This window comes from Vibrio sp. CUB2 (assembly GCF_001557945.1).
GTDB lineage: Bacteria > Pseudomonadota > Gammaproteobacteria > Enterobacterales > Vibrionaceae > Vibrio > Vibrio owensii.
The window spans coordinates 403700-461370 of record NZ_LNRB01000004.1 but is presented as its reverse complement, the minus strand read 5'-3'; the positions used below and the strand labels follow the sequence as shown (position 1 = coordinate 461370).

53 protein-coding genes and 1 tRNA gene (2 of these 54 running past the window's edge) are annotated in these 57671 nt (G+C 46.2%); 23 read left to right on the top strand and 31 right to left on the bottom strand.

Annotation, left to right across the window (positions count from 1 at the left end; all coding sequences use genetic code 11):
- From cyoE to ATB78_RS08955, 12 genes are all read right to left on the bottom strand, one after another.
- A protein-coding gene (cyoE, locus tag ATB78_RS09015) for a heme o synthase (RefSeq protein ID WP_061008441.1) crosses the window boundary here: on the bottom strand, positions 1 to 391 show its 5' portion. Its footprint begins 482 nt before the window's first position; only the first 391 of its 873 coding nucleotides appear in the window; its start codon is at positions 389 to 391; its stop codon lies beyond the left edge, outside the window.
- Positions 392 to 399: 8 nt separating this feature from the next.
- Complete coding sequence (gene cyoD / locus ATB78_RS09010; protein WP_005443825.1) at positions 400 to 711, bottom strand: cytochrome o ubiquinol oxidase subunit IV; 312 nt, start codon at positions 709 to 711, stop codon at positions 400 to 402.
- The gene (cyoC, locus tag ATB78_RS09005) at positions 711 to 1310 is read right to left on the bottom strand and encodes a cytochrome o ubiquinol oxidase subunit III (protein WP_005451611.1); all 600 of its coding nucleotides are present in this window, start codon (positions 1308 to 1310) and stop codon (positions 711 to 713) included. The genes cyoD and cyoC overlap by 1 nt, the downstream gene beginning before the upstream one ends.
- Positions 1300 to 3336, bottom strand: a complete 2037-nt coding sequence (gene cyoB / locus ATB78_RS09000) for a cytochrome o ubiquinol oxidase subunit I (protein ID WP_053052311.1) — start codon at positions 3334 to 3336, stop codon at positions 1300 to 1302. Before cyoB ends, cyoC begins: the two co-directional genes overlap by 11 nt.
- Before the next feature lie 5 nt (positions 3337 to 3341).
- Entirely contained in the window at positions 3342 to 4223 is an 882-nt protein-coding gene (cyoA, locus tag ATB78_RS08995) for a ubiquinol oxidase subunit II (RefSeq protein WP_081096578.1), read from the bottom strand.
- A gap of 913 nt (positions 4224 to 5136) precedes the next feature.
- Positions 5137 to 5895: an SDR family oxidoreductase gene (locus ATB78_RS08985; RefSeq protein ID WP_061008438.1), complete on the bottom strand. Its 759-nt coding sequence runs from the start codon at positions 5893 to 5895 to the stop codon at positions 5137 to 5139.
- Positions 5896 to 5953: 58 nt separating this feature from the next.
- Positions 5954 to 6859, bottom strand: coding sequence for a 3-hydroxyisobutyrate dehydrogenase (gene mmsB, locus ATB78_RS08980; RefSeq protein ID WP_061008437.1), 906 nt, complete (start codon positions 6857 to 6859; stop codon positions 5954 to 5956).
- An 11-nt stretch (positions 6860 to 6870) separates the two neighbouring features.
- Positions 6871 to 7995, bottom strand: coding sequence for an enoyl-CoA hydratase/isomerase family protein (locus ATB78_RS08975; protein ID WP_061008436.1), 1125 nt, complete (start codon positions 7993 to 7995; stop codon positions 6871 to 6873).
- Positions 7996 to 8003: 8 nt separating this feature from the next.
- Positions 8004 to 8792, bottom strand: coding sequence for an enoyl-CoA hydratase (locus tag ATB78_RS08970; protein WP_061008435.1), 789 nt, complete (start codon positions 8790 to 8792; stop codon positions 8004 to 8006).
- Positions 8793 to 8861: 69 nt separating this feature from the next.
- Positions 8862 to 10016: an acyl-CoA dehydrogenase family protein gene (locus ATB78_RS08965; RefSeq protein ID WP_061008434.1), complete on the bottom strand. Its 1155-nt coding sequence runs from the start codon at positions 10014 to 10016 to the stop codon at positions 8862 to 8864.
- A 17-nt stretch (positions 10017 to 10033) separates the two neighbouring features.
- Positions 10034 to 11527, bottom strand: a complete 1494-nt coding sequence (locus ATB78_RS08960) for a CoA-acylating methylmalonate-semialdehyde dehydrogenase (protein WP_061008433.1) — start codon at positions 11525 to 11527, stop codon at positions 10034 to 10036.
- A 36-nt stretch (positions 11528 to 11563) separates the two neighbouring features.
- A complete protein-coding gene (locus tag ATB78_RS08955; protein WP_061008432.1) occupies positions 11564 to 12775 on the bottom strand; it encodes a thiolase family protein in 1212 nt (403 codons plus the stop codon).
- 290 nt (positions 12776 to 13065) lie between these two features.
- Between ATB78_RS08955 and ATB78_RS08950 the strand changes: the two genes are divergently transcribed.
- The 5 genes from ATB78_RS08950 to ATB78_RS08930 all read left to right on the top strand — a co-directional run bounded on the left by ATB78_RS08950 (position 13066) and on the right by ATB78_RS08930 (position 18120).
- Complete coding sequence (locus tag ATB78_RS08950) at positions 13066 to 13449, top strand: MerR family DNA-binding transcriptional regulator (protein WP_005440681.1); 384 nt, start codon at positions 13066 to 13068, stop codon at positions 13447 to 13449.
- Positions 13450 to 13560: 111 nt separating this feature from the next.
- Positions 13561 to 14730 (top strand): isovaleryl-CoA dehydrogenase, encoded by a 1170-nt coding sequence (locus ATB78_RS08945; RefSeq protein ID WP_047515661.1) that lies wholly within the window; start codon positions 13561 to 13563, stop codon positions 14728 to 14730.
- A gap of 21 nt (positions 14731 to 14751) precedes the next feature.
- Positions 14752 to 16356, top strand: coding sequence for a carboxyl transferase domain-containing protein (locus ATB78_RS08940; RefSeq protein ID WP_061008431.1), 1605 nt, complete (start codon positions 14752 to 14754; stop codon positions 16354 to 16356).
- Positions 16357 to 16381: 25 nt separating this feature from the next.
- Positions 16382 to 17227: an enoyl-CoA hydratase-related protein gene (locus ATB78_RS08935; RefSeq protein WP_061008430.1), complete on the top strand. Its 846-nt coding sequence runs from the start codon at positions 16382 to 16384 to the stop codon at positions 17225 to 17227.
- On the top strand, positions 17224 to 18120 hold the full coding sequence (locus tag ATB78_RS08930) for a hydroxymethylglutaryl-CoA lyase (protein WP_061008429.1): 897 nt from the start codon (positions 17224 to 17226) through the stop codon (positions 18118 to 18120). Before ATB78_RS08935 ends, ATB78_RS08930 begins: the two co-directional genes overlap by 4 nt.
- Here ATB78_RS08930 and ATB78_RS08925 read toward each other — a convergent pair.
- Both ATB78_RS08925 and ATB78_RS08920 read right to left on the bottom strand, forming a co-directional pair.
- Entirely contained in the window at positions 18117 to 18668 is a 552-nt protein-coding gene (locus tag ATB78_RS08925; protein WP_033006264.1) for a DUF2301 domain-containing membrane protein, read from the bottom strand. The genes ATB78_RS08930 and ATB78_RS08925 overlap by 4 nt on opposite strands.
- A 74-nt stretch (positions 18669 to 18742) precedes the next feature.
- Positions 18743 to 19621 (bottom strand): DMT family transporter, encoded by an 879-nt coding sequence (locus ATB78_RS08920; RefSeq protein ID WP_061008428.1) that lies wholly within the window; start codon positions 19619 to 19621, stop codon positions 18743 to 18745.
- 344 nt (positions 19622 to 19965) lie between these two features.
- Between ATB78_RS08920 and ATB78_RS29840 the strand changes: the two genes are divergently transcribed.
- From ATB78_RS29840 to ATB78_RS08900, 5 genes are all read left to right on the top strand, one after another.
- Complete coding sequence (locus ATB78_RS29840; protein ID WP_167371692.1) at positions 19966 to 20136, top strand: hypothetical protein; 171 nt, start codon at positions 19966 to 19968, stop codon at positions 20134 to 20136.
- 386 nt (positions 20137 to 20522) lie between these two features.
- Positions 20523 to 20885 (top strand): cytochrome c, encoded by a 363-nt coding sequence (locus ATB78_RS08915; RefSeq protein ID WP_020197235.1) that lies wholly within the window; start codon positions 20523 to 20525, stop codon positions 20883 to 20885.
- Positions 20886 to 20900: 15 nt separating this feature from the next.
- Positions 20901 to 22310: a cytochrome-c oxidase, cbb3-type subunit I gene (gene ccoN, locus ATB78_RS08910; RefSeq protein ID WP_005440667.1), complete on the top strand. Its 1410-nt coding sequence runs from the start codon at positions 20901 to 20903 to the stop codon at positions 22308 to 22310.
- A gap of 1 nt (position 22311) precedes the next feature.
- On the top strand, positions 22312 to 22923 hold the full coding sequence (locus ATB78_RS08905) for a cbb3-type cytochrome c oxidase subunit II (RefSeq protein WP_061008427.1): 612 nt from the start codon (positions 22312 to 22314) through the stop codon (positions 22921 to 22923).
- Complete coding sequence (locus ATB78_RS08900) at positions 22920 to 25076, top strand: c-type cytochrome (RefSeq protein WP_061008426.1); 2157 nt, start codon at positions 22920 to 22922, stop codon at positions 25074 to 25076. The genes ATB78_RS08905 and ATB78_RS08900 overlap by 4 nt, the downstream gene beginning before the upstream one ends.
- A 95-nt stretch (positions 25077 to 25171) precedes the next feature.
- On the opposite strand, the gene ATB78_RS08895 is transcribed toward ATB78_RS08900, so the two are convergent.
- Positions 25172 to 26365, bottom strand: coding sequence for an acetate/propionate family kinase (locus ATB78_RS08895; RefSeq protein ID WP_005440661.1), 1194 nt, complete (start codon positions 26363 to 26365; stop codon positions 25172 to 25174).
- A gap of 362 nt (positions 26366 to 26727) precedes the next feature.
- Positions 26728 to 28635 carry a DEAD/DEAH box helicase gene (locus ATB78_RS08890; protein ID WP_061008425.1) on the bottom strand — a complete coding sequence of 636 codons (1908 nt, stop codon included), beginning with the start codon at positions 28633 to 28635 and terminating at the stop codon, positions 26728 to 26730.
- A gap of 380 nt (positions 28636 to 29015) precedes the next feature.
- On the opposite strand from ATB78_RS08890, the gene rnb reads away from it, so the two are divergent.
- Both rnb and ATB78_RS08880 read left to right on the top strand, forming a co-directional pair.
- On the top strand, positions 29016 to 31019 hold the full coding sequence (gene rnb / locus ATB78_RS08885) for an exoribonuclease II (RefSeq protein WP_061008424.1): 2004 nt from the start codon (positions 29016 to 29018) through the stop codon (positions 31017 to 31019).
- 72 nt (positions 31020 to 31091) lie between these two features.
- The gene (locus ATB78_RS08880; RefSeq protein WP_009704671.1) at positions 31092 to 31886 is read left to right on the top strand and encodes an AraC family transcriptional regulator; all 795 of its coding nucleotides are present in this window, start codon (positions 31092 to 31094) and stop codon (positions 31884 to 31886) included.
- Between the two features lie 38 nt (positions 31887 to 31924).
- On the opposite strand, the gene ATB78_RS08875 is transcribed toward ATB78_RS08880, so the two are convergent.
- Entirely contained in the window at positions 31925 to 32281 is a 357-nt protein-coding gene (locus ATB78_RS08875) for a DUF3024 domain-containing protein (protein ID WP_061008423.1), read from the bottom strand.
- A 299-nt stretch (positions 32282 to 32580) separates the two neighbouring features.
- Here ATB78_RS08875 and ATB78_RS08870 point away from each other — a divergent pair, with 299 nt between their 5' ends.
- Positions 32581 to 33408, top strand: coding sequence for a phosphate ABC transporter substrate-binding protein (locus ATB78_RS08870; RefSeq protein ID WP_009704673.1), 828 nt, complete (start codon positions 32581 to 32583; stop codon positions 33406 to 33408).
- Positions 33409 to 33472: 64 nt separating this feature from the next.
- Here the strand turns inward: ATB78_RS08870 and ATB78_RS08865 are convergent, their stop codons facing one another.
- Entirely contained in the window at positions 33473 to 34153 is a 681-nt protein-coding gene (locus ATB78_RS08865; protein WP_005440645.1) for a MaoC family dehydratase, read from the bottom strand.
- Positions 34154 to 34483: 330 nt separating this feature from the next.
- On the opposite strand from ATB78_RS08865, the gene ATB78_RS08860 reads away from it, so the two are divergent.
- Together ATB78_RS08860 and modF are read left to right on the top strand one after the other, a co-directional pair.
- A tRNA-Ser gene (locus ATB78_RS08860) sits at positions 34484 to 34574 on the top strand.
- A gap of 251 nt (positions 34575 to 34825) precedes the next feature.
- Complete coding sequence (gene modF / locus ATB78_RS08855) at positions 34826 to 36274, top strand: molybdate ABC transporter ATP-binding protein ModF (protein WP_061008422.1); 1449 nt, start codon at positions 34826 to 34828, stop codon at positions 36272 to 36274.
- A 4-nt stretch (positions 36275 to 36278) separates the two neighbouring features.
- Here modF and ATB78_RS08850 read toward each other — a convergent pair whose 3' ends face one another.
- The gene (locus tag ATB78_RS08850; RefSeq protein ID WP_061008421.1) at positions 36279 to 37745 is read right to left on the bottom strand and encodes an EAL domain-containing protein; all 1467 of its coding nucleotides are present in this window, start codon (positions 37743 to 37745) and stop codon (positions 36279 to 36281) included.
- A 448-nt stretch (positions 37746 to 38193) separates the two neighbouring features.
- Between ATB78_RS08850 and ATB78_RS08845 the strand changes: the two genes are divergently transcribed.
- The 3 genes from ATB78_RS08845 (at position 38194) to ATB78_RS08835 (ending at position 43092) form a co-directional block, all read left to right on the top strand.
- A complete protein-coding gene (locus ATB78_RS08845; RefSeq protein WP_061008420.1) occupies positions 38194 to 38928 on the top strand; it encodes an IclR family transcriptional regulator in 735 nt (244 codons plus the stop codon).
- Positions 38929 to 38934: 6 nt separating this feature from the next.
- Positions 38935 to 39774, top strand: coding sequence for an arginase (locus tag ATB78_RS08840; protein WP_009704684.1), 840 nt, complete (start codon positions 38935 to 38937; stop codon positions 39772 to 39774).
- Between the two features lie 327 nt (positions 39775 to 40101).
- Entirely contained in the window at positions 40102 to 43092 is a 2991-nt protein-coding gene (locus tag ATB78_RS08835; RefSeq protein WP_240537377.1) for a polymer-forming cytoskeletal protein, read from the top strand.
- Positions 43093 to 43152: 60 nt separating this feature from the next.
- Here the strand turns inward: ATB78_RS08835 and ATB78_RS08830 are convergent, their stop codons facing one another.
- The 5 genes from ATB78_RS08830 to pcp all read right to left on the bottom strand — a co-directional run bounded on the left by ATB78_RS08830 (position 43153) and on the right by pcp (position 48524).
- Positions 43153 to 44445, bottom strand: coding sequence for a DEAD/DEAH box helicase (locus ATB78_RS08830; RefSeq protein WP_009704686.1), 1293 nt, complete (start codon positions 44443 to 44445; stop codon positions 43153 to 43155).
- Between the two features lie 164 nt (positions 44446 to 44609).
- Positions 44610 to 46229: a sensor domain-containing diguanylate cyclase gene (locus ATB78_RS08825; protein WP_061008419.1), complete on the bottom strand. Its 1620-nt coding sequence runs from the start codon at positions 46227 to 46229 to the stop codon at positions 44610 to 44612.
- Between the two features lie 165 nt (positions 46230 to 46394).
- A complete protein-coding gene (locus ATB78_RS08820) occupies positions 46395 to 47381 on the bottom strand; it encodes a GTP-binding protein (protein ID WP_038897120.1) in 987 nt (328 codons plus the stop codon).
- Positions 47382 to 47445: 64 nt separating this feature from the next.
- Positions 47446 to 47709 carry a hypothetical protein gene (locus ATB78_RS08815; RefSeq protein ID WP_061008418.1) on the bottom strand — a complete coding sequence of 88 codons (264 nt, stop codon included), beginning with the start codon at positions 47707 to 47709 and terminating at the stop codon, positions 47446 to 47448.
- Between the two features lie 176 nt (positions 47710 to 47885).
- Positions 47886 to 48524, bottom strand: coding sequence for a pyroglutamyl-peptidase I (gene pcp, locus ATB78_RS08810; RefSeq protein ID WP_033006762.1), 639 nt, complete (start codon positions 48522 to 48524; stop codon positions 47886 to 47888).
- A gap of 172 nt (positions 48525 to 48696) precedes the next feature.
- Between pcp and ATB78_RS08805 the strand changes: the two genes are divergently transcribed.
- Complete coding sequence (locus tag ATB78_RS08805) at positions 48697 to 48945, top strand: hypothetical protein (protein ID WP_005442576.1); 249 nt, start codon at positions 48697 to 48699, stop codon at positions 48943 to 48945.
- A gap of 508 nt (positions 48946 to 49453) precedes the next feature.
- Positions 49454 to 49792, top strand: coding sequence for a hypothetical protein (locus ATB78_RS08800; RefSeq protein WP_061008417.1), 339 nt, complete (start codon positions 49454 to 49456; stop codon positions 49790 to 49792).
- Between the two features lie 163 nt (positions 49793 to 49955).
- Here ATB78_RS08800 and ATB78_RS08795 read toward each other — a convergent pair whose 3' ends face one another.
- The 3 genes from ATB78_RS08795 to ATB78_RS08785 are packed head-to-tail and all read right to left on the bottom strand — an operon-like array spanning position 49956 to position 51154.
- A complete protein-coding gene (locus ATB78_RS08795) occupies positions 49956 to 50198 on the bottom strand; it encodes a hypothetical protein (protein ID WP_061008416.1) in 243 nt (80 codons plus the stop codon).
- A gap of 41 nt (positions 50199 to 50239) precedes the next feature.
- Positions 50240 to 50455 carry a DUF3820 family protein gene (locus ATB78_RS08790; RefSeq protein WP_005433583.1) on the bottom strand — a complete coding sequence of 72 codons (216 nt, stop codon included), beginning with the start codon at positions 50453 to 50455 and terminating at the stop codon, positions 50240 to 50242.
- An 18-nt stretch (positions 50456 to 50473) separates the two neighbouring features.
- Positions 50474 to 51154, bottom strand: a complete 681-nt coding sequence (locus ATB78_RS08785) for a DUF3313 domain-containing protein (RefSeq protein WP_005442584.1) — start codon at positions 51152 to 51154, stop codon at positions 50474 to 50476.
- Positions 51155 to 51313: 159 nt separating this feature from the next.
- On the opposite strand from ATB78_RS08785, the gene ATB78_RS08780 reads away from it, so the two are divergent.
- Positions 51314 to 51622, top strand: coding sequence for a cysteine-rich CWC family protein (locus tag ATB78_RS08780; RefSeq protein ID WP_061008415.1), 309 nt, complete (start codon positions 51314 to 51316; stop codon positions 51620 to 51622).
- Between the two features lie 60 nt (positions 51623 to 51682).
- Here the strand turns inward: ATB78_RS08780 and ATB78_RS08775 are convergent, their stop codons facing one another.
- On the bottom strand, positions 51683 to 52027 hold the full coding sequence (locus tag ATB78_RS08775) for a HopJ type III effector protein (protein WP_005442588.1): 345 nt from the start codon (positions 52025 to 52027) through the stop codon (positions 51683 to 51685).
- 232 nt (positions 52028 to 52259) lie between these two features.
- Here ATB78_RS08775 and ATB78_RS08770 point away from each other — a divergent pair, with 232 nt between their 5' ends.
- Positions 52260 to 54029: a choice-of-anchor I family protein gene (locus ATB78_RS08770; RefSeq protein ID WP_061008414.1), complete on the top strand. Its 1770-nt coding sequence runs from the start codon at positions 52260 to 52262 to the stop codon at positions 54027 to 54029.
- Between the two features lie 97 nt (positions 54030 to 54126).
- Here the strand turns inward: ATB78_RS08770 and ATB78_RS08765 are convergent, their stop codons facing one another.
- Together ATB78_RS08765 and phhA are read right to left on the bottom strand one after the other, a co-directional pair.
- Entirely contained in the window at positions 54127 to 54462 is a 336-nt protein-coding gene (locus tag ATB78_RS08765) for a 4a-hydroxytetrahydrobiopterin dehydratase (RefSeq protein WP_061008413.1), read from the bottom strand.
- Positions 54452 to 55246 (bottom strand): phenylalanine 4-monooxygenase, encoded by a 795-nt coding sequence (gene phhA / locus ATB78_RS08760; protein ID WP_061008412.1) that lies wholly within the window; start codon positions 55244 to 55246, stop codon positions 54452 to 54454. Before phhA ends, ATB78_RS08765 begins: the two co-directional genes overlap by 11 nt.
- Before the next feature lie 221 nt (positions 55247 to 55467).
- Here phhA and ATB78_RS08750 point away from each other — a divergent pair, with 221 nt between their 5' ends.
- Positions 55468 to 57438, top strand: coding sequence for an acetoacetate--CoA ligase (locus tag ATB78_RS08750; RefSeq protein WP_061008410.1), 1971 nt, complete (start codon positions 55468 to 55470; stop codon positions 57436 to 57438).
- Between the two features lie 63 nt (positions 57439 to 57501).
- On the opposite strand, the gene ATB78_RS08745 is transcribed toward ATB78_RS08750, so the two are convergent.
- Positions 57502 to 57671, bottom strand: partial view of a class I SAM-dependent methyltransferase gene (locus ATB78_RS08745; protein ID WP_061008409.1) — the end only. 529 nt of this gene lie beyond the right edge of the window; only the last 170 of its 699 coding nucleotides appear in the window; the start codon falls outside the window, past its right edge — the gene reads right to left on this strand; the stop codon is at positions 57502 to 57504.

Here is a 57671-nt window from a genome sequence, read left to right as displayed (position 1 = left end):
TTCGCTTGTACCACATGGTGTAGAAGAAGACGTAAAACACGTAACCCAAGAGTACAACCACAGCCGAAAGCGGATTCACCAGCTGGAACAATAACGCAGTGCCGTTAAGCAGCAATACCAAAGCGTAAACAAACGCCGCGTCGATGTTGATGTTTCCCATCACCAATTCACGGTTTTGCGTGCGCTTCATTTTTTGGTCGATATCGCGGTCGAAGATGTTGTTCACCACGCATCCTGATGCAATCACAAGCCCCACACCAACTAACGTTGTCAGCAACAACAGAAAGTTAGCGGGTTCTGATTTTGCGGCGAGGAAGAACCCCGCCGCAACAGAAATCAGGTTGCCGAAAATGATGCCCGGTTTAGTAATAGACAAATAACTTTTCAGCATACCCTAGCCTACAACTTCATGTTGACGTTCATGTTGTAGATGATCCAGATCGATCCAGCGATCAGAATCAACACAACAATGGCGGTAAACATCAGTGACACCACGTTCCACTGACCTTCAGACGTTTTCACTTCCATGTGCAGGAAGTACTTAAAGTGCACGAAGATCTGCACAATCGCACAACCAAATAACACGGCATAAGTCGCAGTATCTGGCAGCACTTGCGCCCACACACAGTAGAAAGGAATCACGGTCAGGATCAGAGACGCAATAAAGCCTTTTACGTAATCAGAGGCACCTGTATCTAGATGTTGTTCCATTACATAACCCCCAACAAGTAAACAATGGTGAATACACAAATCCAAACGATGTCTAGGAAGTGCCAGAACAAGCTCAAGCACTGGAATCGCATCGACATGTTATCGTTCAAGCCTTTGGTGGACAGTTGGTGGTAGCACACGGCTAGCCAGATCAAACCAAAGGTTACGTGCAAACCGTGTGTTCCGACCAAAGTGAAGAACGCAGATAGAAACGCACTTTCTTGTGGACCATAGCCTTCAACAATCAGGTGATGGAACTCATACACTTCCATCCCGATAAAGCCGGCACCAAGTAAGAAGGTCACTTTTAACCAACGCTTTAACCCTGCAACGTCTTTGCGCTTCATCGCAATCATGCCGAAGCCAAACGTGATACTGCTGAATAGCAGCAACATGGTTTCTACAAACACGAAAGGCAGTTCGAAAATGTCTTTACCGGTTGGACCCGCAATAGAGCCGCTTTCTAGTACTGCGTAAGTCGCGAACAAAGTCGCAAACAATACACAGTCACTCATTAGGTAAATCCAGAAACCAAACAGCTTAATGCCAGCAGAATCATGGTGATGATCGTGGTCGTGAACCGCAACATTAGCTTGCATAAGTCACCTCCAGATCGTCTTTCTTATCGTTGTCTTTCACTTCGTTTTTCTTCGCTTCTTCAAGTTGAGCTCGACGCTCCGCTTCAATCGCTTTGATTTCTTCTACTTCAACGTAGTAATCCACGTCGTCGTTGTAGCTGTGTTGGATACACGTCACGATGATGCCAACAAAGCTTGCTGCTGCTAGCCACCAGATGTACCAGATCATCGCGAAGCCAAACACCAACGCCCATGCAGAAACATAAATACCTGTTGGTGTGTTCTTCGGCATGTGAATACGTTCGTATTCCACTTCTTTGGTTGGATCGAATTCGCCACTCTGCTTTTGGTACCAGAACGCGTCTAGCTCATCGCCTTTTGGTAGGTGTGCAAAGTTGTAGAACGGCGGTGGTGAAGACGTAGCCCACTCAAAGGTACGCCCGCCCCATGGGTCACCCGTTAGGTCACGGTTTTGCTCGCGGTCACGAACACTCACGTAGATTTGAATGAACTGACAAGCCACGCCAAGCGCAATCACTGCTGTACCCGCTGCAGCAACTGCCAACAGTGGGAAGTACTCTGGGTTAAGGTCTTGGCTTAGACGACGCGTCATGCCCATAAAGCCCAGTGCATAAAGCGGTAGGAACGCCATTAGGAAACCAACAATCCAGCAAATGAATGCACGTTTGCCCCATGTTTCGTTCATGGTGAAACCTGTCGCTTTCGGGAACCAGTAAGTGATCGCCGCGAAACAACCGAATACCACACCACCAATGATTACGTTATGGAAGTGCGCAATCAGGAACACGGAGTTGTGCAGAACAAAGTCCGCGCCCGGAACCGCCATTAGTACGCCCGTCATACCACCTACAGAGAAGGTAATCAGGAAGCCAACTGTCCACATCATCGGCGTGGTAAAGCGGATACGCCCTTTGTACATGGTGAATAGCCAGTTGAAGATCTTCACCCCGGTCGGGATAGAGATAATCATGGTGGCGATGCCGAAAAACGCATTCACATTCGCACCTGAGCCCATGGTGAAGAAGTGATGCAGCCAAACGACGAACGCCAAAATCGTAATTACGATGGTCGCCCATACTAGCGAGGTGTAACCAAACAGCTTCTTGCGTGAGAAGGTTGCCGTTACCTCAGAGAACACACCAAAAATAGGCAAGATCAGGATGTACACTTCTGGGTGACCCCATGCCCAAATCAAGTTCACGTACATCATTACGTTGCCACCAAGATCATTGGTGAAGAAGTGCGTACCGATGTAGCGATCCAACGTCAGTAGCGCGATGGTTACGGTTAGGATTGGGAATGAAATAATGATTAGGATGTTGGCACACAGGGAAGCCCACGTGAACACTGGCATCTTCATCATTGGCATAGACGGCGTACGCATGCGCAAAATAGTTGCAAAGAAGTTCACGCCCGTCAGCGTGGTACCGACACCAGATATTTGCAGCGCCCATATCCAATAATCCACCCCAACTCCGGGGCTTGCCTCAATACCAGACAGCGGCGGATACGCCAACCAACCAGTACGACCAAACTCACCTAAGCCAAGTGACATGTTGGTGAGGATCACGCCCACAACAAAAAGCCAGAAACTCAGGTTGTTTAAGTAAGGAAATGCCACATCGCGCGCACCAATTTGCAGAGGTACGATGATGTTCATCAAACCAATCACCAACGGCATCGCCACGAAGAAAATCATGATTACGCCATGGGCAGTAAAGATTTGATCGTAGTGATGTGGTGGTAAATAACCGCTCTCGCCTGCCGCAGAAAGCAGTTGTTGGCTACGCATCATGACCGCATCTGCAAAGCCACGAATCAACATCACCATTGCCACGGCGATGTACATAAAGCCTAGTTTTTTGTGGTCTACCGAAGTAAACCATTCATTCCATAAGTATTGCCACTTACCCGCTTTGGTTATCGCCGCAACGACAGCCAAACCAACGATCGCGATCACCGCTAGAGTGACGACGATAATCGGCTCGTGATAAGGGATTGATTCAAGTGTTAATCTTCCAAACATTGCGATTATCCTAGATTTTCCGGCAAACAGTTCATTGAACCCGGATGCTGGGTCACGACGTCGGTGAACAAAAATGGTGGAATACTAGAGAACATCTTCACAGGCTCCGCCACCGTAGGTGATGCAAGCGCACGGAATTGCTCCCAGTCTTCGATTCGATCAGGGCTGGCTTTCACTTGCTGTACCCAATCCAGGAATGCAGTGCGATCTTCCATTGCTGCTGCGGTAAATTTCATTTGCGAGAAACCCTTACCGCTGTAGTTAGAAGCAAAGCCTTTGTAATCCCCAGTGTGGTTAGCAATCAGATTCAACTTGGTCACCATGCCTGGCATCGCGTAAATCTGAGTACCGAGACGCGGGATAAAAAACGCGTTCATGATGTTGTCTGAGGTTAGTTTGAACTGAACCGGAACATCTTTCGGAAACGCCACGTAGTTCACTGTCGCAATGTTCTCTTCTGGGTAGATGAACAGCCATTTCCAGTCGAGTGACACCACCTCAATGGTGATGGGTTTGACGTCACTTGCGATGGGCTTGGATGGCTCTAACTCGTGAGTAGAACGCCAAGTGATGGTTGCCAGAATCGCGATGATGATGATTGGAATCGTCCACACCACCACTTCGATCTTGGTCGAGTGCGCCCACTCTGGAGCGTATTCCTCGCCAGTGTTCGACTCTCGGTAGCGGTAAGCAAAATAGATTGTCATTAAAATCACGGGGATCACGACAATCAGCATCAGTAAAAGCGCTGTAATGATCAGTTCTTTTTCCTGAACGCCAATACTACCTTTCGGGTCAAGTAGAGCAGAGTTACACCCTGAAAGCATAAGAATGGTTCCTGCCAAACTTATCCTCGCTAAGATGCGTTTGTATCTTGAAGCTTCCATTAACTTTCTCGATGGTTAGCCAACAACAGAGCAAGCCCTGCGATTGGTTGTCTTGGTCATTAGAATATTTTTGTGTTGAGCTTGTGCAGCAATGGACTTCTTGGTGGGAGGTATCAAGTTGCTTGATGGTTAAAACCACACTCACAACGTGAGTTTATTGTTACACTTTGAAATACATTGTTACATTCGAGCGCATTATGCGGAGGGAAAAAGGAAAGCTCATTAGCCACAGATGGAAACTAACGTTCCATTTATGAAAGCTTATATTGATATAGGAATAGCAAAACAGGTGCACAACATTAACGTACTACAGCGCATATTCTTTTCTTTACAGTAACTTAAGCAATGTAAACGAGAAGAGTAATCAGTTGCGTATTCGGCACGAGAGTGTGAGCTACATTAGAAAGTGCGAATTAAGGAAAGCGTGATCAGTATCATAGTTATGAATTCACATACTATTTACATGGCATTTCAAATTTCAATCACTGACAACGACATGACATTTACGAGATCTATGTTTTAGCAAGTAACGGGGAAACCGCCCACTGAACTGTTAAGTCAATTTAACACTAAGTAGCGACGTCTTTATCTTGAGAACATTTCATTCTGTACATTTAAATTTGTGAGTTCATTCGAGGCTAGGAAGCTAACAGTCTTTGTTGGGCTTACGATGAGTTTATTGTTTGATTACGGTGAAAAATCAGGCATTACGGTCATGTCCAAACTTCTTATTATAACGTTTAATTACGTCATCATTTTTTCTTTTACAGTGTGGTTCTGGTCTGATGCAGACGACTCGACTAAAACTGGTTTGTTTTATTTCGTGTTCGGAATGTCATTCTTCCAAAATGCTTATTACACACACAAAATTGAGATACTCAAAAACAAGAAAGAGCCGTAATCGGCTCTTTCTTCACATTCTCATCCCGCCATCCACTTCGAGCACTCGCCCTGTGAAGTAGTCGTTTTCAAGAATGTATTTCACAGCATGAGCAATCTCACTCGTCTCCCCCATCCTACCGACGGGTATCATCTTTTGCAGCCGGTCTATGGCTTCTGGTTTCATTTGATCTGCCATTGCCGTTTTGACGACCCCGGGCGCAATAGCCGCAGAGCGAATACCATATCTGGCGAGTTCTCTTGCCCATGTTGTTGCCATGGTTGCGCCGGCAGCTTTCGATGCAGAGTAATTCGTTTGCCCAATATTGCCTGCTCCCGCCACGCTGGAGATATTAATGATGGCCCCCTTCGAGCCACTCTCGATCATTTTGACTGCCGCTTCTCGACCACACAAGAAGGTGCCTGTGACATTCACGTTCATCACTAGGTTAAACTGCTCAAGCGACATCTTGGTGATCTTTCCGTCTTTGGCTTTGACTAATAACCCATCTCGCAGAACGCCTGCGTTATTAACTAAGCCGTTTAGCTGCCCAAAGTCTTGAAGAATCTCATTAAAGGTATCTTCCACTTCAGATTCATTGGTGACATCAAGTCGATAGATCAATGCTTTGGCACTGAGCATCCGGCATTGTTCTTGGGTATTCAGCAGTCCCGTTTCGTTAACATCAAGCAATGCTAAATCTGCGCCCGCTTGAGCAAGGCTGACTGCCATCATCTGCCCTAACCCTTGCCCCGCACCTGTGATTGCAATGACACTGTTTTTTAAATCCATATCTGTACTCCATTACTGGATGACTTCTATGCTTAAACGCCTATAAGGAATCTTGCTTTTAGCCCTTCTGGTTCTTATAGAATTCAAATAAGCTAGAGAAATCGAGTTCGGCATGACCTGCTGCGTTATGGAATGCATAAAGGTTACGAGCCAAAGAGCCCATCGGAACAGAAGAGTTGGTTTGCAGCGCCGCATCCAAGCCTAGGCCAAGATCTTTGAGCATCAACTTGCTCATAAAGCCGGGATTGTATTGATTACTCGCTGGCGCAGAGTCAATCACGCCTGGGCATGGGTTATAGAGCTCCAGCGCCCAGTTTCGACCAGAGCTTTGCAGCATGATGTTGGATAAGACTTTCGGGTCGAGACCATGGTCAATGCCGAGATTGAGCGCCTCACAGGTTCCCGACATCAAGATACCCAACATCAGGTTATTACAGATTTTTGCCATCTGACCATCGCCCGCTTTACCAGCGTGGAACACGTTCTTACCCATGTATTGCAAGATCGCATTGGCTTTAGAGAACGCCTCATCCGAGCCACCTACAATAAAGGTCAGCGTTGCTGCTTTTGCGCCTGCTACACCACCAGAGACGGGAGAATCGACAAACAACAATCGTTTGTTCTGAGCTTCGTTCGCCACCAAGCGTGCGGAATCTGGATCAATGGTCGAGCAGTCAATCAGCAATGCGTTGTCCTGCACAATGTTGAGCAAACCAACACCACCGTGTAAATCCCCCAAATACACCGCGCGCACGTGTGCACCCGCTGGTAGCATGGTAATGACCGTTCCTGCGCCATCTACGGCTTCTTCTAACGTGCTAGCAACCACCGCGCCAAACGGTTCAAGTTGCTTCGCCGCGTTCACATCCACATCGAACACTTGCACGTGAAACCCTGACGCCAATAGGTTTTGTGCCATTGGACTGCCCATGTTGCCCAAGCCAATAAATGCAATGGTACTCATGTTGTTTCTCCTTATTTTCCTAGCTGTGCAAGTGGATGTTCCTCTTCTAACCAAAGAGAAGTGAACAAGGTATCGATGACGCTCTCATCGACTTCACTGACGCTATTAAACATCCATTTGGGATTGCCATCTTTATCAACTAATCGAGAGCGCACGCCCTCTTCAAACTCACCAAGTAATGCGCTGCGAACTGACAAGGTTAGCTCTAGACGGAAACAATCCGCCAATGACAAACGATGGTACTCTTTGACTTGTCTAAAACAGATATGTGCGGTGATCGGACTGCCCGCAACAAACGATTTTTGTGCGTTCTCAAGCCATTGGGTGTCGCCTTCCATTGCTTGAATACGTTGGGCAATCTGATTTAAGTCATAGCCTTTGCAGGCTTCTTTAATTTGGTCGAGATAAGGGCAAATCTGAGTTGTCGGCTTGCTGTCGATGACTTGATCTTCCATCAATTGAAGTAACGCACTGACAAGCGATTTGGCATCGGCAGAGCTCCAATCGACTTGTTTCAGCTCTTCAAGCAGCGCCGGATATTGCTCTTCCAGCAGCAACCATTCCGCCAACCCTATAGTGACAGCGTCACTTGAATTTACCATTGCGCCAGTTAGACCAAGGAACAAACCTACCTCTGGGTCGATTTGACTTAAGAACCAAGTACCACCTACGTCTGGGTAAAGCCCGATATTGATCTCTGGCATCGCGAGACGAGATTTAGGCGTGACGACTCTGTGGCTGGTACCCATAAATAAGCCCATGCCACCGCCCATCACAATGCCCTCTCCCCAGCCAATGATTGGCTTTTTGTAGGTATGAATTAGGTAATCACATTCGTATTCGAGCGAGAAGTAGTTAGAACAGAACTCGGCAGTCTCCTCTTTGCTTTTTTCGTGCATGACGTGGTACATGGTTCGTACATCGCCCCCTGCACAAAACGCTTTTTCACCCGCTCCATTGAGGATGACACACACCAAATCAGGGTCATCTTGCCATTCGATAAGTTGGTCGTTGAGCTCTGCCAACATGTCGTAAGTCAACGCATTCAAAGAAGCCGTGTTGTCTAACGTCGCGATACCAATTCGGTGCACGCCGTCTAAGCAATCTATTTCGCTAATGGTTACTTTCCCTGTCATGCGACCTCCTATTGATTCTTCCAGTTGGGTTTACGTTTTTCTAAGAAGGCACGAACCCCCTCGGTTTGATCTTCGGTATCGAATAAGTTTAGAAACAGTTCTCGCTCTTTAATCAGACCATGTTTGAGTGGCGCTGAACGCATGTTTTGGATAAGCGCTTTGCACGCGGTTACCGAAGAAGGCGATTGATTGGCAACCGATTCTGCAAGCTCAATGGCTTTATTAAGCGCTCCACCTTTTTCCACCACTTCTTCCGCTAAGCCAAGTTCTCGCGCTTGTGCTGCACCGACTTGTTCGCCGCACAATATGATGCGTTTCGCCCAACCTTCACCGACCAATGCGGTTAGGTTTTGCGTACCACCAGCACAAGGCAATAAGCCCACTTTCGCTTCTGGCAGTGCCAGTACGGCTTGTTCTTCCACTACACGAATATCACAAGCCAATGCGACTTCTAATCCGCCTCCCATGGCGTAGCCGTTAATGGCTGCGATGGAAACCCCTCGAAATGCAGAGAGCGTTTCAAAGGCTTCACCAAAGATACGCGCCATTTCTAACGCAACCGCTTTATCGCCATCAGCAAACAACTTGAGGTCTGCACCTGCAGAGAAAAACTTCTCACCACTCCCTGTGAGCACTAGAGCGTAAACGTCTTTATTGTCGTTTAGCGCCAGCACTAGCTCTTTCAGCGCGGTTAGGCTATGTGACGTCCAAGTATTCGCGGGCGGGTTGTTCATGGTCACCACCGCAACGTGATTGCTAATGGTATGTTGAATCGCTTGTTGTTCTGTTAGTGACATATCTCTGAATCCTTTCTTGGTGAAAATGACCTGAGCTTTATGAATAAAAGCAGAGCTTGTCGGCTGCACTTATAGCAATGCGGACTCTTCTGCGAGCAATCGACGCGCGATGATCAACCGCATGATCTCGTTGGTGCCTTCCAAAATCTGGTGCACTCGAACATCACGGAAATAGCGCTCCATTGGGTATTCTTTGATGTAGCCATAGCCACCGTAAAGCTGTAGCGCTTGGTCACAGACTTGAAAGCCGACATCGGTTGCAAAGCGTTTTGCCATGGCACAATAAGTCGTGGCGTCTGGGTCACCTCGGTCTAACTTGCTGGCGGCGTACCGCACCAGTTGGCGGGCAGCGACAAGCTCGGTTGCCATATCTGCCAGTTTGAATTGCAATGCTTGGAATTGAGCTAATGATTTGCCGAACTGTTTACGTTCTTGCATGTACTGCGCCGCTTGATTCAGCGCTTGCTGAGCCGTACCGACCGAACAGGTAGCAATGTTGATGCGTCCGCCATCCAAACCTTTCATAGCGAACACAAACCCTTGCCCTTCTTCACCCAACAAATGTGACGCAGGAATAGAAACACTATCGAAAGTTACCGCGCGTGTCGGTTGACTGTTCCAGCCCATTTTCGGCTCTTTACGTCCGTAGCTAATGCCGTCTGCATCGGCGGGGACAACAAACGCGGATACACCTTTCGCGCCCGCATCGCCGGTTCTCGCCATCACGACTAAAACGTCGGTATCGCCTGCGCCAGAAATAAAGGTTTTGCCGCCGTTGAGTATGTAGTTATCACCTTGCTTGGTCGCAGAAGTCGTTAGAGACGCCGCATCCGAGCCTGCGTTTGGCTCGGTTAAACAATAAGATCCGAGAAATTCACCCGTAATAAGTTTCGGGCAGAACGTGTCTTTCACTTCATCGGTCGCAAAGCTCGCAACCATCCAAGTCACCATGTTGTGAATGGTCATAAATGCGGTGGTCGATGTGCACCCCATAGAAAGTTGCTCGAAAATGATAGACGCATCTAACCGGCCTAAGCCCAAACCGCCTTGTTCTTCTGGGGTGTAGAGGCTTAAGAAACCGAGTTCTCCTGCCTCTCGTAGAATGTCTTTGGGGAAGATTTGTTTCTCATCCCACTCTGCTGCCATTGGCGCTAAACGCTCTGCCGCAAACTGCTGAGCCGTGTCGGCAAACATACGTTGATCTTCGTTGAGTTCAAAATCCATATGAGCTCCTTACTTCGTTAGCGCAAGTTAATGGTGAGGTTTGGACCGGTTGGGATATCGTCATCAAACCAACGAGCCGTCACGGTTTTGGTCTCGGTGTAGAAGCGCACCGCTTGTTTGCCGTAGGCGTGCAAATCACCGTAAAAGCTGCCGCGCCACCCAGTAAACGAGAAGAATGGCAAAGGCACTGGAATCGGCACGTTCACACCTACCTGTCCGACTTGGATCTCATGTTGATACTTTCTCGCCGCCGCACCATTCGCAGTGAAGATGGAAGTGCCGTTGCCGTATGGGTTGCGATTCACGAGCTCTATCGCTTCTTGTAACGTGTCGACCTCAATACACACCAAAACAGGTCCGAAGATTTCTTGGGCATAAATCGACATCTCGGTGGTGACGCCACTGAATAACGTTGGACCGACCCAGTTACCCTCTGGGAAGCCTTCCACTTCGCATTGGCTACCATCAAGTTCACACACTGCCCCTTGTTGTTTACCTTCTTCAATCAAACCGAGCACACGCTGTTTTGCTTGTGCGCTGATCAAAGGACCATACGCGGCATTCTCATCATCCCAAGCGCCAGGATGCACTTTCGCCATTTCTTGTTTTAAGTCGGCAATCCATTCTTTCGAACTGCCTACAAACACAGCGACAGATATCGCCATACAACGTTGCCCTGCCGCACCAACCGAAGAGCCAACTAAGTTGTTCACCACTTGGTTTTTGTTCGCATCTGGCATTACTACCATGTGGTTTTTCGCGCCAGCAAAGGCTTGAACACGTTTGAAGTTCTGTGTGCCTGTGGTGTAAATGTATTGCGCTACAGGAACAGAACCAACGAAAGAAACAGCTTGGATATCGGGATGCTTCAGCAACAAGTCGACCTGCTCCTTACGACCGTGCACGATTTGCAGCACACCTTTTGGTGCACCCGCTTCTTCGAACAGCTCAGCCAAGCGAATGGATGTGAGAGGCACTTGCTCAGAAGGTTTAAGGACAAAGGTATTCCCGCTCGCAATCGCAATTGGGAACATCCAGAGAGGGATCATGGCTGGGAAGTTAAACGGCGTAATACCGCAACACACCCCAAGCGGTTGAATCAGCGAATAGCTGTCGATATCGGTCGCAACGTTCTCGACGGTTTCTCCCATCATGTTGCTGGCGATATTGGCAGCTTGCTCGACAACTTCAATACCACGCCACACATCCCCTTTTGCATCCGCAAAGATCTTGCCCGTCTCGTGAGAAAGTAACGTCGCCAATTCATCATGATGTTCTTTTAGTAGATGTTGGTAGCGCAGCATTAAACGCGCACGCTCAGACACGGCGACATCTTTCCAACAGGTAAAGGTGGCTTTTGCACTTTCAATTGCCGCGTGCATCTCTTCATCCGTTGCGCATGGCAAGCGCGCAATCACGTCATTGGTGGCAGGGTTTGTCACTTCTACCCAATCCGTTGCTTGAGATTCACGAAACTCACCATCGATGAATAAGGGAACCGTGCGAGTCATAATCTAGTCCTTTGTTAACGTTTGTCGTAATTGGAATTAAAGCGGTATCTCGATACCAATAGCAGTGGCTTCACCACCACCGATACAAAGTGATGCAACACCTCGCATCACTTTTTTATTGTTGTTGTCACCATCTACACCAAGCGATTGCAGTTGGCGCAGGCTATGAATGAGGGTTACTAAAATACGAGCTCCACTTGCGCCAATTGGATGCCCAAGCGCACACGCACCGCCTTTGATGTTTACTTTGTCTTTATCGATGCCTAATTGGCGTACCGCGATTTGCGTAACAACGGCGAACGCTTCGTTGATCTCCCAAAGATCAACTTCCTCTACTGACCAATCGAGTTGAGATAACAACTGCTCAATCGCAAAGACGGGCGCGAGGGTAAATTCGGCGGGCTTTCTGGCGTGGGTCGAGTGCCCTTTGATGATTGCTAATGGCGTTAAACCTTGATGCTGTGCCACCTGCGAGTCCATTAACACCAAGGCTGCAGCACCATCGGATATCGCACTTGAGTTTGCAGCCGTCACCGAGCCGCTCTTATCGAATGCGGGTTTGAGTTGGGGAATCTTGTCGAGCTTGATGGAGCGTGGATGCTCATCATAATCCAATGTTGAAGTGCTATGACGAGTCGTGATTTCTATCGGCGAGATTTCGTCGTCAAACAGACGCTGCTCTTGCGCTTCCAAGGCTCTTGTCGCGGATAGGATCGCCCATTCATCCATTTGTTCACGAGTAAACTCAGAACGGTCCGCCGTTTGCTGTGCGTAGACGCCCATCAAGTGCCCTTCATACGCATCTTGAAGACCGTCGAGGAACATGTGGTCATAGGTAGATTGGTGACCCATTCGCATGCCATTACGTGCATCTTTAAGCAGATACGGCGCATTGGTCATGCTTTCCATACCACCAGCGATGGCGCTGCGAATGCTGCCCGCTTTGATTAGGTCGTGAGCCAGCATGACACTTTTCATGCCAGAGCCACACACTTTATTGATGGTGGTACACCCTGTTGTCAGCGGAAGATCTGCACCTAACGCTGCTTGTCTGGCTGGAGCTTGCCCGCACCCCGCAGGTAATACGCAGCCCATATAGACTTCGTCGACTTCGCTAACCCCGCTCGCATCCACTGCCGCTTTGATAGCAAATGCCCCTAATTGAGGCGCTGAATACCCTTGTAACTGACCTTGAAAGCGCCCGATTGGCGTTCGCTTTGCACTGACAATCCAGATGTCGTTTCCCATGTTCTCGTCCCTTCTGACGATATTTCACAGTTCACGAACTCATCCCTCACACCTGCTACCACGGAGCTTTCACACAGAATGTGGTGTCACTCCAGCCTCTCATAAAACGATGAATTTTCGCACTGTGATTTCTTGACGTTTACGTAAGCATAGCACTAACATTTACGTTAACGTAAAGAAACACATTAATAACAACACAAATTTACTCTCATGCTTTTAGCTAGCCCGTTTAGTTCAAGGCTTGAAGGGATTTTAAGAAGCCAAAACTATTCATTAGAGGGAAAAACCGAGTGGATAAATTCAAGATAAGTGACCTCGCCAAAGAGTTCGACATCACGACCCGAAGCATTCGTTTTTATGAGGATGTCGGGCTGATAGAGCCGGAACGAAAAGGCAATATTCGCGTATATCAACGCAGAGATAAGATCCGTCTCAAGCTGATTTTACGTGGAAAGCGATTGGGTTTTTCGCTTGCGGAAATTCGAGAGTTGTTCGAGCTGTACGATACCCAACAAAGCGATGGTCAGCTGCTTAAAATGCTAACCATCATTGATGAAAAACAAGCGCACTTACAGCAGCAACTGGATGATATTAGCGTTGTAATGAACGAGCTAGAAACCGCCAAAGAGCGCTGTAAACAAGCGCTAAGCGACAATAAAGCTAACAGCCAATAACTACAAACTTATAACCACTAAAACAAGAATAACCATAATTTCCAAGCCCAAGCAGTGTAACTCGAACCTTATCCGTACTAATAAACGCAGTACTTTCAACAGGGAAATGTTATGAAAAGCAGCTACACCCCACTCAACTTTGGGCTTGGTGAAACCATCGATATGCTCCGAGACCACGTCAACGCGTTCGCCACCGAGCATATCGCCCCCATCGCCGCAGATATCGACCGAGATAACCAATTCCCCAATCATCTGTGGTCCAAGTTCGGTGAAATGGGCTTGCTTGGCGTAACCGTCGACGAAGAGTTTGGCGGTGCAGGCATGGGCTATCTTGCTCACGTTGTTGCTATGGAAGAGATCAGCCGAGCTTCGGCGTCTGTCGCGCTCAGTTACGGCGCGCATTCCAACCTTTGTGTTAACCAAATCTTTCGCAATGGCTCCCCTGCTCAACGAGAAAAGTACCTACCTAAACTCATCGATGGTTCTCACGTCGGCGCACTAGCCATGAGTGAGCCAAACTCAGGTTCTGATGTGGTTAGTATGCAGCTACGAGCCGAAGATAAAGGCGACCACTATCTGATGAACGGCAATAAAATGTGGATCACCAACGGTCCCGATGCCGACACTTTAGTAGTTTACGCAAAGACCGAACCCAATGGCGGCTCTCGCGGTATCACCGCTTTCATTATTGAGCGAGAATTCGAAGGCTTTAGCCATGCTCAAAAGCTCGACAAACTTGGTATGCGCGGCTCCAACACCTGTGAATTGGTGTTCCAAGATTGTGTCGTGCCAAAAGAGAATGTGTTAGGCGAGTTAAACCGTGGTGTCGAAGTGTTGATGAGCGGTTTAGATTACGAACGCGTGGTATTAGCAGCCGGTCCACTTGGCATCATGCAAGCCTGTATGGACGAAGTGGTTCCGTATGTTCATGACCGCAAACAGTTCGGCAAATCCATTGGTGAATTCCAACTCGTGCAAGGAAAGCTTGCTGACATGTATTCACGCATGAACGCCGCCAAAGCTTATGTTTATGCTGTCGCAGCCGCCTGTGACCGAGGTGAATGCACGCGTAAAGATGCCGCTGGCGTGATCCTTTACAGCGCAGAGCTTGCCACACAAATGTCGCTCGATGCTATTCAGCTGTTAGGCGGCAATGGCTACATCAACGAATACGCGACCGGGCGTTTACTCCGTGACGCCAAACTGTATGAGATTGGTGCTGGCACTTCTGAAATTCGCCGCATGCTGATTGGACGAGAGTTGTTCGAAGAGTCTCGCTAACCCACCGACAAGGAAGTCACTATGGCAATCATTAAAAGCAAAACCAAGCCAACCGACGAACTGTTTTTGTCGAATAAAGCGGTCATGACCGAGTTGGTGAGCAACCTTAAAGCCAATATCAAAGCCATCAAACAAGGTGGCGGACAGAAAGCCATTGACCGCCAACGCCTAAAAGGAAAGCTGCCCGTTCGTGAGCGTGTCATGCTCCTTTTAGATGAAGACAGCGAGTTTCTTGAAGTCGGACAGTTCGCCGCATGGAACGTCTACGAAGAATCAATTCCATGCGCAGGTGTCGTCGCAGGCATCGGCACCATTGAAGGTATTCAATGCATGGTGATCGCCAACGATCCTTCCGTCAAAGGCGGCACCTACTACCCACTCACAGTAAAAAAACATCTACGCGCGCAAGAGATCGCCCAACGTTGCCAATTACCCTGCGTCTATTTGGTGGACTCTGGTGGCGCGAACCTCCCTCACCAAGCGGAAGTCTTTCCTGATAAAGAGCATTTTGGACGTATCTTTTTCAATCAAGCTAGAATGTCGGCGCAAGGCATTCCTCAAGTCGCGGTTGTAATGGGGCTGTGTACCGCAGGCGGCGCTTATGTGCCTGCGATGGCGGACGTTTCCATCATGGTCAAAGAACAAGGCACCATCTTCTTGGCAGGTCCACCGTTAGTGAAAGCCGCTACGGGAGAAATCGTCACCGATGAAGAATTGGGCGGTGCCGACGTGCATTGTCGCAAGTCCGGCGTTGCTGATTACTATGCAGAAAATGACCAGCACGCATTGCAACTGGCACGCGAAGCTGTCTCCAATACCAATCAATCACTCCCTATTCAAAGCGACAAACCTGTTTTACCACCGCGTTACGACGCCGAAGAGATGTATGGCATCGTCAATGCGAATCTGCGCTTGTCTTTTGATGTTAGAGAGATCATCGCTCGTGTGGTTGATGACTCAGATTTTGATGAGTTCAAAGCACTTTATGGCAAGACCTTAGTATGTGGCTTCGCACGAATTCACGGCCATCTGATTGGCATTGTGGCTAACAACGGCATCTTGTTTTCTGAGTCCTCACAGAAAGGCGCGCACTTTATTGAGTTGTGTGCCAAACGCAAAATTCCCCTACTGTTTTTGCAAAATATCACTGGGTTTATGGTGGGCAAAAAGCTTGAAGCAGAAGGCATTGCCAAGCATGGCGCGAAACTGGTGATGGCGGTCGCGTGTGCGGATGTGCCTAAGTTCACCGTGATTATTGGCGGCTCTTACGGTGCGGGCAACTACGGCATGTGCGGACGTGCTTATGACCCAACCATGATGTGGATGTGGCCAAACGCACGAATCTCCGTCATGGGCGGAGAACAAGCTGCAGGCGTGCTCACTCAAGTGCGTCGAGAAGTGAAAAAACGCCAAGGTGAAGAATGGCCAGAACCCGAAGAAAGTGCATTCCGAGAATCTATCGTAGACTTGTATGAGTCTCAGGGTCATCCCTACTACGCTAGCGCACGTTTATGGGATGACGGCATCATCGACCCGAAAGAGACACGTCAAGTATTGGCTCAAGCCTTAAAAGCCGCGCTCAATGCGCCAATTCCTGACAGCAACTTTGGCATATTCAGAATGTAGAAATGTAGAGAGAAAAGGACGTCACATGCAGGATCATCAACCGAGTATCATCCCCAATACCCAACGACAAGATGAAGTACTTTGGAACGTCGATGAATTCGGCGTCGCAACGCTTACGCTCAATCGCACAGAGAAGCACAATGCGTTTGATGCTTGCATGATTGACTTGCTGATCCACAGGCTGGATTACCTCGCTCTGCGCACCGATGTTAGATGCTTGGTGCTTCGAGGAAACGGCAAACATTTCTCCTCTGGGGCTGATTTGAATTGGATGAAATCCATGGCAAGTAGCACCAGAAAACAAAACCTAGAAGACGCCCAAAACCTTGCACGCCTCATGCATACACTGGACGCTTTCCCTCAGCCTACTATTGCGGTTGTGCAAGGTTCCGCTTTTGGTGGCGCATTGGGCTTGATCTGTTGCTGTGATATCGCCATCGCAGCGGAGAATGCGAACTTCTGCTTGAGTGAAGTCAAACTGGGGCTGGTTCCCGCAACCATCTCTCCTTATGTCATGCGTTCTATGGGCAACCGTCAAGCTCGTCGTTACATACTCAGTGCCGAAGTGATTAACGCCGCCAAAGCTGAAAAGTTTGGCATTGTGCATGAGGTTCATAAGCTGGATAAAATCGAAGCCGTGGTAGAAAGCTTGATTGATTCTTTGCTGCTCAACAGCCCAGATGCGATGAGAAAAGCCAAAGCGTTATGCCATCAATGCCACCAAAATCCGATTGATGGTCAGCTTATTCAATACACGAGCCAGCTTATCGCAGACATTCGCGTATCGCCGCAGGGACAAGATGGCTTGCAAGCCTTTCTGGAGAAACGAGAACCGGGTTGGATAAACAAGCCAGCTAAGGGCAAGAAATGAATTTGCCAAACAAGGTAAACATTGTCGAAGTAGGTGCGAGAGACGGTCTGCAGAACGAATCACTGGTGTCCACGCAAGCCAAGATCCGCTTAGTCGACTTGCTCTCTGATACAGGACTCACCCATATTGAGGCAGGATCTTTTGTTTCGCCTAAATGGGTACCTCAAATGGCGGATTCACTCGATGTGATGAAGAAAATCACCCGCCGCCACAACGTCATCTATTCAGCACTAACGCCCAACGTGCAAGGTTTTGAAAAAGCGCTAGAAGCTGGTGCTAACCAAGTCGCCATCTTCACCTCCTCATCGGAGGGCTTTTGCCAACACAACATCAATTGCTCGATTGCAGATAGTCTTACCCGCTTTGAACCGGTAATGGAATTAGCAGCAAAGCATAACATTCCCGTTCGGGGTTACTTATCTTGCGTGGCAGATTGCCCTTATGACGGACCAACCAAGCCCGAGCAAGTCGCAAGAGTTGCCAACCTACTAATGGAATTAGGCTGCTATGAGGTTTCACTTGGAGACACCATTGGTACAGGCACGCCGATACGCATCGCTAAAATGTTAGAAGCCGTACAAGTGAAAGTCCCAACCGACAAGCTCGCGGTGCATTTTCATGACACATGGGGACAAGCGTTGGTGAATATCTACCAAGCCTTAACGATGGGCATCAATACCATCGATAGTAGTGTGGCTGGACTTGGGGGCTGTCCTTACGCTCATGGCGCATCGGGCAACGTCGCCACCGAAGATGTGCTCTACCTTTGCCAAGGTTTAGGAATCGAGACAGGAGTAGATTTGGAGTTGCTCGCCAAAGCCGGATGGATGATAAGTGAAGAATTAAACCGCCAGCCGACCTCAAAAGTCTCGCTGGCGTTAAAGCAGCGTTAGATCTCGTAATTCGCTTTGATACCGATATCGAAATGCAGCGGCATACGCCATTTAGCAAAAGACAGGAAGCCCATGACTAATCCAGCCAACAACATAGTAATGGCAGCAAGGATTGGAAGGTTAAACCACAGCGCAAACGTTGCTACAGCGAGAAACGCGGGCACCATCTTCAAGCCTGGCACTTTAAAGCAAAAAGACTCTTTAAGCGCAATGCCCGAAAAGGTCACAAAGATAAAGCCAAGCCCTAACCAAGTGCGCTGAAACTCCAAGTCACTCACCATCAATACCAAGCCAATCCAAGACGCCCAACTGATCACGGCACGTACGTGTTTGCTGTATACGTGAACGTTCGCGGCAGATAACGCACCAGCCACACAAAGTGCAATGACTGAGGTTTGGTAAACCAACGGTGAACTAGAAATTGCACCAGAGATAAGAACCGAAAAAACAAGCAGCGCCATTGCAAACAAAGTAATACCAAAGCGATACAAGCACACGCTGATTTTATCGAGTGAATCCAGCGTCTCTTGATGTTCTGTGTTTGCCATGGAAAGCATCCTGCCTAAAAGTGAAAAGGAATGAAAGGCCAACGAGGGTTAATTCGCTGGCTCTATAAACTGAATTACGCCCGTTTGGGAAAGCGGAGTTTACCGCCAGTTCGGTAGATCACCAAAGATAATAAGATAAGAGCGCAGCCGACGAGTTTATTAGAGGTCAGCACTTCGCCATACCAAATCACACTTAGAATCACAGTCCAGACAGGTTCAAGGATCATAATCAGTGCAGCGTTACCCGCTTGGACAAACTTTTGCCCCATGGTTTGCATCACGTAACGCAAACTGGTTGCCAGAAGCGTGCTCAACGCAAACCAAATCCAGATAGATGTGCTTACCTCTGTTGGCACCGTTTCCACCAACGATGAAATCAGCAAACCAATCAAACCCGTGACAAACAGTTGGATACACGTTAGCAACAACACAGGCAATTTTTGCGAATACTTGCTGTTTACGTTGAAGTGCAAAGCGAGCATCAAAGCCGCGCCCAAGAACCAAAGCTGACTGCTAGATTGTTGCCAACCACCAGCCAAAGACAAACATCCTAGACCAAGAATCGCGATCGGTAGTGACACCCAAAAAATTCGTTGAGGTCTTTGACGAAACATAATCCAAGCGACAATGGGTACGAACAACATCGACAGGCTCATGATGAATGCGCCCTCACCTAGCGTGTCACTGATTGAAATCGCGTAAATCCAACACATCAGTGCGCCACCTAAAAGCACACCGACGCCTGCCGCGGCAAAAATATCTTTCTTATTGGCAGCACGAAGCGGTTTGATACACAGAGGCAGCAAACATAGTGAAGCGATGGTGAATCGCAGACCGATAAATCCGAATGGTGGGAGACCTTGAATGGTTTCTTTGGAGAAGATCCACCCTAATGCCGCGATCATCGTAGTAGCGACGAGCACGAATGCAGCTTTGCGTTCTGAGTTAAGCATAATTACTCACAAAAAAAGACCCTGCGAGGGATTCGTCAGGGGTTATTTATCATTGATTTTAATGCGTGATAGCTAGTTATATTCGCATCGCAAATGCTGACAGGATGTGTAATGAGAATGAGGGAATGTTAACGTTTGCGAAACGCTCACAGTATACATTGTGACATGCTTCTCATCGAGTAAATTGCTGTGAAATCCCTTCATTATTTTTGTGGTTTATGTGGTTAACGAAAGCGCTCACAATCAGGTTTTAGCTCAAATAATATACGGAATAATCTCATCACCTGTTGGTGTTCAAAATGCTAAAATCGAAACACAGTAGAACAGACGACAGGAGGTGCTTTATGAGACACTCAACCGTACTCTTTTTCATTCTGATCGCCCTACTTATTATCGCGCCAATGGTGCTTGGTTCGTTGTTTAATCTTGTCTCTTCATTACGCATCGGCAGCATCGAGGCTGACCCAATTTCCATCACTCATATCTACGACATGATGATGTACCGTGGACGTTAGTTTGTTTTTATAACTCTCTCTTTCACACCCGCTCTTGCCTCAAATCATGAGCGGTTTTCAATTTCACGCCTTCTTTCCAAAACCGCCGCTTAACGCTTCTAATTCAATAAAACTCACCACTTTTCACATGTGTATCGCTAAGCGATTCTTTTCACATTAGTTTTATTGAGATTGATTTTGTCCAATCCACAAGCCTCACACGTATTAGTAATTAAATTCACAACTAAATCGGCTCGTACGTAGCGATATTGCCAGTACCTGCTTACTCTTTAACCTACAACTATAAAAAATACGCCAGTGCATTCACGCCACCAATAACAGTGAAAATCTGGAATATCAGCGCCCAAGTTAGTGAAACACGCATTCAAATTACTAGGGAATCAGTGATGAGATTAAAGAATACCCAAAACATGAGCGCAGCTTTGAGGACGGCTCTCGTCGCCGCTGTGTGCTTCTCTCCCCTCACCTTTGCTGCAGAAGGTGATGAGCAATTCGAAGTCGGCAAAGAAAAAGCGAAAGTTTGTATGACTTGTCATGGTGTCGATGGCATATCGACCATTGATGCCTACCCAAACTTACGCGGGCAGAACAAAACCTATTTGATTTCTTCCCTTAAGGATTACAAAGCAAGGGAGAGGACCAGTGGTCTCGCGGTGCTAATGCAACAACAAGCCGACGCCCTTTCTGATCAAGACATTGAAGACATTGCCCACTATTACTCTCAGCTAGGCAAAGAAGCTCAACCTTAAACGAGGAGCGTTCTTATGGAACAAGCAGCAACTCAATACAACACCAAAGTTGTGAAGTATTTTGTGTTGGCATCGTTAGTTTGGGCTATCGTCGGGATGATCATTGGTGTGATCCTCGCGGCACAGTTGTATTGGCCAGTACTTAACTTCGATTCTCAATACTTCCAATTCGGTCGACTCAGACCACTACACACTTCCGGCGTGATATACGGCTTTGTAGTCAACATTTTGATGGGTACCTCTCTCTACATCGCTCAACGCACCGGACGCTGTAATCTCTTTAATCAAAGCTTATCTTGGATGGTGTTCTGGGGTTGGCAGCTGGTACTCTTTTTAGCGTTAATCAGTTTGCCCGCAGGCTACACAACATCAAAAGAGTACGCTGAGTTAGAGTGGCCGATCGACCTTCTGATCGTCTTAGTCTGGGTGCTCTACGCCGTGTTGTTCTTTGGCACGATTGCGAAGCGGAAAGTTGACCATATCTTCGTCGCCAATTGGTTCTTCGCCGCCTTTATCATAGTGATTGCGATGATCTTCATCGTGAACAATCTCGCCATGCCCGTCTCTTTGATGAAGTCCTATTCTGTGTTTGCCGGTGCACAAGACGCCATTGTGCAATGGTGGTGGGGTCACAACGCGGTGGGCTTCTTACTGACTGCTGGTGTGATTGGTATGAACTATTACTTCATCCCAAAAGCCGCAGACCGCCCTATTTACTCTTACCGTTTGTCTGTCATCCACTTCTGGGGCTTGGTTGGTTTTTACACTTGGGCAGGTACCCACCATTTGGTTTATTCATCGGTACCTATTTGGGTGCAAAACATCGGCATCATCATGTCACTCATTCTTTGGCTCCCATCTTGGGCTGGCGCTTTCAACAGTGCGATGACGCTGCTTCAAAACAAAGAGAAGCTCAAGTCTGACTACATTTGCCTGTTCTTCTTCTCGGCCATTCTTTACTACTGCTTGGCCACATTTGAAGGGCCTCTACTGGCGATTCGCTGGTTCAATATGCTCGCGCACAATACTGAATGGGTCATCGGCCACGTTCATTCCGGTGCATTAGGTTGGGTAGGCATGTCCGGCATTGCGGTGTTCTACTACTTCATCCCTCGTTTATGGAACAAAACCGAGTTGTGGTCAAAGCGTTTAATCAAGTGGCACTTCTGGCTCGCGCATGCTGGTGTTGCGATTTACGCCATCGCGCTATGGGTTGCTGGCATTGGCGAAGGCTACATGTGGCTAACCCAGAATGAGAATGGCGAACTGGTTTACAGCTTTATTGAAGCCATGAACTTTAAAGCGCCATGGTTGTTCCTACGCTTCTTTGGGGGCGCACTATTTGTACTTGGCCTATTCCTGATGGCATTCAACTTGTACAAAACCGTGCGTTCTCCATCGGTGTTAGTTGCAAAGGAGGCATAAGATGAGCAAAGACTTTACTCACTCAGTGGTCATCTTGATCATCACCACGGTGGTTGTGGCCTCCTTCTCACTCGCAGTTTGGGTTGTGCCGAATATTCTTCGCACTGACGATATCGCCAAAGGCAGTTTAGCCAAGCCTTTAACCGCCATTGAGCTTGCGGGTCGCGATATCTACATCAGTGAGGGGTGCCATGTCTGTCACACGCAGATGGTTCGTCCTCTAGAGCCGGAGACCAAACGCAACGGTCGTGCAAACAAAGAGTCAGATGACATTTATGAATTCCCTAACCTATGGGGTTCAAAACGCACAGGTCCGGACTTAACTAACCTTGGCCGTAAATACTCTGACCAATGGCATGTATTGCATCTCATCGATCCTCGTCAGGTCATTCCAACGTCCATAATGCCGGCCTACCCTTGGCTGTTCGAACAAACACTCTCGGGCGATACAATTGGCGACAAGATGGAGACACTACGCATATTAGGGGTTCCATACACAGACCAAGAAATTTCCGATGCGCGCTTACAAGTTCGCGGTAAAACCAAAGGCGAAGCGCTGCTCCGCTATCTTCAAAGCCTTGGTCAAGATACAGCACAGGAGGTGGCACCATGAGCACATTCTGGAACTGGTGGGCCGTTGCCTGCACCATAATCTTCTTTGTCCTAATGGTGGGCGTTATCGTCAAGTATTGGCGTAGCAACCACAAAGCGGACCAAGACCACACCATCGCCTCTTTTGATGGGATAGATGAAAAGGACGCGCCACCACCTAAGCTCCTCTTCATTAGTTACGCTGTCGCGTTTTTACTCTCGGCAGGCTATTTGGTTCTGTATCCAGGGCTTGGTGAGTGGAAAGGCTTGGCGAATTATGACCAAGCGGACGACAAACTTAGCTCACCATCAACCACACTCGACCAACAATTTAGCCAAGTAACCGACACCTCTTTGGATGTACTTGCGCAAGATGCCAATATCGTTCGTAGCGGTCGTATGTTATTTCAAACCCATTGCGCAGCCTGCCATAGAGATAACGCACAAGGGCAAAAACACTTCCCTAACCTTATCGATAAAGAATGGATGTACGGCGGAGATGATGAGGCCATCATTCATTCCATCGCGAAAGGCCGTAACGGTGCGATGCCCGGCTGGGTTGAGGTGATGAGAAAAGACGAAGTGGACAAGATTTCTTACTATCTTGCGTCGCTTAATCAACGCCACAGCAACGTACCAGAAGTGAAGATCGAACTAGGTAAAAACCTATTCGCTCAATACTGTTCTTCTTGTCACGGCGATGGCTCACTTGCCAACCAACAAACTGGTGTTCCAGATTTGTCAGACAGCGTATGGCTTCATGGCGGCAGTATTGAAGAGATTCAACACACCATCAATTACGGTTTGAACAACTTGATGCCAGCGTTTGAAAACCAACTCTCAGAACACGAAATCCTCGCGATTGGTGCCTACATCCGCAAAGCTGGCGAAGAGGAAGAGCAGAAACTTGCAGCACTTAACGCTCAATCTGTCGAGCGTGGTGAATATCTGGCACACGCGGGGGACTGCGTGGCTTGTCACAGTGCTGAAGGTGGCGAACCTTTTGCTGGCGGACTACCGTTTGTTACGCCATTTGGCACCATCTATTCGACCAATATTACTCCTCATGCTAGTGAAGGAATTGGTGAATACGATTACGACAACTTCCGTGATGCTCTGGTACACGGTAAAGGCAAACATGGTTACTTGTACCCAGCGATGCCTTACACCTCTTATCAATATCTCACGGAACAAGACATGACGGATTTGTGGGAGTACATGCAGTCTATCCCTGCCGTGGCGCGTCGTAACGATGAAAACCACATGATGTTCCCATCAAACATTCGTCTTGGTCTCCTTGGCTGGAACATTGTCTTTATGGACACTGACCCTATCGACTACAGCCTACCTTCAGAGCTTGAGGGTACAGTAGATGACGTAGAGAAGTGGCAGAAAGGCAAATACTGGGTTGCAGGCTTAGGACACTGCTCAGAGTGCCATACGCCGCGTAATATTGCGCAAGCATTGATTCCTGAGCGCATCTTCCAAGGTAACCTGATAGACGGCTGGAACGCACCTGACATTACCTCTACGGAGCTGTACGTGAGTGGTTGGGATGAAAAGACACTGACCGACTTCTTGCACACAGGTCATTCAGACAAAGGCACTGCTTTTGCTGGAATGGCTGACGTGGTCAAGAACAGTTTGAGCTTAATGACTCGTGAAGACGTTGAGTCCATGTCCTACTATCTGCTCAATGGTGACGTAAACAACTTCATTGCCGCTGATGCAGTTCCTTTGGAGCCTAAAGGGTTTGATGAAGCAGCTTACCAAGAGCCAATCTATGCCACCTACAAGCAAACATGTGGAGCATGCCATGGTAACGATGGTAAAGGGCGAGATCCAATAGCACCAACGCTCCTGAACAACGGCATTATCATGCACAGCGACCCGTTCAACACCATTGCGGTAACCGTACGTGGCCTACAACCAACTTACATCGACCCGGAACGTAACTTCATGCCAATGGCAAGCTTTGAGGACATCCTCTCTGACGCTCGATTGGCAGAGTTGATTACCTTTGTGCGTAAACACCTTGGTGACCAGCAAACACCAGTCACAGCTGCTGATGTTCGTGATGTGAGGGAAACTTTGGAGGAAGCGGGTTACGCAGGCGGCCTACACACCACACCGGAGATGTACGACAGACGCGACAACAACATACATATCAAGTAACACACCACCGAAAGAAAGTGTTGTTTCGTTAAACATAAAAAAAGCCCTTTCCAACCGGAAAGGGCTTTGACTTAGTTCCCAAAATTTTTGCCGTTTTACAGCAGTTCCACCGACTGTTGAGCGATAACCCACTCTTCATTGGTAGGAATAACTAGCGCTTTCGCACCAAGCAACTCAGATGTAGCAACAACACCTGCGTTACCAAATCGAGCGTCTTCGTTACCTTTTACATCTTCAACGAAACCTAGAAGTTTAAGGTTCTTCAGGATTTCACTACGGATTGGCATTGAGTTTTCGCCGATGCCGCCTGTGAAGATGATGCCGTCGAATGAATCAAGAGCAGCAAGGTAAGACGCAATGTATTTAGACACACGGTATGTAAATACTTGGAATGCTAGAGTTGCACCTTCGTGACCCTCTTCCATCGCTTCCAAAATACCGCGTGCATCGCTTGTTAGGCCAGAAACACCTAAGAAGCCAGAAGCTTTGTTCAAAGAGTTGAACACTTTCTCTTGAGACCAACCTTTCTTAAGAAGGTACTCAATGATGCCTGGGTCAAGGTCACCACAACGTGTGCCCATCATTAGGCCAGACAGAGGCGTGAAGCCCATTGACGTATCAACAGACTCACCGTTGTTAATTGCACAAACAGAAGCACCATTACCTAAGTGAACAGAAATGAAGCTAGATTCTTCCACTGGCTTGTTAATCATCTTCGCAGCTTCACGGCTTACGAAGTAGTGGCTAGTGCCGTGGAAACCGTAACGACGTACGCCGAAATCAGTGTAAAGTTCTTTCGCGATTGCACCAGTGAATGCGCGTTGAGGCATTGTTTGGTGGAATGCCGTGTCAAATACAGCAAACTGAGGAAGACTTGGAAACGCTTCGATAGCAGCACGAATACCGATAGCACCTGCAGGGTTATGTAGTGGAGCAAGGTCTGCAAGTTTTTCGATTTCAGCCGTTACTTCTTCAGTAATGCGAACAGTTTGTGTGAACTTCTCACCACCGTGAACGATACGGTGACCTACAGCCACGATGTCTTGAGCCAGACCTAACTCTTCGGTTAAACCTACCAGCTTACCAATAGCGATCTTGTGATGGCTATCGTCGCCTTCGATTGCGACTTCCTTTTTCTCACCGTTGAATTTCCAGCTCATACGAGCGTCTGATAGACCAAAGCATTCGCCCAGACCACTTAGCACAGCATCGCCAGATTGAGAGTCGATTACTGCAAATTTTAGTGATGAGCTACCAGAGTTGATCACCAGTACAAACGAATTAGACATGAAATAGTTTCCTGTTGTGGAGCAGAGGTTGTAATTGCGCTTCCGCGCTGCGTACTTCTTGTTTGTGCATTCTATTATTCAATAATTTTTTAATCTTTCAACTATCTTTTAGCGTTAGTTGTTCGTTTGCGTAATTTTTGTTGATCTATCGCAAGTTTAAAATTTATTTGAACCGTGAAATATATCGCCTCACTCAACTAAAGTGGAATCAGACACTTAAAAACATCAATAAATGAAGAATAAAGCAAAAATATTACGAATTTTTTTGAATGAGTAGAGTATAGAAGAGCGGAGACAAAAAAGCCGAGCTAAATGCTCGGCTTTCAAATTCAACTATTTTTTAATGCAATAGAGTGCAGATATTATGCGTCTTGCGTGCGACGACCACGGCCGTGACCACGTTCGCCACGGTGCGCACCACGGTGATCACCACCACGGTTGCGATCGAAACGACGTTCGCCACCTTCACGGTTACCATCGCGGTTACCACGGAAGCCACCTTCGCGACGACCGCCTTCACGACGCTCACCACCACGGTTGCCGCCTTCGCGGTTGCCACGGTAACCGCCGCCATCACGACGACCACCATCGCGACGACCACCACGAGACTCGCGGAAGTCATCGAAGTCACATACTACAGCACCAACATCTTGTTGACGGATACGTAGCTTGCTTAGCTTGTTCGCAGCATCTGAAGTCATTGCTTTAGGTAGCTGAACGAATGTGTGACCTTGCGCTAGCTTGATCGCACCGATAGAACCTTTACCAAGACCTAGTTCGTTTGCTAGAGCGCCAACGATGTCTTTAACTTGAACACCTTGCTCACGACCAACTTGAAGCTGGTAAGTATCCCAATCTTGAGTGTTGAAGCTACGGCCGCCTTCACGACCACCTTCACGGCGCTCTTTACGACGTTGCTTATCACGCTCAATCGCTTCAACCATTGGGTCTTCGCCAATGTAGAATAGAGGACGTTTACCTTGCTGACGCTTAAGAAGCATTGCAGCAAGCATCGCTGGGTCGATCTCTAGAGAAGTTTGTAGTTTCTCTACTAGATCAGCGAATTTGTCTAGTGACTTGTGCTCTTTCTCAGCTTCCAGTTCAGCAGCTAGCTTGCTTAGACGAGCTTCAGCAACTTGGTCACGTAGAGGAAGTTGGATTTCTTCCATAGATGACTTAGTTACGCGCTCGATAGTGCGAAGCATACGGATTTGGTTAGTGCGAACTAGAAGGATCGCTTTACCTTTACGTCCAGCACGGCCAGTACGACCGATACGGTGGATGTAAGACTCAACATCGAATGGGATGTCGTAGTTAAATACGTGAGTAATACGTGGAACGTCTAGACCACGTGCAACAACGTCAGTTGCAACTAGGATGTCGATAACACCTTGTTTGATGTGATCAACAGTACGCTCACGTAGAGACTGAGGAATATCACCGTGCAGTGCAGCAGCTTTAAAGCCACGTGCAGATAGCCAATCAGCTAGACGCTCAGTGTCTTGACGAGTACGTACGAATACGATTGACGCGTCAGTTTCTTCAGTTTCAAGAAGACGAGACATCGCTTCATCTTTCTCTACGCCCTTCACTACCCAGAACTGCTGTTGAACTTTGTCTACAGTGTGGTTCTTACCAGCAACGTCAACTGTTACAGGCTCACGTAGGAAGCGCTCAACAATGTTTTTCAGCATTGGAGGCATAGTTGCAGAGAATAGAACGCGCTGTGCAGATTCTGGAGCGTGCTCCATGATCGCAGTTACGTCGTCCACGAAACCCATGTTTAGCATTTCGTCCGCTTCATCAAGTACGAAAGTATTTACTTCGTCAAGATGTAGACGTTCACGGTTGATAAGGTCTTGAACACGGCCAGGAGTACCAACAACAACGTGTGCACCATTTTTAAGAGCACGCATTTGATCAACGATAGATGCACCACCGTAGATTTCTAGAACTTTAAGACCCTTGATGTTTTTACCAAGGTTTTTCATTTCAGCCGCAACCTGGATCGCTAGCTCACGAGTTGGAGCAAGAACGATTGCTTGTGGTTTACGTTGATCAAGATCTAGCTTGTTTAGAAGAGGCAGAGAGAATGCTGCCGTTTTACCTGTACCCGTTTGTGCCTTGCCCAGCGCGTCAGCACCTTCCAATAGGTGTGGGATTGCCGCAGCCTGAATTGGAGTTGGTGACACGAAACCCATTCCGTCTAGAGCAGAAAGGATAGAATCATTCAGAGATAAATCGCTGAATTGAATAACAGAATCTTGCATTGGGATCCTACTTAATTAAACAAAAAAACAGTCCCATATGCTCTTCCAATTCGATACTGATCCATCCAGTTACTAAATCCATTCAGACAGGAATTAGCACAGTACACAACCGCGATAAGCCATTAGGGACGACTAAGGGAGGCGGATTATTCCTTAAATGCATAAAAAAAGCTAGAAAAAATTGAATTACATCACAATTTATTCTCACTAATGGTATTATTCGCATAAATTTCCACCTCTCCCCCGATTCTCCGGAGAGAAAAGCACCAACAAGCTGTTCAATTCATCAATAATTCACAGCGAATTTGTGTGCTTTAGGTAGTAATAATAGTGCGCAATGATTATAGTGTGCCCAATTCCATTGGTAAGTTAAAAAAAAGATGTTTCAAGATAATCCGCTATTAGCTCAGCTTAAGCAGCAAATCCAAGAAAACCTGCCTAAAAAAGAAGGCTCAATCAAAGCAACTGATAAAGGCTTTGGCTTCCTGGAAGTGGACAGTAAAACCAGCTTCTTCATCCCACCAGCGTATATGAAAAAGTGCATGCACGGCGACAAAGTGGTTGCCATCATCCGCACAGAAAACGAACGCGAAGTCGCAGAACCACAAGAGCTGCTAGAACAAGCCGTAACTCGCTTTATTGGCCGAGTAAAAATGTTCAAAGGCAAGCTAAACGTAGCGCCAGATCACCCACAGCTGAAAAAGCTTTCTCTTAAAGCGAAATTAAAGAAAGGTCTAAAACCTGATGAATTCGCAGAAGGTGACTGGGTTGTCGCGCATCTTATTCGCCACCCGCTTAAAGGCGATAACTCTTTCTTTGTAGAAATTTCAGAGAAGATTACCGATTCAAACGACAAGATTGCACCTTGGTGGGTAACGCTTGCTCAAAACGATCTACCTAACTCTGAGCCAGCAGGTATCGAAAACTGGGAACTGAAAGACGACGCGGATCTAGAACGCGTAGACATGACTCACGTTCCTTTCGTGACTATCGATGGTGAATCAACCAAAGATATGGACGATGCACTGTACGCGAAGAAAACAGAATCCGGCGATTTCGAGCTGACTATCGCAATCGCAGACCCAACAGCGTACATCACACCTGAAGACGATATGGATAAAGTGGCTCGCGAACGTGGCTACACTATCTACCTACCAGGTCGTAACATCCCAATGCTGCCTCGCGATCTAGCAGATAACCTATGTTCTCTGATTGAAGGCGAAGTACGCCCTGCTATCTGCTGTACAGTAACAGTAAGTAAAGATGGCGTGATTGGTGATGACATCAACTTCTTTGCAGCAAACATCAAATCACACGCTCGTCTAGCATACGACAACGTATCTGACTGGCTAGAAAACGGCAGCTCAGAGAAATGGCAACCATCTGAAGAGATTGCGACGATTGTACGCGACCTATTCGATTTCTCTCGCGCTCGTGCTGAATGGCGTGAGAAGAACGCAGTTGTGTTCCCAGATCGTCCTGACTACCGTTTCGAACTAAGCGAAGACAACGATGTGGTAGCAATCCACGCTGACATGCGTCGTAGCGCAAACCGCCTAGTTGAAGAGTCGATGATCACGGCAAACATCTGTGCAGGTCGTACGCTGCGTGAAAAGTTCGACACTGGTGTATTTAACACACATGCAGGCCTCAAAGCAGAGAAGATTGAAGAAGTGGTTGAACTGGTTAACCCAGAAGGCACACTAGCATTCACTGCCGAATCTATCGCAACACTAGAAGGCTTTGCAGCACTTCGCCGCTGGTTAGGCGAACAAGAGACGTCATACTTAGACAACCGTATTCGTAAGTTCCAAACGTACAGTGAGGTAGGCAATCAACCTCTTCCTCATTACGCTATGGGTCTTGATATCTACGCGACTTGGACTTCACCAATTCGTAAATACGGCGACATGATCAACCACCGCATGCTGAAGGCAGTTATTTTGAACAAAGAACCAGTTCAAAAGCCAGATGATGAAGTGGGCGAAGAGCTGGCTCTGCACCGTAAACATCACAAAATTGCCGAGCGAAACGTGTCTGATTGGCTATACGCACGCACTCTAGCGGACGAGCCAAACAAGAAAACGTGTTTCACAGGTGAGATTTTCGATATTAATCGTGCTGGTGCACGTGTCCGACTTCTCGAAAATGGCGCAGCAGCCTTTATTCCTGGTAGCTTGATTCTTGATAATAAAGAAAGAATTGAGTGTAACGGCGACAACGGTACCATTTCTATCGACAAAGAAGTGGTATACAAGTTAGGTGACACATTGGAAATCGTTCTAGCAGACGTGAACCAAGAGAACCGCAGCATCGTTGCAAAGCCGACCCAGGTATTCGCTGATAAACCAGCGCCACAAACAGAAGAAACTGTGAGTGAGTAATACCGATTGAAGTTTAAAGGCGCTCAAATGAGCGCCTTTTTTGTATGTCATACAAGAAAGATAAGAACGAATATGCCGAACATTGAGATCATTCGCTTTAATCACTTCACTGCTCGCAAAAGTGAACGCTACACCGCTACACACAACGGCCTATACGTTGTTGAAGAAGGCTCACTCGTTATTAATCAGCCTAGTGGTGAACAAATTGAACTAAACGCAGGAGACTTTACGCTTTATAACTCCGCAGATTTGCGCAGTGCTGAAGCCAAACCAGGCAATTTCAAAGCACTTGCACTCGTCTTTGATATTGGTTTGTTTAGTGAGTTTAAATCTGTGCATCCTAATGTGCAGTCAGAAACTGAGGAACGCCGCTTCTACCCTTTCTCTTCAGAAAGCCAATCATCAATTGCACAGCTTAAAGACACGTTAATTGAGTTAGCGGACAATAAAGCGCCCCAGTACGCTCAAGGTCATATTGCCCTTGCCCTACTCTCATTGATGGTCGAAGTGCAGCCGGACATTCTGTCAATCATTGATGATGCAAGCAGCCTAACCGCCTCTCAGAAGGCAATTAAGTACATCGAAAAGAACATCGAGAAAGACATCACCTTAGAAGCCTTAGCCACGCACATGAGTATGTCTATCGCGACGTTAAAACGTAGACTAGCAGCGGAAAACCTCTCGTTTTCTCACATTTTGAAGGTGAAACGAATTAACCACGCTGCGACACAACTGCGCGTATCGCAGAAATCGATCACTCAGATTGCATTTGAATCAGGCTTTAAGAGTGCGGCCCACTTCAGTACAGCATTTAAATCGATTTACAGCATTACGCCAAAAGAGTTTCGTAGCCAAATCGCGAAGTAATGCTTGGCACGTTACGCATCAGCAGGTAGCGAAATCCGTTAATCCCAGAAACACGCTTGAGGGTCGCTTTCTAATTCGGCGAGAAGCACCTCAAGCGTTTCACTACTCGGTAGCTTTTCATAAGGTATCCAGACCAATTCTTCTTCACGATAGATCGGCACATAAAAGCACCAAAGCTGAGTTTTAGCATCAAATAGAATTTTAGCGATGGGAGACGTGTATTCACTGTGTTGTGAATCAAGTAAGAAGTGCGCATGATAAAGCTCGACACCGTTCTCTATAGGCTCGTATAAGCACTTCCCTAGCGCTTCGACTGGCAAATTGACATTGCGCCTAGCGCAGAGCGTTTGAACCAACTTGTGCAAGCGACTGGTCGCCATTTGAGACACGGACATGAGCGTACTCCTGATATGTTGTTCTTAGTATATACCCAAGTGCCTGAGAGAGGCAGAAATCACCATCGGGGCATGCGCCCGCTCAAACCTAGAATAGCATCCCATTTGATGCCGAAAAGCTAACTGCGTCACCTCTTTCGCTTCAAATCAGTAAAACCCACCCACCCGATATTATTGATAGTTATCAACATAAAGCGAGCGCAATCGATCATGTGCTATGGATATCAATCTGCATTCACAAAAGTGTAACCTGAACGAAATATGATGAGCGCTGCTATATACCGTATATGGAGTTAAATATGTTACGTCTTTCTGTGGCGACCTTACTGGCCATGGCTCTGTCCCTTCCTTCTGCTATGGCAAAAGAAGTCAATATTTCGGGTTCTACCTCTGTTGCACGCGTAATGGATGTCTTGGCTGAAGAATATAATAAAACGCACCCTGATGATTACATTGCCGTTCAGGGTATAGGCTCAAGTGCAGGCATCACGATGGTGAACAAAGGCGTGGTTGAGATTGGCATGAGTTCGCGCTACCTAACGGAAAGCGAAAAAGGCGAAGATCTTAACGTATTCCCTATCGCTTACGACGGTCTTGCTGTTGTTGTTAACCGCACTAACTCTGTAGCCAACCTTTCGGAACAACAACTGTTCGATATCTACAAAGGTAAAGTCGACAACTGGAAACAAGTTGGCGGCAACGATCAACCTATCGCCGTGGTAACACGTGAAGCTTCTTCTGGCTCTCGTTACAGCTTTGAAAGTTTGCTAGGTCTTACCAAGATCATCAACAACCGTTTGGTTTCAGACATTAACCCAAACAACCTTGTGGTAAACAGCAACAGCATGGTGAAAACCATTGTTAACCATAACCCACATGCGATTGGCTTTATCTCGGTTGGCTCTGTTGATCGTTCAATAAAAGCCATTCAGTTTGAAGGCACGGAACCAACGGCAAGCAACATCGCTAATCACAAGTACAAATTGGCGCGTCCATTCTTGGTTCTGTACAAAGTGGATGGTCTGGATAAAGCCGGCAAAGACTTCGTGAAGTTCTTGAAATCGGAACAAGGTCAAAAAGCGATTGCAGACTACGGCTACACACCAGTAAAAAGCTTTAATCAATAAACCGCAGACATAAAAAAAGAGAGCCAAATTCGGCTCTCTTTTTCGTTTGAATCTTAGAATGCAATTAGAAGTGCAATTGAATCACTGAAACAACTACTGCGCCTGGTCGACGAATGCCTTCAATTTCAACTTTGATTTCACGCTCAATCTCAAGACCTTTCTTGATTGGAGTGATTTTAGTTAGCGTACTTGATGCACGTACGTTGTTGCCTGCTTTTACTGGGTACGGGAAACGTACTTGGTTCAGACCTAGGTTCACCACCAATTTCGCTGTTGGGAACATTGGGTTTTCTGGGTCAACAGAATCGGTCAACTTAGGCAAAAGCGCCAACGTAAGGAAACCATGAGCAATCGTAGTCTTAAATGGAGACTCTGTTGAAGCACGCTCTGGATCGGTATGGATCCACTGCATATCTTCAGTTACCGAACCAAATTGGTTGATACGCTCTTGAGATACGTGAACCCAATCACCCACATGGATCACTTCGCCCACTTTCTCGCTTAGCTCATCAAATAAAACTTGCGCTTCAGGTTTTAGGACAATTGGATCTGGTTGAGAAATGACTTCCTCATTCACAGCAGGCTGCTGGTGATCACGTACTTTAGAAAAAAGAAAGCTGCTTTGTGCTCGACCTAAAAAGTCACCCCAATAATCGCGTAGCGTTGGAGACATCCAATTCATAAACTCTGATTGGTGAGCAGAAATCGCACCAACTTTGTCTTTAAATAGATTCGTGACTTTCATAAAAACCCTTCGATAAATTCAAGCACAACTGGCTATACCAGTTAATTTTGAATTAACTCACACTATGTTGCAAATACTTTCGGGCGAACACATGTATACTCAAAGTCATTTACTTCTTACTTTTCATAAAGATAGCAATAAAACACTATTTTATTAAGTAACCACAACATAAAGTAAATACTCTACAAAATACTGTAACAACTATCCTTTTTGATGCCCTTTCGCACTAATCCTCTCTATGGATGTGACCACAAAACAAGCAAACAGTTCTTTTTCATTAAAACAATGCTTTACAACGTTTCTACCTCACCCTATTATACGTCCCGCAACGGAGAGATGGCTGAGTGGTTGAAAGCACCGGTCTTGAAAACCGGCATACGTTAATAGCGTATCTAGGGTTCAAATCCCTATCTCTCCGCCACATTTAGAAAGCCCGTTGAGAAATCAACGGGCTTTCGTCGTTTTGAATCTTGTAAAATACAGAACCACTTAGCCCTTAGTGGTTTGCTCCCACACTACATACTCTTCTCTTTCACCTTCTTCTAGATTTACTGACCAACTCCGCACTTATCGCAATCGACGAAAAAATCCACGCATCAATTCGTTCTATGCAGACTCAAGACTTGTTATAACTAGGAGCAAGATAACAATAAATCATGGAAGACAGACACAATGCCGATTCAATTCCATCAGCTTACTGCAAAGGAAAACACTTCTACTCTCTCTATCGACGATTGGCAGATTGATGCCGGACAATCTTGGGGTATTTTTAGCTCTGAGGGCGATATTGGTTCTATGCTTGGTGACTTACTGTGTGGAGAAATCAAGCCTGAATCCGGTCAATTGAACATTGAGGGTTGCCATATTGCTCAGGTCTCTCTTTCTGAGCAACAACGATTGTTGGAACTGGAGATAGAAAAGGACGATACCGACTTTCTTGACCGTATTGACCAAGGCAGTTCCGTTTACCAGTTAATTTTTGAAGTCTGCCAAGATGAAGCCTTCACACAGACTCTGATTGAAGATCTCGACCTTTCACACTTAACTGAAAGCGGCTTTCGAGTGCTTTCAACCGGCGAAACACGACGTGTTATGCTTGCCCGAGCGCTTGCGGCCAAGCCTGACCTCGTTCTGCTAGATAACCCATTTACTGGCTTAGATATCGCCCATCGTGCGTCATTGACGGCTTACCTTCAAACACTCTCTCAATCAGTACAAATGCTGATTACCTTCTCTCGTGAATCTGACATGCCTGACTGGATAGAGCGCATTGCGCTGTTTAATGGTGGCAAACTCGATAGTACCATAGACAAACAGAGTTGGGATAAGCACCCTATCATCGCACAGATCAAATCCCAGTCTGAAAAACAAAGCGAAGAGATGATGACGTTGATTCGTCAGCATCAACATTCAACGCACTTCGATAATCCTATCTTTGAGCTAAAGAATGGTAAGGTAGAATACACCGAGAAGACTATTTTCACCGACCTAAACTGGCGTATCGATAAAGGTCAACACTGGCAAGTGAAAGGACCAAATGGTTGCGGGAAAAGCACCTTGTTAGGACTGATATTTGGCGATCATCCACAGTGTTACAGCAACGACATCCACATCTTTGGTAAAAAACGCGGCACTGGCGAGACCATTTGGGAAATCAAACAACATATTGGTATGGTTTCTTCGGCATTACACCTCCAATATCGCGTCAATTGCAGCGCCTTTGAGGTGATCTTATCTGGATTTTATGACTCAATTGGTCTGTATTCCCAACCAAGTAAAAGGGAAATCAACGTCGCCAAAGAATGGCTGACGATTCTCCACATGGAGCAGTACGAGAAAACCTCTTTTAAACAACTCGAATACGGGCAACAACGTTTACTACTGATTGCACGAGCGATTGTAAAACAACCGACGCTGTTGATTTTGGATGAGCCATACCAAGGCTTGGACTACTTGGGACGAGTGCTGGTGAAAAACACGCTAGAGCTGATTGCTAAAGAGAACCTAAGCCAACTTCTTTATGTTTCCCACTATCAAGAAGATGGCTTGGATAGCATTCAGAACTATCTTGAGTTTAAGTTCGATGATCAAACTCAGTGCTATAAGGGTTACATCGATTAAAGCCCTATTTACTGCTGACCACTTCCGCGTATGGGAGTGGTTTGGCGTATAAATACCCTTGATGCAGTTTCACGCCAAGCATTTTTAAATGTGCCGCCTGCTCTCGGGTTTCTACACCTTCGGCAATCAAATCGACTCGCAAATCCCCTGCTAGACGCACAATCGCATTTAATACCGTAGAATTCACGCTCTCAATGCCAATTGTGTCTATGAAGCATTTATCTATTTTCAGGTAATCGACCTTCATGTGTTGAAGCACCGCCAGTGCAGTCTGCCCTGTACCAAAGTCATCAATGAGCACCTGAATACCATGTAACCTTAACGCTGTAATATGGTTGCGTGCGTTGCCATCAATCAATTGCCTTTCGGTAATTTCAATGCTCAGGTCAACGTTGTACGCTTTCAACTTGCGATGAATCGTTTCAATTTTTCTTATTATATGAGAACCCGTGAAATAGCCCGGTGGGACATTCACACCAAGATGAATCGGATGATCAAACTTTTCCTTTGAGAAATCCTCACAAGCTCTATCCAATACAAAGTCGGTAAGCAATTCAACTAAGCCGCTCTCTTCTGCCGCAGGTACAAATTCATCAGGAGAGATGAAGCCTCGCAGTTTATGCGGCCAGCGGATCAAGGCTTCATAACCAAACGTCTCTCCCGTACTGGTATCCACTTGAGGTTGGTAATACAACACGAGCTCACGCTTCTTGAGTGCTTTTTTAAGTTCGGAGACAAGACTTCGCTGAGGATCGATAAAGCGATTAATTATGAAGATCAAAAGATAAAACGCGAGCAAAATAGGAATGGCAGAAACGATATAAGAAAAGCGCTTCTGCTCAACGTAAAAGTCACTGGCTTCCACTAATGCCTCATAATCAAACAACTTTGAATAGCCGAGCGACACGGCATTTTCGCCCTTCATAGAAGCATCTTTAGGCGCGGAATCCTTACCAACAAACATGGCCGAACGCTTTAAACGTACATCATTACGATAGCCAATCGTCGCGCCAAAGTAATCTCTATCAACGATAGTAACGGCTTGGTATTCCGGAGCATCCTCTTTTGGTGTGATCAGAAATAAGACTTGGTCAGGGTAGCCTGTGATATGGCCTAAAGTGAGCTCTCCTTTGCGATATAACTGGACATAGTTGTCCATCGGACGTTTCATTGCTCCCAACTTCGAGGAACAAATAATCTGACCATCTTTTACAATCAGGGTCTCGTCGATATGCCTTTCAAACATCAAATTTTGTTGTATCGCTTCACAACGTTCCGGATTAATCAGAGCGGTCCGATTCTCTGTCTCTATTTGAAACAGAATTTCATCCGCAACTTGAAGGTTTTTATCAAGAATATGGTCTAGATTTCGCTGGACGCTTTGATGCGCTAAATAGAACACCTCCGCGACAATAAGAGGTAACGGGAGCAAGTATATGATGGCTTTTTTTAAAAGCTCTTTATTTATCATCTAGAAGTTATCTCTTATCTTTAAGAACAAGGAAGAAGAAAGCCATTAACACTTACTCATCAACCACTTAAAACGCTCCAGAGTAAGCAGAGGCACTAATCAGCACTACAGATTGAGTATGGTTAACAAGCTACAAAGGTACAAACATAACAATGAGTTATTGATACATGGCTCATTTCAGAGACAGAGTGTATCAACATTCTTGCTTTCATAGAGATGAGTGAAGAGAAATTCACACAAAATTTGCCTATCTCCCTTCTTCCCAAGTCGGTCATAGAGACATGGATACCTTGTCAGTCAGATTCCCGTTGGCACCCAACTCAGGCAAAGAAAACATTAATAGGCTATTTTCTCACTGTGTGAGAATATCCATTTCTAATTATTTTCCTTTTCTCAGCTATTAAGAATTATAGTTGTTGCCTACCCATTATCACGTTACAACACGCTCATGACGACAAACAAAGCCAACGCTAATCTGGTAAACGAAAAGGCGCTGCAATTGCTAATGCAAGTCGCAGTTAGTCAGTTCCCAGTCTCTGCGAAAACGCTCAGTGAACAACTGAATGTGCCTTTGAGCAGTCTTTATCGACACTTGAAGCTACTTAAAGAGTGGAACCTGATTGAAGAAAGCGTACACGACAAAACATTTGTAGTTGGTCCTGCCGCCCTACTGTTAATGCACAGCTATGAAACCGCTCAGCACGGTTTAGATATGGTGGAAACCATCCTTGCTCGCTTGGTTCAGCAAACGGGTGAAATGGCGGCTTATATGGTGCCATCTGGTTATCGTGCGCTTTGTGTCAGACAAAAAGAGAGTATGCAGGCGCTTCGATGCAGCTACGTCCAGGGTCAAAGTCAACCATTGCTTCGTGGCGCCTCATCTAAGGTGATGCTGGCTTTCATGCCTCAAAGCCGTTGCGAAAAAATCTTGCGTCATTTTGGGCAAGATCATCGTCTCAGCGAGTGGGAACATGAGCTCAGCACCATCCGTAAGAACGGATACGCTGTTAGTACATCAGAAATTGATCCTGGTGTATCTGGCATCAGCGCACCAGTCATGAAAGGAAGTAAGTTGATTGGTGCAGTCTCTGTGATGGCTCCGGCCCACCGAGTCGAAAAGGATAAGCAGCGTATCATTTTGCATGTGTTGCAGGCAGCGAGGGCGTTGCCGCCAGAAAGGTAATTCACCATGTTGAGCTTTTTCAAACGTTACAAACTTCATCGAGCTAGTAAACCTATCCACCACTACCCTTTTTCATTTATGACGGTATGTGAGCATTTAGCCCCGATGAGCCATGGAACGTTTGAATTAGCTGACCAGAGTTTAGAAAATGCCAGTGATTGGCTTTACCAACAACATGATCAGGTCTCTGCCGCTAACCTTGGCCATTTTTCTCATCACCAAATCGATAATGGTGACTTTCAAGAAGCCCTGAGCTTATCTTTGTCACGCCATTCTATTCCTGTTGTTCTATCAAATTGCACTGAAGCTATTCTGTCGATGTTACCGGTCGTTGTTTGTGATAACGATGAAATAGGTATCATCAATATTGGCCATAAAATAAACCTCAATGCGACACTGGAGCCGCGAATTGGCTCAGCCTTTCACTTTGCCTTGTCTCGTTACCAAAATGTCCGTCTATTTTTCGCAGGTGTGAGCGAACAAGAAACCAAGCAAGAAGCATGGGAATACGCCGAAGACCAAGGTTGTGATTGGGTAACAGACCGAGAGTTTACTTTCCGCTACCGCAATCATCTTAAGCAGCATGTGGGCAACTATCTTGATCATTGCGATCAAATCGTCATGTCGATTGATTTAGCGTCACTATTAACGAAAAACAATTTAGACGGCACGCCTGCGTTGGATATTCAGATGGTACTTCGTACCATTCGGCTGTGTTTGGTTTCAGGAAAGATAAAAGCGATTCAGTTAGTCGGTGATCGAGATCGTCTTATTTACTCGAAGCAAACCAAAGCAATCCTTGAAGAGTTGTACCAAATGGCACCACTGATTGACCATGCAGCTTAGTCCGTTTTTAAAGAGATAGAGCCATCGTCCGAATTGGCTTTATCTCTAACCTCTAGCTATCACCTCTAAATCACCCTTTCTTATTATTTTCTAACAATTTATTCCCTCAAAAGTGCGACACACTTCAGCCTCAAGACTTGAACTAAGATCACACTCAAGCTTTAATACCTGACATATGAACTTGGTATGACATACGAATAAAAAAACACCGCAGTTCAATAAGTAAGCGACATATAAAATCAAAATAAGAACGCTTATGCCTTTTCTGTGAGTATTTTACTCACTCTCGCTTGGTGCCATTAAGTTCCACTAGATTTAGGATACTTGATGATGCTTAAACACACAGTCATCACACTGGCGTCAGTACTTTCTCCACTCTGTTTGGCAAACGTCTTTGATTTAGCTGACATAAAAACGGGCGACGTGGTTAGCTTTTGCCCTAATGGCAGCATTACTGTTACAGGTTCCACCTACCACTGTAGTACTAGTATTGAACTACAAGCTGGCGATTGGATTCTCAACAGAAACCACAACGCAGCAACACTCACCGCCCAAAGTTCGATTACCTTGAAAGGCTCGAATATCGTTGGAGCCACAGACAACCCAATTAACATTAACGCTTTAGGCACTTGGCTCAAAGTGGAAGGAAATAGCTACGTTCTTGGCGATATTTCTGCACTCGGCTCCATTCAAATTACGAACAGTGAAGTCAAAGGAAAAATAAAAACAAATGGCGTTGGAGCTAATGGTCGGTCAGTTGAATTTCACGGTACGCGAAATGTTCTAAATGGTGAAATCATCGCTCAAAGTGAAGTTTATATTGAATCAGGTATGTTCTGCGGAAACATCGAGTCAACAGGCACCAATGTAACGATCAATACGACGGATACTGATTCATCTAACCGGCCTGTTGTCGTGGGTGACATCAACGCGAGGTCGACAATTGAGCTAAACAATGTAGAAGTATTCGGCTCAATAACATCTCTTGGTCATACCGTAGATACAGGCTTCAAAGCAACAAACGTTTATGCTGATAGACAAGCTATCACTGCACACCATTTTTCGATGAATAGCACCGATGTTTCAGTATGTGGGCAGGTCACTGCTAGCCTTGATGCAGGAACTAACTTTAAGCATTTCTGTGGAATACAAGACCCTAACTGTGATTACGCAAACCAAAGCCCGAAAGTTTGCACGGTTCCAGAAACGATTCCGGTTTGTGAAATTACCCCACCATCAGAAGATGACTTCGACCTTGTTGTCACACCAACAGAAGACATGGCGTTGATGTGTGGTGATGAGTTGCCTCAGTTTACTGTAACCACAACCAACAATGGTGAAGTCACCAGTGCTCAGGTATTAGCCTCCCTCTCCCACCCGGACTTATTCACACTGGAGATGGTTGAAGGAAAACAGAAAATTGATGATTCTAACTTCATCTCAAAAGACGACGGTACGTTAGTCGTCAAAGTCGTACCTAACGATATCGACGCTATCTCACTCGATTCAAATTACACCCTCAGTTTTACCATGATCGATGACATGAACAAGGCGCAGACAGTACAGTTTATGTTTACGCCATACATGTTCGAAGCTTATGCAGAAGATCTGAGCTCGCTTGATGAAATCCATGTTGTTGCTGGTAAATCAAAGACAGTGAATACGCGTTTATTGGCTTGTGCTGCAACGGGTGAACAGATTATTGCGACAAATTACGACGGAACGCCCCAGGTCACCCATCCTCTCATCAAACCTGTAGCCGGCAGTGAAGGAAACTTCAGTTACTCTGCCGAGTTCAAAGACGGCCTGTCCAGTCATGGTTTAATTACCAATGAATCAGGTCTGTTCTCCGTCAGGCTCTTCGATACTTTCGAATGTACAGGTTTTCAGGAGTGTCCAGATGAAGGTTCGGTAGAGGTTGTAGGTACATTTAATGTGAAGTCACGACCTTGGACGCTAGCCATCTGTGATGGTTCAACAGCACTGGCCTCTGGTACTTCCGAAAGTGGACCGGGCTTTATTGCTGCCGGCGAACACTTTTCCCTCACAGTGAAGCCGATCGTCTGGCAAAGTGGCGGTTCATTAACTGGAGAAGTTAATACGACAAGCTACTGCAGTGCTGACGTCACCCATAACTTCATGTTGGAAGACGCCCCAGCAGCCAGTATCGTTTTAAGCAGTAAGCAAAAAACACCCACTGAAACCGCAAGTCAGGCGAGGAAGTTATTGGAGAGTAGTTCATCACTCACTCGTAGCCATACCGAGAGCGAGAACTCTCAATACACCTTCTCAGACTTATACTGGGAAGAAGTTGGTAGCTTGAAGATTAAAGCTAACTTGGACAGTCAGTATTTAGATATGACCGTCAACACCGGCTATCGCAATGTTGGCCGCTTTTACGCTAAATACTTCAAGGCGCGTGAAGCCAAATGGACATACCCAACAAAGCAAGACTTCATTTATATGAATCAGCCATTTGAGCGCGTAAGTTATGACGTGGTCGCACTTAATGCCAAAAAAGAAGATATTCAGAACTACGTGTATTTCAATGCCAGCCTTCGTGAACATTTTCATTTAGGTGAACTAAGTAACTACGTTAATCGCTTTATTCCACCAGCTGCTAACTCAGTCGAATGGAACTTGGTCGGTGACGCTAGCGTTGGCAGTTTCACAATCGAAAAAGCCTCAGGAAATCCGAATTGCGACAATAGCCCTTGTTGGGAAAAAGATGCAACAGATGGGAAATACCCTGACGGTCCATTCAACAAAGATTCGAAATCAACAAAGAGTGAAATCGGCCTGATTCACACAAATGTCGTCGATGAGATAGAGTTCTTTGACGATCTCCATATCTTAGAACAACAACCAGATGTCCGTTTTGGCAGACTCAACTTTAAAGACGTTGGTGGCAACCAAGGTATGACAATCAAGGTTCCGCTGGACGTAGAAGTATGGCAAGACGGTCGCTTCGTGACCCACTTTGAGGACAGCGCAACCACGGCCAATGGGCAGCATCATACGCGCACGCCAATTTGGTCCAATTCTCCTGCTGATAACACTTTATTATCCGGAGAAGGCACCATGCTGGCTGGCAGAACCTACGATATCGTAGCCAGCCAAGTCGATTCGGCACGAGAGCAAGTTCGCTTCCATTTAGACTTGAGCAGTGCAGGCAATAACTTACCTTGGCTCAAGTACAATTGGGATAAGAGTGACGCGGACGAAGATAACCCACCGACAGTAGTCACGTTCGGAATTCATCGTGGGAATGATCGCATTATTTATCGTGGAGAACCCAACTTCATTGGGATGAACTAAGAGCTTACCAACACAAACAAAAACGCCCCTCTCGTGAGGGGCGTTATTATATTTTGTTCGTTACTTAGTTGAACGACGCGCTTTCAAGCGTTTAACCATAGCTAGGCGACGCTCTGCAGAACCTTGGTCTGTTGCCGATTGGTTCGGGTTGTTACGACGACCTTGACGGTTCTTGAAAGCTGGTTTTGAGTTTAGCTTCTCGATGTAAGATTCACGTTGCTTTGGTTCATAGCCCGCTAGCTCAATACGACGGATGTGTTGCTGAATTAGGTTTTCAACCTGCACTACCGTTAGCTCTTCTTCACGGTTAACAAAAGAAACGGCATGACCTTGTTTACCAGCACGACCCGTACGACCAATACGGTGAACATAGTCTTCTGCAAGGAATGGCATGTCGTAGTTCACAACATGCGGTAGGTCTTCTATATCCAAGCCACGCGCTGCGACGTCTGTTGCCACCATCACGCGTACTTTGCCTGTTTTGAACTCTTCTAGAGCACGACGGCGAGCACTTTGCGCACGGTCACCGTGACAAACAACCGCTTTAATTCCATCGAGTTTCAACTCTTTTACTACGTCGTTTGCGGTTTCTTTGTAGTTCACAAACACCAATACCTGTTTCCAGTTTTTACGACCAATAAGCTCAGAAAGCAGCTCTGTTTTACGTTCTTGATCAACTGGGTAAAGTACGTGAGCAACGGTTTGTGCTGTTGTGTTCGCACGCTCGACTTCGATACGCTTTGGCTTACGTAGAATATCTCTTGCTAGTACATTCAATTGGGTAGAGGTTGTCGCAGAGAACATCATGATCTGAGGATCGGTATCCACGTCTAGCATGATTTTACGAACGGCATTGATAAAGCCCATATCCAAAATTCGATCGGCTTCATCAAATACAAGAAACTCGATGTTTGCTACTGAAACGTTACCTTGCTCAATGTGCTCTTCTAGACGCCCTGGTGTTGCAACCAGAATATCTACACCGTTTTCAAGAGCAGAAATCTGAGAAGACATCTTACGACCACCAAAGATCGCCGCAACAGAGAGGTTCGTGTACTTAGTGTATGCTTTGATGTTATCTGCGATTTGCTCTGCTAATTCACGAGTCGGAGCCATGATAAGTGCACGTGCTGTCTTGCGAGAAGCATTACGGCCACTATCCAACAAACGTTGAATCATTGGCAAAGAGAAGGCCGCGGTTTTACCCGTACCTGTTTGTGCAGTAGCGAAAATATCATGACCTCGACGAGCCATTGGAATCGCCTTCTGTTGGATTGGCGTTAACTTCTCATAACCGCATTCTGCCAGTGCTTTAACCACTTCTGGCGCAAAACCTTGAGATGAAAATGACATTGAGCGTATTCCTTAAACAAACCACTAGATAGCTTTGAAAATTTAGCCGTGCACTATACCCGAATTCAAGTGATTTATCTCACTTTTCTCGTGTGTTCGCGTAAAAACTCGGGGAATTATGCGTCTCCCGATTCAGCACCTTATATTTTTAGCTCTGTTTTCTCTTATTCAATGAAGAAATAACGGTTTTTACCTGCCTTCTTCGCCTCGTACATTGCCATGTCAGCTTGATGCATTAACTCTTCTAAGGTGCAATCTTGCCCTTTTGTGTAGCAGCCACCAATCGAGGTTGTTACTTGATGGAAAGTATCAGGTAACACTTCAATTGGGTCTTGAATCAATTGAATCAAAGACGCCGCATAGTGCTCTGGGTTTTGCATATGCTCTTGAGAGCTCAACAAGATAGCGAACTCATCACCGCCCAAGCGTGCTAGTAACGCTTTGCTTCCAAATATACGATTCATGACAGATGCGACATGTTCTAAGGTTTTATCCCCTGCGGCATGCCCATATTCATCATTGATAAACTTGAAGCCATCAAGATCAAGATAGACCAAACAAACCTTCTTCCCAGTTTTAACACTCTGCGATATGGTTTCTGTCGCACCAGTTTGAAACGCTGCTCGGTTTAAAAGCCCCGTTAGACTGTCATGATGAGCCAAATGATGAATGCGTTGGTTGTCTACAAATGCGCGAAGCTGAAAACGCGCAATAAAGTAAGCCAGAATAATGCTCATGACCACGCCAACTTGCATTAGCCATTTTCGCTCGTATTGCGAACTGGCGATCTCTTTCCTTTCACTGAAATCGACGTAAGAAACCAACTTCCATGCTGTCGAGCTGTTCTCGCTGACGTGATAATCCTGAAAACAGTATGGATTGATGCGGTCTACGGCACCAACGGACTCAATCGTCATGATACCTTTATCAGTTTCAATCTGCCCTGACAGCGTATTACGAATTTGTTCCGCTAAATCTGGAAATCTATTGTAGACCGTCTCATCACTTCGATGATCGTACATAAACGCAAATTCGGTATCGCGATGTTCTTTGTTAAACAAAAAGTAACCGTCTTTATTGAGCAGCATGTAGTTGGTGCCCATATCGAGATTAAACAGCGCCATGCCTTCCATAAGGTACTTCGCAAGATAGTTAACCATAACGATCCCGCGCTTTTTCCCCTCCTCATCGAAAACAGGTGTGGCCAGACGAATCATAGGCTTAAGCGGTACTTCAATCTGACCATGCTCGACGTTCAGATCTAAAGGCGATACGTAGATTTTTCGACAACCTAACTGCAATGCTTTATTGAAGTAATAACGGTGACGTTTATTTTGTAGCTGCTCTTCGGGTACAACCTGAGAATGTCCGTCATTAAAGTTGATACGAACCACCTCATTGCCCTCCAAGTCCAAGTAACGAAGTTGGTCATACACTTCTTTTCTTTGGCTAACGGCCTCCAAGATTGTGCTCAATCGCGCTAGTTCGACATCCCTTTTAGCTTCAGGAAGCAGCTCAACCATGTCGTACACTTGCCTTGCCTCCATAATGTCGGATAGCAAAGCGGTTTCTCTTACAACAGAGCCCATCACCCACTCAATGTATTGTTTCTTGCCCTCTAGAAGCGCTTTTTGTTGAACACGGATATTGCTCTTCTCTGCTTTTTCTGACGCGGACTTGTCGTAATGGATAATGGCACCAAATACGGTGACTAGCAGAAAGAAAATCGCGACAAAACGCAAACAAAAGAACTTCAATTCAGAGAAAGTAAAGGCAGGATTCAAGTGGTCTCCGGTTTCTTGTTGTATGAGAAAAGCCGGCGATTATAGTGATACAAATCACATATATATAGATTTGACACGATGATAGTTTTCTATCGTCTCAATAATGAAAATTTATAGAAAAAGACCCAAGCATCTGCTCGGGCCTTGTTTGATATTCATTCGTGCTTATTCAGCAATGCCACAAAGTTTAAGTAGGATCGCTTCCAACTGATCCCAAGGCATCAATTGTGAGTCAATCACTTCGATGCGAGACTCAAAACCTTCTAAACTCATCTGATTTACAGATACGATGCCATTCGCAACATTGAATGCGTAGCAGCCTTGGTCAGTATTCATTACGGCTTTGATACGCTCTGCCGTAAGGTCAGACAGCATTGAGAACAGTTGATCGAAGTTGAAGGTGTATTCTGCCCCGAACAACCAACCACAGCTAAAGTAACCCTGCCCTTTGTTCTCTTTACGGATAAAGGCTTCACCAGGAGGTAATTGGAATTGTGGCTCTTGATGCGCATGGTCGTGATGATGAGCTTCAATGTGGGAAGATGCACTGCCGTGCACGCGTTCGATATCCAACACTTCAATTGGTAGGTCACCGTCATGAATCAGTTTGCTGAACACTTTAGAAGGCGTTTGATCCGTTACCCAATCGTTGAATACATCAATGTCATGGCTGGTACACAGGTCAACCTTGCTACCAATAACCACATCGGCGCTGTCTAATTGATCAACAAAGTTCTTGTTTGAAAGGTACTTTTCGTCACTTAAATTACGTGGATCCACCAGCGCGATCGTTGCTTTAAGATCAACGTAAGGCAGATATTGCTCAGACGTTAACGTCGCAACCACTTGCTTTGGATGCCCTAACCCCGTTGGCTCGATAAGAAGGCGATCTGGCTTTTGACGTAGCAAAGCCGTGATACCAACAGACATAGGAACGCCCGCTGTACAACACATGCAACCACCCGGAACTTCTTTAATCATCGCTCCTTGGTCAGTCATCATCGCACCATCGATACCTATCTCACCAAACTCATTCACTAATACAGCCCAGTTTTCGTTTTCTGGTTTGTTTTTCAGTAAGTTCAGAATAGTTGTGGTTTTACCGACGCCCAGAAATCCCGTCAGTATGTTGGTAGGTACTCGATGTGACATGCTTTTCTCCGACAAGCTTGTGCTTTAAATGCTTTGCCAAAGTATACGGAGAATGTGACATGCTTCAACGCTTTTTATCGCTAGGGTCTAAGCCTTTATGCAGTGCTTTCGCTTTGGTTTGTTGTGATTGTTGGTAATAACCAAATGCATCTGCATTTTTAACACCAGAGAGGTGCATGCTGGTATGAATCACGCAGGTAAAGAATGCGACAATCGCAACGAGGATAGGAAGTAGTCCGAGGGTGCTTTCGAATTTTAGAGCGGCAATAGCCAAAGCGAAAACAACCGCAGAGGAAAGGGCAATGATCTTACTTCTATTGCTTTTCATGATAGTTCGCCTTTTTTATTGAACGAGAGTTCAAAGTGAATACATGTGACTTTTCACTTTACAACTCGATGCTACTCCTTTCATAACACACAAAATTTGAGCGACTTAACAGATACAAAAACACCGAGCTTGATGGTGCTCGGTGTTCATCTAAGGATTTAAATTTGGCTTATGTATCAACAAATTTGGCCTGCGGTGACCGCAATGTCAGATTCGTTGTCAATCGCAGCTTGAGCCAAAAGCGCTAACCCTTCGACGATGACATCTAACGACATGGTTGGCTGGTTGCCTGAAGCATCTTGTTCTGGCAAAAGAGGAATATGCACAAAGCCGTGACGTACTGATTTATCACGCAAGTAATGCTGGATACCATAAAACAGGTGATTGCATACAAACGTCCCTGCCGTATTTGATACTTGGCATGGAATACTCGCTTTCTGTAAAGCGTTTGTCATCGCCTTAATGGGCAGCGTTGTAAAGTAAGCGTCTGGACCATCTTGAAACACTGGCTCATCGATTGGTTGATGACCGCCATTATCAGGAATACGGAAGTCGTCTACATTGATTGCCACACGTTCTGGTGTAATCGCAGCTCGTCCCGCGGCTTGCCCTACTGTGATGACAATGTCTGGTTGGTATTGCTCGATAGCATTAACCACGATGTCAATGGATTCGTAACGGGTTACTGGCACTTGGCAAATCACTACTTCACCACCGTTGAGCTTTTTGCCTTCTAATCGTTTTACCGCTTCTAATGCAGGGTTCACGGACTCGCCACCAAATGGTTCAAAACCGGTGATTAACACTTTCTTCATCAATGTGACTCTTTGTAATTTTTGTTCGACGTAGGATTGGAATTCGAATTTACAACAATTTAGCGTGATAACGCCAAGCATTATTGTATGCAAATCCTTCCTTGGTTTCTGCAAGCAACTTAGGTAGAGTACGCGACCATTGAATATCGACAATTCGAAGAGATTGAAGACGATGAACATTGATAATCACGTAATCGAAACATTGGAAGAGCTAGAAGCTTTCCTACACCTAATTGAAAGTGGCGCACTGGGTCTTGAAGGCGTAACAGGTGTCGCATTGGCTACAACCAACACCGACGGCCGCCCTTTTGTCGCAGTACTAGGTGACCAACACCAACTCATCATGGGTCGCTGGGTTTCTCAGCACGTTTACGACAACGGTAAAGACATCGTTCGTAACGGCCCACAACGCAAACATTAATTCGTGTTTCTGACCCGTCCTGATTGGGTTGACATTTTTAGTTATAAAGCTCGCTTAAATAGCGAGTTTTTTATGCCATTTGTAAGTGTATTAAGCGCATTCCTACAATGCTCGCCTGCTTTATAAGCTATTGTTCAAAAATAAAAAATAAGCTTGTCAGCATGGTATCGAGTCGTGACATTTTGCTGACAAAACCATACTAGAAACTCCTAGAATTTATCTCGGAAGCGATGCTAATTTTCGTTTCCGGACACCATCGCAGAGCAGATATCCTAGTTGCTCTGTTTGCCCCGTTTAGCCCGCTTGACAGCCTTGGACTAAACGGGGCTTTTTTAGAGGCATCCACCTACTTGTTGTTGCAACTTACTGTCGGACGCAAGCGTATTTCCAGTTGGCAGGCTAAATGTCAGTAAATGGCGCAGAATTATCGCCTTTAACAACCAAATTTCTACGACGCTCTGCAACTGATAATGGTAGAATCCCCACATCAAAATTATCGAGCAACCCTATGTTTATCCATCATGTTAACGGCATCGACTGGCTGGTGATTACAGCCTTTGAAGAACTGAAACCTATATTCATCGAAGACGCTGGTGCGATCCCCTCTCGCTTCTCTATCGACAGTGAATTGAGCCTGATTGATCAGGCCAAACGGACTTATGGGTATTTGCCTGCACTCGACGGTGTAATCACGGATACCGGCACGTTTGAAAGCCAAGCTAACGAAGAAGATTTAAACCCACAGCTAGCATGCTTAGTCGAGGGACGCGGGCGAATGTTTATCTATCACGGCGGCTTTGTCGCTTTTGTGGATGATGAGCAGACGTTTATTACCCGAATGAACTGAAAACAATTCTATAAGAAAGGCAATGCTGCGGTTAACTGGCGAGCAGCATGACTTGCAAGGAATGGGGTGAAAAAAGAGTCAGCCTGATAGTCTGACTCTTTTGTATGAAACCGAGGGTATTGCGAGAAAAGTTGAAGGTAATTGAATCGGTTGAATCCGCTTATTACTGAGACCGGTGGCCAGTCTTCTTTGCAAACTCCTGCATCGCTTCGGCAAACGTTGTGGTCCCGCCTTTCGCTTGAACCTGTATCACCTTGTACCCCATCTTTTCCAACGCTTGGCGTTCTGCCAAAACCGCTTTGTCATCTTGCTGACTGCCCTTTGCAGGTTGATGAAGGTAGCACCCTTCAAGTTGACCATCTTCGACCAGTTGGTGGTGTTTCAGTGCATTAATATCAAAATTCATGGTAATTCTTTAAATCAAAAATAGGGAGTTTCTGTGGCATGCTACATGCGCTTTAAAGGCTTAACAACACTGTCCAAGCCTTCAATTTTAAGTGCGAGGCAGAGCTTTAGCAGTTCACCTAGCTCCCCTTCAGGAAAGCCTTTTTTATCAAACCAGAGTAGGTATTCTTCTGGAAGATCAATCAGTACTCGCCCTGCGTATTTGCCAAACGGCATTTGCATTCGAGCGAGTTTGATTAAATTTTCTTTTTCTAACATGGCGTTTTGTCTAACGACCTAGATTTGGGTAACTTGGTTGTCGAAAGTAACAAATAATCGATTAACCCACCAGTCGATCGCGTCTTTCGCTCCACTTAACCCGTCAACAATGTTATCCAAATCTTTATCGCCAACATGTCGGTCTATCACCGCAAAGATAGGTTCCGCCGTTTTAGAGTCGCTTACCAGCAGTTCAATGGTCGCCTCTCCCACATTGGTGTGCTCGCCCGTTGTTAGCTTGGATATTGTAGAAACACCAATACCAAAAGGCAGTACAGAGCTTGTTACCGCTAAGATCGGATTGGGCGTTTCCACATTACTGATCGCGATACTCAAACGAAGTGTTGAGTCACTTGGCTCATCCACAATGCGTTTATTGGTCGAGATCTTCTCTTTGAGCCTCATCACCATGTAGTCAGACAACTCATTAATGCTCTCATCATCCAACTCAGCATCTTTCACCACCACAAAAACACGATCCACTAGTACGCTATCGTATTTATCAAGAACGGCTTTTAATGTTTGCGCATCTTTAATGTCATCTCTTGCCCACACTAAATCGACTCTGCCTTCAGGACCCGGTCGAAAGTCCTCATACGACGTAAATTTGGTCTCATCGACTTGAGGACCTCTGGCACAACCAGCCAAAAGAACGATAAAAACAGACAGGGTGATGCACTTAAAATACGGTTTAAACATGACGCCTCCTAAAATTGGATATACAGTTTATCATTCCATATAAATTTGACCAGTATTTATTCACCTAATGGATATTTTGTTGAATCAAGTATTGAGCTTCCCGCTGCACAATTTCATGTTAAAGTACGCCGCTTACTGGAAAGCATAACGAGAAAAGTAATGAAGTCACCTTGCCGCGCAGCCTGTAAAAATAACGGCGGAATCTGTTCTGGCTGCCACCGAACCATGGAAGAAATCGTGCTGTGGAAAGATAAGTCTGATGCTCAACGAGACGCGATCATCGAGCAATTGGTTGGAAATGACTCAACCCACTCTTGCCCTGAGTGTGGCACGAATGCGCACTGCGATATTGCTGCGGGGAAAGAGACGTGCTGGTGCTTTGATATTGAGACCAGAGATCTACCCAAGCCAGAAGCGGGACAATTTTGTTTGTGTCGTAAATGTTTGGAGAAAAAGCCAGTCGCCTAACCTACCGAACATAGGACATAACGGACTGGCTATCATTGAAATGAAGGTGAGGTCTGCGAACTATTTCTGCGCTAACGCTTGGGATTCAAACTTCACACCATCCCAACCTGTCACCATAAAGTTACGAATGTTTTGATGGTCGTTGTTCTCTGGATGTGCCAATACGTCTTCACGGTAGAAGCGACCAAAACACGCCAACGTTGCTTCTTTGCTTAGGTTGTTCAATTGACCAAAAGCGAAGATCTTGCACGAGCCGTTGTTCTCACCTGCATTATTCTGCGTTTCACCATTCACAAAAGCCGCTGGCGTAAAAGCGTAGTTTGCCTCAATGGCTGCCATTGTCGTTTCAAATTCTACTGTCTCAGGTGATGCCGCTAGCGCATCCAAAAATTCTTTAAGTTCCATTATTTCTAGTTCCTAATGTCTTTTCATCTTAAGTGTTCGACATACGTTCAGATTAAAACTGACACATTTGTTTCATCAAAAGCCAATATAAGAGTCATAAATCATAAATATATTCAGAGCCTTATTTAATAACACATCAATCAATGCACTATTCCTCACTGTTGTAGTGAATGAATAGATATCTAACTTAGGTGCATTGAGCAACATTGTATCTGCTTAATAAGGAAATATCATGACCACCCCATTTAAGGCAATAGGCGTATTGGCATTATCTTCACTTGCCATCGCATGTTCATCTCAACCTGACGATTCTCTCTCTTCGTTTGCAGCCCAATGTAAAGCATCGCTAGCACCTGTTGCTGGAGAGACATCCATCCAGGGTTTGACCTTTATGGGAACGTCTATCGCTGACGCACCATTCGATACATCGGCAGCAGAAATCGTTCAATATGATGCGTGTACTGACAAGCTTTACGTGGTCAACGCTCAAGCAAAACGTGTCGATGTGCTTTCTATGGATGACAACGGCGCACCAACACAAACTGCATTCATAGATCTCAACAGCGCAGGCGAAGCGGCAGGCGTTGAAATTGGTGCGGCAAACAGCGTTGCAGTCTTTAATGGTTTAGTCGCTGTAGCGATTGAAAACAGCAATAAGCAGTCGAATGGCATTGTTGGCTTGTACCGCTCAGATGATTTGTCGCTGATCACCACCTTCCCTACCGGCGCACTGCCAGACATGGTCGGCTTCTCAAAAGACGGCAGATACATTGCGACAGCAAACGAAGGTGAGCCAAATGGTGACTACAGTGTCGACCCAGAGGGCAGCATCACATTGATCGACTTGAGCCAAGGCGTAAACCAAGCAGAAGTCACGCAGATTGGTTTCAATGAGTTTGATGGGGCACGTAAGTCTGAACTACCTGCTGATGTTCGAATCTCAGGTCCAAATGCAACGGTGGCGCAAGATCTAGAACCGGAATACCTCACCTTTGCTGACAACGGAAAAATCTACGTTGCACTGCAAGAGAACAATGCAATGGCAATCGTAAACCCAGAAATCAAATCGGTAGAGAAGATTGTGAGCCTGGGTGAGAAATCTTGGTCTGATTCAAAACTGGATGCTTCGAACAAAGACAAAATCATTGGCAACTTTAAGAGCTACCCACAGCTGGTTGGTCTGTACATGCCAGATACTCTCGACAGCTACTCGGTAAACGGTAAAACGTACATACTCTCTGCCAACGAAGGTGACGGTCGTGAATATGGCTTCAAAACAACACAAGCTCTATGTGACCAAGCGGGCTTTAAGTGGGATGAAGACGATTACCTAGGTACAGATGAATATACTTCTGAACAAGGCACCTGTTTAAGCCATGTTGATGAGGTGCGCGGTAAGAAGCTAAAAGTCGCAGCAGATCACCCGCTGGCAGAGGCGCTAAAAGATAACAAGCAACTCGCGCGTCTAAAAGTGATTAAGCCTGAGCACACGCTTTCTGCACAAGACAATGTTCAAGCCTTTGGTGCCCGTTCATTCTCTATTTGGGATGAAAACGGTGAGTTGGTTTTCGATAGTGGTGACGATTTCGCGACCATCGCATTAATGAATGAAGGTAAGAACTTCAACAGCACCAACGATAGCAATGACAGTGGCGATGACCGCAGCGACGACAAAGGCATTGAGCCAGAAGCGATTGAAGTAGCACAAATCAATGGTCGTCACTACGCGTTTATCGGCTTGGAGCGTCAAGGCGGCATCATGATTTATGACATCACAGACCCGAAGCAAGCGCAGTTCCTGCATTACGTAAACCGTCGTGATTACAGCCAACCAGTTTGTACAGAAGTGGAAGATGGCGAATGCGCGAACGACACTTACAATCCAAAAGCAGGAGATTTGGCGCCAGAGTCAATCAACTACTTTGCTCGTAACGGACAACACTTTATCGCAGTAGGCAATGAAGTGTCAGGCACGACGTCTGTGTTTCGAATTGAGCTTTAAAACTCGCTCTTCAAGAGAAAAAATTAAAAGTAAAGCGCCCGAACTTCAGTCCGGGCGCTTTTTGTTTATAACGAGTGAACATAATCACTCAGCTCTATTATTCAATCGCCAATGCATCGCACTTCGAAGCACAGATAAAGTCGTTCTTATGCAGACCTTTAATAGAGTGGCTCCACCAAGTGATGGTCACTTTGCCCCACTCTAGCAAGATAGATGGGTGATGGAATTCATCTTCTGCAAGCTCGGCAATCTTGTTGCTAAACGCCCACGCTTGCTTGAAGTTCTTAAACTTGTAGACCTTCTCAAGTTGAGGAATCTCATCTCTCTCAATGATCTGCCAATCAGATAATTGCAGCAGCAAAGACTGTTGTTCCTCTTTACTAAGTGCAATGGCATCGATACTACAAGCTTCGCATTTTTGTTCATTCAACATGAGCAGGTTCCTTTGGTTCAAAAAGTGGTGGAAGCAATCCGGCTTCAATCGCTAGATCGGCTTGTTTCAATAAATTCAGTTGGCTAATTTGGAAAAGCTGGGACAAATCTTCAATCACGTAGTATTTCGGCTGCATGATGTCGATGCGATAAGGGGTCCTTAGTACAGTTTGTAGGTCGAATTCGTCTCTAATCGCGATGTCGCTTTCCAATGAATAGATGGATTCTCCCGGAGATGAAAGGATGCCGCCACCGTAGATCTTTGTTTTGTTACCCTCTTGAACCAAGCCGAACTCGACTGTAAACCAATATAGACGCGCAAGGTACCCTCGCTGCTTCGGTGTCGCGGCTTGTCCAAGTTGTCCGTAGTGCTCGGTAAAGGCGGCAAAATCAGGGTTGGTGAGCATGGCGCAATGACCAAAAATCTCATGGAAGAAATCTGGCTCTTGTAGGTAATCAAACTCTTCTCGCGTTCTCAAGAATGTCGCAACAGGGAAGCGTTTATTGCCAAGCAAATTGAAGAAACGATCAAAGTCGATCAACGCGGGGACTGGCTCCACTTGCCAGCCCGTTGTTTCAATCAAGACACGATTGATTTCGGGCAGTTGTGGCACGCGGTCATGAGGTAAATCGAGTAGCTTGAGTCCATGCAGATAAGCGTTGCACGCACGGTCTTGAATCACGCTCATTTGTCTTGTTACCAAGTCGCGCCAAATGGCATCCTCTTCATGGCTCCATTCTACCCTTCCATCCTGATCGACGGGTTTTGAATGATACTGAGTCATTGCACATCTCCATTAACAAATCCTTTACATTAAGCCTATCTACACTCTTTTGTCCTTCCAATCCCCTGACCATTTTCCACTCAAAATTCAGGTGTAACATTTTCTTTACATCAACCCCTAACACATTGATATACATAAGGAGCCAGTTTCTCCAACGAGTTTGACTTTATTTCTGGTTCACCTCAGACTGAAAACGTTAAAACTTTGTTATAGAGGGAGCTATGCGCGAGAGCAACAAAGTCTGGCAGCCGACGGAAGATCGAATCGAGCAAGCCAATATCACGCAGTTTATCGAGCACATTAATCGGCAGGGTTTCGAGCTCAAAAACTACTCTGATTTGCACCAATGGTCTTTGGAGCATAACGAGCATTTCTGGAAAGAGGTTTGGCAATTTTGCGACCTAATTGGCACGCAAGGCGATACCGTTAAAGCACAAAGTGAAAGCCGTTGGCAATCACCAATGCAAAATCGAGATGCCGTGTGGTTCCCTCAAGCTCAAGTTAACTACACAGAGAACCTGCTCAGTTTGGCAGAGCAACAAGCGGATGAGCTGGCAATTTGGTTTGAAAACGAGCGCGGTGACAAACAGATTTACACATGGAAACAGCTTTGTGACGAAGTCTCGAGCGTTCAGCAATGGTTAGTCGAATGTGGCATCAAGCAAGGTGATGTGGTTGCAGGCTATCTACCACATATGCCACAAACCGTTATTGCAATGCTAGCCACCACCAGCTTAGGCGCGACTTGGACATCCACCTCCCCTGATTTTGGCGTAGAAAGCGTTATTGAGCGCTTCGGGCAAGTGAAGCCAAAGGTTCTCTTTACCTGCGATGGTTATACCTTTAATGGAAAAACCTTCGATATGTCGGAGAAGAACCACCACATCGCGGATCATCTCGATGGACTGAAACAAGTGTGCCAGATCGGTTACCTCAAACCGCATGTGTTCGAATGCGATGTTTGTACTCACGATTGGCAAAACATCATTAATCAGTATTCCCCAGCTCCGTTGCATTACACTCGCGTGGAATTCAATAGTCCGCTGTTTGTGCTTTATTCCTCTGGCACGACGGGCAAGCCTAAGTGCATCGTGCATTCTGTTGGCGGTACGATTCTTAATCATCTTAAAGAACATCAACTTCATTCAGATATTCAGCCTAAAGACCGCGTCTTTTACTACACAACTTGTGGTTGGATGATGTGGAACTGGCACGTATCTGCTCTCGCGAGTGGCGCATGCTTGGTGATTTTCGATGGCAGCCCAGTTCACCCAACACCCAATGTGTTGTGGGATTTAGCTCAGCGCGCCGAGGTGAGTCTCTTTGGTACTGCCGCCAAGTACCTAGAGGCGATAGAAAAAGCCGGACTGTCGCCAATCCAAGATTACTCTCTCCCTGCTTTAAGAACTTTGTGCTCTACGGGCTCAGTGCTTTATCCAGAGCAGTTTGATTACGTGTATCAACACATCAAGCAAGATCTGCACTTGGCTTCTATTTCAGGCGGAACAGACATCTGTGGCTGCTTTGTATTAGGCAACCCTATCTCGCCTGTTTATCGTGGTGAATGTCAGTACGCTGGTTTGGGTATTGATGTTCAAGTGTTCGACTCGCAAGGTCAAAGCGTGAGTGAACAACGTGGTGAGCTCGTCTGCACCAACTCCATGCCCAACTTTCCTGTCGGCTTTTGGAATGATACTGGCGAGCGCTACCACAACGCTTACTGGGACAAGTTCGATGATATCTGGCATCACGGTGACGATGTCGAACGCAGCGCCAAAGGTGGATTTGTTTTCTACGGTCGTAGCGATGCATTGTTGAATCCTGGCGGTGTGCGCATCGGCACAGCGGAGATTTATCAGCAGGTAAACGTCATAGAAGGTATCGTCGATTCCATTGCCGTTGGTAAAGAGATCGAGCGAAACGAACAAATTTGGCTGTTTGTTCAGACCGCTTCTGGTGTCACTTTAGATGACAGGTTAGTAGCAGAGATTAAGTCACGTCTCAAAACGTCCTGCTCACCAAGGCACGTGCCAAGCCAAATCTTCGCCATCAGCGACATTCCTAAAACACGCTCAGGAAAGTTGGTCGAACTTGCGGTCAAACAAGTCATAAATGGTAAGGAAGTCGAGAACTTAGGTGCGATTGCGAATCCAGACGTTTTAAAGGAAATTCGACAGCTCACCTTTGCCTAGCGAATCAAAGAAAACAAAAAAGCGAGCTAAATAGCTCGCTTTTCTTATGTTCTTTGTCGGGGATTAACGGCGACCTACGCCCATTAACACTGACATTGTGTGACCGTCTGATGTGATTTCGAAGACCTTCTTCGTTTCTACCTCAGTAAAGCCGGCTTTGATAAGTGCGTTTTCTGATTTCGCTAGCGTGAAGCCTTCTTTTGCTGAATCTGCGATCCAGTCAAAATGCACGA

What these genes read in the sequence shown, in the direction of transcription:
- cyoB (WP_053052311.1), bottom strand. Translation starts at nt 3,336, where the DNA reads ATGTTTGGAAGATTAACACTTGAATCAATCCCTTATCACGAGCCGATT.
- ATB78_RS08785 (WP_005442584.1), bottom strand. Translation starts at nt 51,154, where the DNA reads ATGTTTAAACCGTATTTTAAGTGCATCACCCTGTCTGTTTTTATCGTT.
- ATB78_RS08985 (WP_061008438.1), bottom strand. Translation starts at nt 5,895, where the DNA reads ATGGATTTAAAAAACAGTGTCATTGCAATCACAGGTGCGGGGCAAGGG.
- ATB78_RS08945 (WP_047515661.1), top strand. Translation starts at nt 13,561, where the DNA reads ATGAAAAGCAGCTACACCCCACTCAACTTTGGGCTTGGTGAAACCATC.
- ATB78_RS08840 (WP_009704684.1), top strand. Translation starts at nt 38,935, where the DNA reads ATGTTGAGCTTTTTCAAACGTTACAAACTTCATCGAGCTAGTAAACCT.
- ATB78_RS08790 (WP_005433583.1), bottom strand. Translation starts at nt 50,455, where the DNA reads ATGTTAGAAAAAGAAAATTTAATCAAACTCGCTCGAATGCAAATGCCG.
- ATB78_RS08915 (WP_020197235.1), top strand. Translation starts at nt 20,523, where the DNA reads ATGAGATTAAAGAATACCCAAAACATGAGCGCAGCTTTGAGGACGGCT.
- ATB78_RS29840 (WP_167371692.1), top strand. Translation starts at nt 19,966, where the DNA reads ATGAGACACTCAACCGTACTCTTTTTCATTCTGATCGCCCTACTTATT.
- ATB78_RS08780 (WP_061008415.1), top strand. Translation starts at nt 51,314, where the DNA reads ATGAAGTCACCTTGCCGCGCAGCCTGTAAAAATAACGGCGGAATCTGT.
- phhA (WP_061008412.1), bottom strand. Translation starts at nt 55,246, where the DNA reads ATGACTCAGTATCATTCAAAACCCGTCGATCAGGATGGAAGGGTAGAA.
- ATB78_RS08845 (WP_061008420.1), top strand. Translation starts at nt 38,194, where the DNA reads ATGACGACAAACAAAGCCAACGCTAATCTGGTAAACGAAAAGGCGCTG.
- ATB78_RS08875 (WP_061008423.1), bottom strand. Translation starts at nt 32,281, where the DNA reads ATGTCCGTGTCTCAAATGGCGACCAGTCGCTTGCACAAGTTGGTTCAA.
- ATB78_RS08765 (WP_061008413.1), bottom strand. Translation starts at nt 54,462, where the DNA reads ATGTTGAATGAACAAAAATGCGAAGCTTGTAGTATCGATGCCATTGCA.
- ATB78_RS08890 (WP_061008425.1), bottom strand. Translation starts at nt 28,635, where the DNA reads ATGCAAGATTCTGTTATTCAATTCAGCGATTTATCTCTGAATGATTCT.
- ATB78_RS08905 (WP_061008427.1), top strand. Translation starts at nt 22,312, where the DNA reads ATGAGCAAAGACTTTACTCACTCAGTGGTCATCTTGATCATCACCACG.
- ATB78_RS08815 (WP_061008418.1), bottom strand. Translation starts at nt 47,709, where the DNA reads ATGAAAAGCAATAGAAGTAAGATCATTGCCCTTTCCTCTGCGGTTGTT.
- ATB78_RS08955 (WP_061008432.1), bottom strand. Translation starts at nt 12,775, where the DNA reads ATGGGAAACGACATCTGGATTGTCAGTGCAAAGCGAACGCCAATCGGG.
- cyoD (WP_005443825.1), bottom strand. Translation starts at nt 711, where the DNA reads ATGGAACAACATCTAGATACAGGTGCCTCTGATTACGTAAAAGGCTTT.
- ATB78_RS08930 (WP_061008429.1), top strand. Translation starts at nt 17,224, where the DNA reads ATGAATTTGCCAAACAAGGTAAACATTGTCGAAGTAGGTGCGAGAGAC.
- pcp (WP_033006762.1), bottom strand. Translation starts at nt 48,524, where the DNA reads ATGAAGAAAGTGTTAATCACCGGTTTTGAACCATTTGGTGGCGAGTCC.
- ATB78_RS08880 (WP_009704671.1), top strand. Translation starts at nt 31,092, where the DNA reads ATGCCGAACATTGAGATCATTCGCTTTAATCACTTCACTGCTCGCAAA.
- ATB78_RS08865 (WP_005440645.1), bottom strand. Translation starts at nt 34,153, where the DNA reads ATGAAAGTCACGAATCTATTTAAAGACAAAGTTGGTGCGATTTCTGCT.
- ATB78_RS08960 (WP_061008433.1), bottom strand. Translation starts at nt 11,527, where the DNA reads ATGACTCGCACGGTTCCCTTATTCATCGATGGTGAGTTTCGTGAATCT.
- ATB78_RS08965 (WP_061008434.1), bottom strand. Translation starts at nt 10,016, where the DNA reads ATGGATTTTGAACTCAACGAAGATCAACGTATGTTTGCCGACACGGCT.
- ATB78_RS08975 (WP_061008436.1), bottom strand. Translation starts at nt 7,995, where the DNA reads ATGACAGGGAAAGTAACCATTAGCGAAATAGATTGCTTAGACGGCGTG.
- ATB78_RS08900 (WP_061008426.1), top strand. Translation starts at nt 22,920, where the DNA reads ATGAGCACATTCTGGAACTGGTGGGCCGTTGCCTGCACCATAATCTTC.
- ATB78_RS08970 (WP_061008435.1), bottom strand. Translation starts at nt 8,792, where the DNA reads ATGTCACTAACAGAACAACAAGCGATTCAACATACCATTAGCAATCAC.
- ATB78_RS08830 (WP_009704686.1), bottom strand. Translation starts at nt 44,445, where the DNA reads ATGTCATTTTCATCTCAAGGTTTTGCGCCAGAAGTGGTTAAAGCACTG.
- rnb (WP_061008424.1), top strand. Translation starts at nt 29,016, where the DNA reads ATGTTTCAAGATAATCCGCTATTAGCTCAGCTTAAGCAGCAAATCCAA.
- mmsB (WP_061008437.1), bottom strand. Translation starts at nt 6,859, where the DNA reads ATGAGTACCATTGCATTTATTGGCTTGGGCAACATGGGCAGTCCAATG.
- ATB78_RS08850 (WP_061008421.1), bottom strand. Translation starts at nt 37,745, where the DNA reads ATGATAAATAAAGAGCTTTTAAAAAAAGCCATCATATACTTGCTCCCG.
- ATB78_RS08940 (WP_061008431.1), top strand. Translation starts at nt 14,752, where the DNA reads ATGGCAATCATTAAAAGCAAAACCAAGCCAACCGACGAACTGTTTTTG.
- ATB78_RS08805 (WP_005442576.1), top strand. Translation starts at nt 48,697, where the DNA reads ATGAACATTGATAATCACGTAATCGAAACATTGGAAGAGCTAGAAGCT.
- ATB78_RS08925 (WP_033006264.1), bottom strand. Translation starts at nt 18,668, where the DNA reads ATGGCAAACACAGAACATCAAGAGACGCTGGATTCACTCGATAAAATC.
- modF (WP_061008422.1), top strand. Translation starts at nt 34,826, where the DNA reads ATGCCGATTCAATTCCATCAGCTTACTGCAAAGGAAAACACTTCTACT.
- ATB78_RS08800 (WP_061008417.1), top strand. Translation starts at nt 49,454, where the DNA reads ATGTTTATCCATCATGTTAACGGCATCGACTGGCTGGTGATTACAGCC.
- ATB78_RS08835 (WP_240537377.1), top strand. Translation starts at nt 40,102, where the DNA reads ATGATGCTTAAACACACAGTCATCACACTGGCGTCAGTACTTTCTCCA.
- ATB78_RS08750 (WP_061008410.1), top strand. Translation starts at nt 55,468, where the DNA reads ATGCGCGAGAGCAACAAAGTCTGGCAGCCGACGGAAGATCGAATCGAG.
- ATB78_RS08770 (WP_061008414.1), top strand. Translation starts at nt 52,260, where the DNA reads ATGACCACCCCATTTAAGGCAATAGGCGTATTGGCATTATCTTCACTT.
- ATB78_RS08820 (WP_038897120.1), bottom strand. Translation starts at nt 47,381, where the DNA reads ATGTCACATCGAGTACCTACCAACATACTGACGGGATTTCTGGGCGTC.
- ATB78_RS08795 (WP_061008416.1), bottom strand. Translation starts at nt 50,198, where the DNA reads ATGAATTTTGATATTAATGCACTGAAACACCACCAACTGGTCGAAGAT.
- ATB78_RS08775 (WP_005442588.1), bottom strand. Translation starts at nt 52,027, where the DNA reads ATGGAACTTAAAGAATTTTTGGATGCGCTAGCGGCATCACCTGAGACA.
- ATB78_RS08920 (WP_061008428.1), bottom strand. Translation starts at nt 19,621, where the DNA reads ATGCTTAACTCAGAACGCAAAGCTGCATTCGTGCTCGTCGCTACTACG.
- ATB78_RS08870 (WP_009704673.1), top strand. Translation starts at nt 32,581, where the DNA reads ATGTTACGTCTTTCTGTGGCGACCTTACTGGCCATGGCTCTGTCCCTT.
- ccoN (WP_005440667.1), top strand. Translation starts at nt 20,901, where the DNA reads ATGGAACAAGCAGCAACTCAATACAACACCAAAGTTGTGAAGTATTTT.
- ATB78_RS08895 (WP_005440661.1), bottom strand. Translation starts at nt 26,365, where the DNA reads ATGTCTAATTCGTTTGTACTGGTGATCAACTCTGGTAGCTCATCACTA.
- ATB78_RS08935 (WP_061008430.1), top strand. Translation starts at nt 16,382, where the DNA reads ATGCAGGATCATCAACCGAGTATCATCCCCAATACCCAACGACAAGAT.
- cyoA (WP_081096578.1), bottom strand. Translation starts at nt 4,223, where the DNA reads ATGGAAGCTTCAAGATACAAACGCATCTTAGCGAGGATAAGTTTGGCA.
- cyoC (WP_005451611.1), bottom strand. Translation starts at nt 1,310, where the DNA reads ATGCAAGCTAATGTTGCGGTTCACGACCACGATCATCACCATGATTCT.